Raw genomic sequence first — 47,320 nt, forward strand, 5'->3', positions numbered from 1 at the left:
GCCAAGGCCTCCGATCAAGCCACCCAGCGCACCGCCAATGGCCGCGCCGATAGGGCCGCCCATGAAAGCACCAGCGACGGCGCCGATGCCAGTACCGACATTCACCGTAGAGTTGCTGCCGTACTGGCCAGAGATCAGTTTCCCGCCCAGCACTCCAGCGGCAATGCCAGCGGCCGCGGCAACCAGCGGCGCAGCTGCTGCGCCAGCCGTCAATGCCGAGCCAGTGCCGGCCATTCCCGCCGAGCCGTATGCAGCTGCAGCAGTACTGGCCTGAGCTGCGGTCAGGCTCATGCCCGTACCAAACGCAGATACCGCCGAGGAGCCGAAAAGATTGCCCAGGGTAGCGATGCCGCCGCCGAGGCCTGCGGCGATTCCGGAGAAACCTTGCGTGGCGATGGTGTAGGCAGTTTTGGCGCTCTGCGCCAGGCTGGCAACACCACCCAGGCCGCCGCCCGAAGCGCCGCCAGTCAGGCCCAGGCCCTCGGCCGAAGCCAGGCCGGCTGCCCCGGCCCCGGACACTGATGCACCGATATTCAGGATCCACTTCTTGATCGTCATCTGGTAAAGCAGGTCGAGCAAACCATTTTTCAGCGTGTCGCGCAAGCGGTCGAAAGCAGACTTGCCCGAATCGAAGATCGACACGAACGTGTCGTGCGCCGTCGTATCGATCGATTCCCACATCTTGCGATTGGCCTCGATCTCTGGCTTGGCCAGCTGGTTGCTGTACCAGGTCGAGTATTGTTCCTGCAGGCGCTTCTGGGCCTCGGTACCATCACCGGCCAGGGCAATGCGCTCTTGCCACATGGCAGCGTCGATTTTTAGCAGTGCGGCAGCGCGCGCCTTTTCATCAAACAACGATTCGGCAGCAAAGCGGCGGTTCTCGTCGGCCAGCTGGGCGGCATAGCCCAGCGCCTTGGTCTGCGCCAGTGTGGCCTGCTCGACGCGCACGCGCGCGGCCGCCTCTTCCGTCAGGCGCTTGATCTGGTCCTCGGTGACCGCCTTGCCGGCCAGTTTCTCCTGAAGCAGGAATTTCTCCAGCGCCGTCTGCTCGCGCACCGCCACCATGGCCAATTCACGTGCGTCGCTGGACTTGCCCATCATTTGGTATTCCACCGCCAGCGCCGCCGCGGAGTCCTGGCGCGCCAGCGTGCTTTCCTGAATGCGCGCGGATACGTCCTTTTCCGTGGCACGGGCCTTGGCGATCTTTTCCTCAGCTGCCAGCTCGTCCAGCGCCGCGCGCGCCACCACCAGGTGCGCATCAGCCAGTTTCAGCTTGCCTGTCTTGATTTCCTCTTCCAGCTTGATGCGCAGCTTCTGGCTCTCGGTCGCATCGACGTCGGTGGCGTTCTCCAGGCGCCCCGCCTCGATCTTCTCGCGGATGCTGGCGATCAGGGTGGCATAGGCTTGCTCTTCTTTTTTCAGCCCGGCTGCCACACCCTTGTCGGCATACTTCAAGTTGATGCGCCCCAGGATGTCGGCGTACTGCTCCGCATTCAAATTGCGCGTTTTAAGGTCGGCGATCTCGGCGGCGCGCTGCTCTTCACGGGTGGCGTAGGTCTTTTTCCACTCGTTGTAGGCTTCAGCACCTGTGACTTTTGCAACATCGGCCGCGCCCTTGGTGGCTTTTGCTTGCTTTTCAATCAATTCGTTAACCTGTTTGTTCAACTCAATCCGCTTGAAAATCGCATCGTCGTTGCTGATTCCTGCAAAGTCACCGGTACGCGCATTAAGGTCGCCCATCCTTTTGGTTGCCGCCTCCAGTTGCTTGATGATGGGCAGTTCTTTTTCCGCCTGCTGATTGGTCAAGCCGAGATTTTTAAGCTGCAGCAGGTTTTTCTGCTTATCAATCTGGGTATCAAGGGCCTTGATAATGCGGGCGTGGGCCTCCTCAAAAGACTCGGCCGCTTGTTCGTTGGCTTCTTTGGCTGTGTTGCCAAAATGATGCCAGGCCAACGTCAGCGCCCCGATCAGCAGGATTGCCGCACCAAGTGGGCCACCAAGAAATGCTGTGGCCGCGCTGAGACCTCGCATGGCCCCCGCCAGTACACCGGTGGCCCCGGCGAGGCGCGCTTTTGCTGCCGCCTGCGTGGTATCCGCCACTGCAATCTGTTCGCTAATCCTTTTTTGTTGCACACCAAGAATGGCCAACTCTTTCAGCATGGCCGAACGGGCCGCTTCCGCTACAGCTAGTTCCGCCGTAGAAGTGCGCAGCACCATCAAAGCGTAGCTCTGTGCGCCAGCGGCTTCTGCTGCAACGATAGCGGCCTGGGCCGCACGAATATTTGCCTGAGCTTGGGACAGGCGCGCAATGGCTTCCGCGCGCGCTTCAACTATCGCCACCTGCGTGACGGCAAGTTGCGCCACTTTCGCGTCGGCTGCTACTACATCAGCCTGCATTTGCGCCACCGTTGCAGCACGCAGCGCAATGCTCGCCGAAACCTGCTGATACGTTTTAGTCACCCATGTTGTCAACCAGGTACCGATCTGGTACGCAGTCAAAGTCTTGAGGATAATGACCAAGCCGCCCAAATTCTCAGAAAGAAATCGAATGGCGCCAGTAATAAGCGCCACAGTACCGTTGGCCTGAGCCTGCATGCCGAAAAACTCCAGCATTTCGTTTTTGAGCACGGTAAAGGCGCCGGAAATCGTTTGAATATTCTTGCTTTCCTCGCGCAGCGACTCCAGCGCCTTCGGCAGCACCGTGGCCATGATGTTGGACGTGATCTGTCCCTCACCGGCCATTGCCTTGAGCGCGCCCACCGGCAGGCCCATGCCGTCAGCCAGCGCCTTCATCAGGCGCGGCGCCGCCTCGTTCACGGCGTTGAATTCCTCGCCGCGCAGCGTGCCCGATGCAAAAGCCTGCGACAGCTGCAGCTGGGCCGACGCCGACTCGGTCGCCGTGGCGCCGCTCACACGCAGCGCGAGGTTGACGGTCTCGGTGATGGCAGCCACTTGCTTTTGCGTCGTCCCGAGCTCGCGCGTGCCGTTGGCAATTCGGGCATACAGCACCCCCGTGCTGGCCAGATCCTGCTGCGATGTTTTCGCGATCCGCTTCACCGCCTCATAGGAAGCGGCATAATCGGCAACCGACGTCGACGCCAGGCGCAACTGCGCCGTGAATTTGGCGTATTCATCGGCCATCTTGATGATTTCGGCCAGTCCAGCGCCAATGCCGATACCCGCCAGCGCCGTCTTCATGGCGTTGGCGGCCGCGTTGATCCTGTCTTGGGTTTCCGTGACGACGCGACGCGCCTGCGTCATATCGGCTTGCAGCCGGGCAATATCTGCCCTCAGGCGAATTTCAAGATCACCGACGATCATCGCGTATCCAATAAAAAAACCGCCTCGCGGGCGGCTGTAACTTAATAAAAAAGCCAGCATTTATGCTGGCTCAATCTGTGAAATCGTCTCTACTTTGCAGTTCGCACCCATTTCGTGCGGTCACACTCGGGGAGTTCGGTCTTTTCTCCCGTCCGCTGAGCCCTACTCGTTGCCAGCGTACAGTCGAGTGCATTGCTGTAATAATCAGTATCGGAAATGGGCAACTTAGGCATTGCACATTTATTGGCAGCCATCAGCTGTAAATTACTTTGAATGACACTCGCAGATGCCAGCTTTCGCATAAGTCTATTCGACTCGCGCGGAGCGCTATCATCAAAAGCCCCCGACGCACTATAGAACGCTAACTCCTTCACGCCAGACTCTACAGCGGAGCCTAGCGTATCGCATGCATTTTTTTGCTGCGCCAGGACAGATCCCGACGCAAAAATCATACCGAGAACGAAAAGTCTAATCATCTGCTCACCTCATTGTTTTTAAGAAGGCAATATTACACCAATGAAAACGAGCGGTATTTTTCGCTTACTGCAGGAATAGCTTCAGCGTCAACGCGAGTCCAGCGCATGCCGAGCCAATAGCAATTCCGATTGCGGCAATCACTGCCGCTGCAGCAAGGCGCTTACCGACAATCCCGGCATCCTTTTGGTTCATCTTTCCCTCCACCTTCACTTTATTTTTCGGGGTATACTTCATGTATATTCACTTTCAAGTCGAGATTGAATGCTGAATAAAAAAAGCCCGATACGTTTGCCGCGTTCGGGCTTTTTGCTTTTCCCCTGCTATTCAAGGAACAACTCCAGGGCCCGTGCTGATGCACGGTCGGCGCTGACGCGAACGGCAACCGATCCACCCCACGGCGGTGGGCAATCCCTCTCGGTAGCGCGGTGCGATTCGGCCAGGTAGTCGACAGACAAGCGTCGCAGCAGGCGCGCCTCCCACGGTTCCAGTTCGAAGCCGCGCGCCGCCTGCCATGCGGCCATCTCGGCAAAGGTCACCGGCCCGGCCCCCATGCCAGCGGCAACGGTCGGCCCCAGCTCGTAGAGGTAGGCGATCAGGTATTCACCCTCGTCGAACGGTGGCATTTCAATTTCGCCACCGTCGCGCTCGATACGCTCGCGGCGTGACAGCTTGGCGGCATCGGCGCGCGCGCCCGGCGAAGCCTCGGGCACGGCGCCGAGCCAGGCGCTGTGCCGGACGAACAAACTTAGTTCGTCGCCGAGGGTTTCGTAAAATTTGCCCAGTCACTCAGATGGGCGTTGACTTGGGCAGGGATGAAGCCGATGGTCTCGTCCAGGTACACCGCCTTGTGCAGCGCGGCGCCGACGAGGTCGTCGTAGCTGATGTTCTCGAACGAATGCGTGAGCGAGGCCAGCTTTTCAGCACTTTCCTGCGCTTGGTCCTCCGCCGACTGATCTTCCTTGCCTTTTTTCTTCAGGCGGGTGAACAGCTTGTTGTTGCTGGCCGCCTGCACTTGGGCGTACTGCTTGGAACCTGGGCCGTACAGGTTGACGCGCATCGGTTTGCTCTTGTCCGGGTTGCCGTCGGCACCATCGGCGTACATCAGGTCGTCATTGGCGTCCTTCAGATGCAAGGTGCTGGTGGCGGCGACTGCGAATTTTTTGATATTGGACATGGTGAAGCCTTTCTTCGAGGGAAATAAAAATGCCCGTGCCAGGTCCGCCCGCCCCTCGAAGGGCGAAGCGGACCAAGTCGGTGCTGAGGTGGCCTGTGGCCGTGATGGTTGCCGCTTACGCGGTGAGGGTATCGGTCTGGCGCAGCAGGGTGAAGGCGCCCTTGACGGTGTCGTTACTGGTGCCCAAGTTTTCGATGAACTTGGAAACCTGCGCCGTGAAGTAGCGCACGCCGCCACCCTGTTTTTCCACCTTGAAGGCGGGGACGGTGTAGTTGTTGGCCGCCGCTTCGATGATGATCTGGCCGGCGTCGTCTTCGACCCAGGCACATTCCATTTCGGCGTTCGGCAGCTTGTAACTGCCTTTTTTCTCGCGGTCGTGCGCACTGCCCACCGTAGCCAGTGTGGAGGTGCTGTATTCGCGGCCTTTTACGCCGCCAACACTGGTGATGTCACCGACTTCGACCCAGGCGAGCGCCGCGAAGGCGGCCACCGTATTGTCTGCCGGCCGGGTCGCGCAGACAAACAGCTTGGTGCCGGCGACTGTCTCAAAATCATTGGGGAATGCCATTTTGATACCTTTCAATAAAAAAAGCCCGCACGCAGATTGCGATACGGGCGGGCTAGAAAACCTGTTGAAACTGCTAATTTGCTTCGACGAAAACCACTTTGAAGTCGCGCGACTGCTGATAAACGCCGGCCTCGTCGTCAGTCATGTCCGGGCCGACCACATCGCGCATCACGCTGCGCACGGCAACGCCGGCCACCGTTCCGGTATGCGCACCCGCGCCCAGCCTGGCCGCCTGCAGCACGGCCTTCTGGTCCGGATAGGTGCTGGCGTGCACGGTGACCTGGACGCGCGCGGTCACCTGGACGGTACGCTGGCCCCGCGACACGGTCGGCAGTTCAACCCGGCTGATCTCGGCCAGGCAGATGGCCGGCAGCGGCATGCCCTGCGGCACGGTACCGGCCACGATGCGCGCCGCCGGCACCAGGGCCAGCACCGGCGCATGCACGGCCAGTAGCGCGCGGATCACTTTGACGGCGCTCATTTCTTGGCGCGTGCCTTGCGGGCGGGCGCGGCCGGCGCCTGGTCGCTGGCGGTGGCGGCGTCGATGACTTCGGCGGCCTCGGCGCGGCGGATGTAGGCAGCAGCACGGCGCTGGCCGCGCGCGGCGTCGGTCATGGTGTATTCGGTACCGGCCTGCAGCTCGATCACGGTCACGCCGTCGATCGAGCCGGGAATGGTTTTCAGCATCTTGATTTTCATGGTGGTCCTAATCGGTTTCGGCCGCCGGCACATTGATGCCCTCGGCAGTCAGGCGCTTGCGGATCTGCGCGCCCACGGCGGCGATGGCGGCATCGGGCTTGGTGTCGAACGCCGGCCGCATGTATGGGTGCGGCTTGGCGCCAGGGTGGTCCACCACCATGGCGCGGGTCTGGCCGATGACCAGGGCGCCTTTTTTCTTCGGCACGATCTTGTGCGGCTTGGTGCCGAACTCGACCATGGGGCCGTACCAGGCGCGCTTGTTGCCGACGCGCACGGATGCCGTGACCCGGCCACCCTTTGCTTTCGTGACCACGCGCACGCTACGGCGCAGCTCGCCACTTTCAACGGGGATGTTCTCCTGCACCTCGGCCTTGAATACGTTGGCGCCCTGGCGCAACGCCGAACGCATGATGTTGCGCTCGATCTTGGCTGGTAAGGACTTGAGGAAATCGTCCAGCGCCTTGCCGCCGTTGATATTACGGTCATCTGCCATCATTGCCCCTGGGTTGAATACTGCTCGATCGTCATTTCCAGCCATTCCCGACGGCCAATCTCGGCCGGGCCGCCAACGATCTGGAAAACCACGTCGGTATCACCATGCAGCGTGATGCGCATGTCGGAGGTAATGCCGCGCAGGTAGCGCATGCGCAGGCGCGCCGGGCGCGTGGCCACGGCCAAGCCTTCTTGCACCGTTTCGGATTTGCTGGGCAAGGCTTCCTTCACCTGGGCCGGCACGCGCGTGGCGAACGGCGCCCAGCCGCCGGGCTGCGGCCCATACTCGCCCTCGACCATGCCCGGGCGCTCGATGGTGATGCGGCGGTCCAACTGGCCTGCGCGCATCAGACGCCATTCCCGATGCGGTGCGGGCGCAGCAGGTCTTTCGAGCTCAGCGGCAACCGCGCCACCGACACGGCCAGCACGCTGTCCTCGCGGTTCTCGTACATGTCGCCGAAGATCTTCAACATGCCGAGCTTGATATCGTCCTCGATTACCATCGGAAACTCGCCAGCGGTACCGGCCGCGATTGCCGCATCCATGGCGGCAATCTCGGCGAACACCTGGCGGTTCAGATAGACCAGCGCGGCGCGCTCAGCGGCCGACAGGATCAGGCCGATCACGGCGTCCTCATCGTTGCCGACGATGCGCTGGTAGCCCTTGGCCAGTTCAGGTGTCAGGAACATGGATTACTTATCCTTTTTCTTCGACTCGGGCACTTCGAGCACTTCCAGGCTCTGCGCCGCATCGATCAACTCGGACGGGCACTCGTCGCCCGGCTGGAACGTGGTCGGGTAGATTTCGCCGTCGCGCACGCCACGGAACTCTTTGCTGAAAATCATGGTAATTCCTTTCAAGGGATGCGCCGGACCAGGCCGGCCCGGCGCACGGGGTTTAGGCTGCGACCGTCAAGGCCTTGAGCACGTCGGGGTTCATCAGGCCACCGCCAACGCGCTTGGTGGTATAGAAGTGCACGTACGGCTTGTTGGTGAATGGATCGCGCAGCACGCGCACGCCGGTGCGGTCGACGATCATGTAGCCGCGCTTGAAGTCGCCAAACACGATCGGTTTGGAGTTGGCGGCGATGTCGGGCATGCCCGCCATCTCGGCGATCCCGTAGCCCAGCACGGTGGCCGGCGCGCCAGCTTCGAAGGACGGCTGCCACAGGTAGTTACCCTGGCCGTCCTTCAGTTTGCGGATGGCCGCCTGGGTATTGCGGTTCATCGCGGCGCGGGCATTGGCCGTGTATTCGCCCGGCAGGGCATACACCAGGTCGATCAGGCCGTCAGCAGTCAGCGTCGCCGCCGCGCCGCTCTTGACGGTCTTGATATCGCCCCAGGGATGGGCCGCCGCGTTGGCGCCGCCGGTGATGTAGGTCAGCAGGCCGTTCGGTTTGTTGACGCCATTGCCGGTCAGGAAGGCAACGCCTTCCTGAATCGAAAACTCGGTTTCGACTTCCGACGCCAGCCAGGCTTCCAGGTTCACCGCGGAGTCGTCCAGCATCTGCTGCGTGGCGGCCGGGTTTGCATACAGCTCGCCAGTGTTGTAGGCCAGGCTGCCCAGCGTCGGGCCATTGGTTTCGGGACGTGCCGCCGTTTCGCCGACCCAGCCGGAACTGGTGCCGCGATTGTTGAACAGCTTGCTGAAACCATTGGTGCTGATGGACTGGATGAAGCACAGGGCGCGCATCGGCGAGACCACCAGCAGGCGGTCGGTGATGGTACGGTCCCACTCTACAGGCGCCAGGAAGCCGCCTTCGCTGGCCGTGCCCTTGTTCAGCGACGCCTGCACTTCGCCTTTTTTAAAGTGCGCGCTGAAGGCTTCGGTATATTCCTTGTCCTTCAACTGGTTACCGCCGCCATTCATGGCGGCGGCAACCATGCGCTCGTTGGCCGCATCGACCGATGCCTGCAGCTTGGCAATTTCTGCGTTGATGTTTTCGACTTTCAGCGCCTGCAGGGCATCAGCGTTGCCCTTCTTGACGTCTTCCAGTTGCTTGGTGTGCTCTTCCTTGAACGCGTGAAATGCCTTGTTCAGATCGGTGATCAGGGCATTTACGTCACCGTCGGCGCGAACAGCCACAATGCCGCGTGGGATGGGTTGGCTGGCCTGGCCGGCGTGCGCCGCCAGGGCGCTGGCGATCATCGCCGTGGCGATGCTGGTCATCATTACTTTTCTCATTACGTGCCTTTCAGATTGTTGATCAGGGATTGCAGTGACGCTGCTACTTCTTTGGTGCCAGCGCTCGGCGTGGCGATTTTTCCAGCAGCGCCAGGCATGCCAGAAAACAGGGACTTGATGGCTTCGCGGCGCACGGAGCGGGAATGCCCCGCCCGGGCCATGGCCGCTTCCACCATCGCAAGATATTTCGTGTCGGCGCTGGCCTCGGGATCGTGACCCATCTGCTCGCGCGCCAGGATGCCGCTGGCGAATCCTTGCTCGACAGCCTGGGCTGCGCCCAGCCAGCTTTCCTTGTCCATCATGGCGGCCGCTTCCGCCGCGCTCAGCCCGGACCGGGCGGCGTAGACGGATGCCATGGCCGCATCGAAGGGCGCCAGCTGCTCGGATGCCTTGATCATGTCGTGGCGGTTGCCGATCGCCATGGCCCAGGCGTTGTGGATCATCAGGAAGGCGCCGTCACCCATCAGGATCTCGTCACCGGCCATGGCGATGACGGACGCGGCCGAGGCGGCGATGCCCATCACCTTGACGGTGACCTTGGCCTTGTGCTCGCGCAGCAGGTTGTAGATGGCCACGCCCTGGAAGAAGTCGCCGCCGGGCGAGTTGACGTTCACCGTCACGTCGCGCGCGCCGATGTTGCGCAGGGCTGCGGAAATGCGCTTGGTGGTCACCCCCTCGCCGTCGTACGACTCGCCGATGCGGTCGTAGATGGAAATGGTGGGGCCGTCGTCGTCGGCCGCCGCGCGGATGCCCGGCTCCCAGCGCTCGAGCGCGTCAGGGCGCATGTCGAACTGGATGTTGCCCAGGCCCTGGGCGGCGTTGATTTCAGGCAGTTTTAACAGGGTCATTGAGTGTCTTCGCTTGGTTGGCGGGCGCGCGCAGCTCGTCTGCGCCCTTGTCATTGGAACGGGCCAGGTCTTGCAGCTCGCGCACTTCGTTTTGTGTCATCCACGGCGCGTGGCCGCCGCTGCCCAGCGCCTTGGTAAAGAATTCGGCCTGGTCCTTCAAGGTGCCGCGCAGCAGCGCGCGTTCGTTGAATTTGGCGCGCAGCTTCTTGCCGTCATCTTTCGACAGCAGGGTGCGCTCGATGCCCTGCTCCCAGATCGTGAACCAGTGTTGCAGCGAGAACTGGATGAAAAGGATGGCCAGCTGCTCGATGCCGCTGCCCCAAGACGTGTCGTCCATCATCAGCAGCGGGCGCGGCACGCCCATGGCGCGGGCGATTTCCTCGATCTGGTGGTTGCGGTTTTCAATGTGCTGAGCGTCGGCCGCAGTGGTTGCCCACTGCTCAGCCTTCAGGCCCTCTTCCAGGATCATCCATTTACCAGCGTTCTCGGCGCCGGTCTTGTCGTTGATCGAGTCTTGCAAGCGGCCAAAGGCCTTGTCGGTAAGTGCGCCAGCCGCCGATAGTGCGCCGCCGGCCATGACGCCGTTCTTGAACAGGCGCGCTGCAGCCTTCTCGGCCTGCTGCGCGATGCCGATGGCCTCATGCGCCAGGCGCACGCGCGACAGTCCCGTCACGCCGTCTTCCGACAGGTCACGCAGGTGGAATACCTCTTCCGCTGGCAGCGGGATCTGGCTGCCATCCTTGCGGGCGAACTTGTAGGTCATGTTCCAGCTGTCATCCAGTTCTGCCGTCACCCGCTTCGGACACATCGGGATCAGGCGCAGCACCTGGCCTCGCGACCAGATCACGCGCGCGTAGGCATTGCCGTGCATCATCACGCGCAGCTGCATCAGCGCCTTGAATTCGTAGGCTGTCTGCCAGCTGTTCGGCTTGGCTTTCAAAATGTCGTAAAGCGGGTGCTCGGTGGCATAGCGCTTTTCATCGCCGCGCTCGACCAGGTTGAGCGGCAGCATGCCGATCGATTCCGAGATCAGCGTTACGCAGCGCAGCAGGGCCATGTTCTGCAGCGCCTTCGACGCATTGACGTAGGCGCCCGACGCTGTGCCGCTACCGGTGCGCATGAAAACCAGCAGGTCGGGATCATCCAGGCCGGCAAACAGGTGTCCGGTCGACGCCTGGATACTCGACACCACCGGCGCTGCGGCGGCCGGCGCCGGGACTTCGTTCACATCGCTTGGGCGTGACTGTGCCTCCGGCGCTGCAGCTGTCCGGAAGAGATCTAAAAAGCTCATGGGTTATACAGTCCTTATACCGCGCGATTCGTACACCGAGCCACATTGCGCCGGCGGATTCAGTTCCATCAGGGAGACGGCGTCGAAGGTCGCCATCAGCGGGTCAATCTTGGCGGAGCCGCTCGCCTGCTTGGTAATCAAAATGGCGTTGCCTCGCGGCTCGACCTTGGCATTGCCCACGCACCAGGCCATCATCGGCTGGCCGCCGTGTTCGATCACGCCCTCGGCCAGCTTGCGCTCGGTGGTCTTGATCGCACCGCCGAGGCGCCAGCCTTGTGAGATGGCAACGATCTTTTCCTGCGGCACGCCGGCCTCTACCATCGCATCGAGAATGGCGCCGATGCCGGCCGAATCACAGCCGACCTTGTCGAGCAGTCCGGATTGCTCCACTTGCAGCACGGCGGCCGCCACCTGTTCCACGTCTTCGCCGATGCGCTTGACCAGCACCAGGTCGCCCTGCTTGGCGAAGTCTTCGAAGCGAGCGGCCTCGATTTTTCGCCGCTCCATCACCGAGGGGTGCGCCCATGCCCTGGTCCACAGCAGCCAGCGGCGCGTCTCGCGCTCGCGGCCGATCACCGCCAGGCCCAGCAAGTCGTCCAGGCCGCCGCCATCGATGCCGACGGTGACCACCTCGCTAAGCCCCAGCAAGTCTTCCAGTGTCAGCGCCGGGCGCAGGCCCTGCTGCTCCCAGAAATCGGCGCCCGGCCATCGGTTCGACATCAGCGCCAGGCCGATCTGCACATTCAAGTGCTTGGCCAGGAAGCCGCGGAACTCCACTTCGCCCTTTTCCTGCGCCTGGCGGAAGCCGCGCTCGATGAATTCCTCGTCAACCGATGTGCCCATGTTCGGGTTCGTTACATAGGCGTTGCGCACATCCCGGTGCGCCCCTGCCTTGATCATGTGCTCGGGGAACTCATACAAAATCGGGTAACACGCGGGATCATGGATTGTTCCGTCGCGCACGCCACGGGCATACAGCAGCCGCGACAGGAATGCACCGGCCGGCGGGTCGTCCGACTGTGTCGTCGCGAAAATTACAAAACCTTCGGGCCGCGAGGCCAGGCCACCCGTTGCCTCCAGCAGCATGGCGTCGGCGCGCGGGTTTTTGCCGAACAGCCACAGCTCGTCAATAAACACCCCGATGGCTTTCTTGCCCGACACCGTCTCGCCATCGGCTGCCACTACCTTGAGCGTGGCGTTGGTGGTCAGGTGGGTGATGGTGCGGATGTGATCCTGAACCTTCAGCATCACGGCCAGCTCATCGTCAGCCTTGATCATTGCCGCCATCGGCTTGTAACTATTGTCCGCAATCTCCTTCGTTGGCGCCAGGACGATGTATTCGCCCTCCAAGCGCCAGTTCATCAGCAAAGCCGTCAGCATGATCCCGGCTGCGATGGTCGACTTGCCGTTCTTTTTGCTGATCAGGAGCATGAACTCTTTGATCAGCCGACGCCCGGTCTCGGCGTTGTAGGCGCCGAAGATGGCCGCCACGAAATCGAGTACCCACTCGCGCACCACGTCGCCCATGCGCGGACTTCCCGGAGCGTCGACCATGCGCAGCTCTTTGAAAATCGCCAGCGCCGCCTCGGCCTGGTCGAGATAGAGCGGCGGGCATGGCGTCAGCGGCAGGCCTGCAACAATGCGCGCCTCCCAGTCGTGGCATGCGGTGGTCCACTCCGGATACGGCGTCATTTACCGCCACCAGACACCAGGCGGGGCGGCGGTGGCGGCGCGCCGAAGCGGCCACCGGCGGCCTTCTGCGCTGCATCCAGTTTTTCCTCTTTCTTGCCGATCTCGCCGGGCTTCTTGTGCACGAAGGGCATCAGCGCCTTGGCGGCATCAATGCGCAGTTTCTCGCCCAGCTCGATATCGTTCATCGCCGCCATCAAGAACGTTTTCGGGTCCGTATGCTGCAGCGCGCGGTTCAGATCGAACGTTGGGCGCGCCGGCGGAGCAGCTGGCGGCAGGGCCGCCGGCGCACCAGGGACAATGTTGGCGCGAGCCGCCTTCAGGTACTCGGCCACGGCCGGGTCTTTAACAAGACGCGAGCCGGCGGCCGATGCCGTCGCCGGACTATACCCGGCCACGATCGCCGCATCCTTATTGCTGCGGCCGGCCAAAACGGCATCGGCGAACGCACGCTTTTTGCCTGTTAAAGCCATTAACAAAATCCTCAGTGAGGGAAAAATTCTGCGCGTGGGAGAGGACGCGGTCTAGGTCGGCGAGGGGTGGGGAACTTTTCGCCCCCCTCCCCTAATGTTGCTTTTTTTGAAATGTTTCTTTTGATGTATGTTGTTATTTTGCAACATATGAAACATTTCCTTTTTGAAACATTTCTTGATGTTGCTTTGGTGCCATCTATTCGCCCCGACGATGGGCCGCCTCTTCGCGCTGCTTGTCCGCGCTGTGGTGCGTGCCGCACAGCGACTGCCAGTTGGTCTTGTTCCAGAACAGCACCCGGTCGCCACGATGCGGCTCGATGTGGTCGACCACGGAAGCCGCGGGAACAATCAGGCCCAACTCAGCGCAACGCAAAATGGCTGTGCTGGGCGCCATGTCGCGAATGGGAGCATAGGCAGGGTCACGCAGGCAGTACACACACAGCGGGTGGCTGCGCAAATAGCCGGCGCGGGCCTTCTGCCAGGCGTAGCCGTAGCCGCGCTTGGTGCTGCTCGCTTGATCGGTGCGCCATGAGCCTGGCTGCATCACTGGCGCACGGCTCATGGCCTGCTGCTGCAAGCGTGGCTTGAGTGCCTGCAGGCGTGACATCAAGGATTCTGCAGCAGGGAGAGTGGCACCGCATGGGCTGCACACAAAGCGTCCCACTCACGCACCGCCTGGACAAACGCGCCGTCGGGGGCGGAAACTTGGGGCATGCCTGCGGCATCAGCCGAGCAGCCAACGTGCTGGATCACCGTACGCGTCCGCGTCGATATTGTTGGCACCAAGGCGGCCGTCGCACTTGCCGACAACCCGGTCATGCCGTAGCCGTTGGCGCGCAGGATCTGCTTAGCACGCTCGGCATCGATGACGTGGCTGACGATCAGGTCGAGCGTCTGGCCGTCGGGCTCGCCCACTGCGCGGATGATCATGTCTCGATAGTGGCGCGGGTTCATCGAACACCTCAAATAAAAAGGCCGCTGAAGCAAGGTTGCGGTCAGCGGCTAAGCCCAGGGAAAGGCGGAGATCTGGAATGCAAAAAGCCCGCGTCGGTGAAGAGGCGGGCTTTTGTTTAGGCGTGCGAAAACCGCCTATGCACGAATCATATCAGAACAGAACAGCTGTGCACACATTATTTTTCAGGCGCCGGGTCAGCTCGGCGCGCGCCTCCATTGCAACGTCTGCAAATACTGCATTCGGGAACCGCCATGGCGTGGCCTGGCTGCACAGCTTGTAGATCGCCCATATGTGGATTCGCGCCATACTATCGATCATCGCGTCGGTGGCCTGGGCGATGCGCGTGTCGGTTGCCTGCTGCGCCTCGTGCATATCCACGCCGCGACCATCGCCTTCCCCACTCAGTCCTCGCATCGTTTTGACGCCCATGTCGCGGTCAGCATCGTGCGCCATCCAGGCGGCCCACAATTCAAGGCACAGGTCGAGTGGATCAGGATCGGCCCATGCGGTGACCGCCACTACGGCGCTCGCAGGCGCCGCTGGGGCAGCCTGCGCCACGGCCTCGACCTCGACGAAAGTGATATCGGCCACTGGTGCGCTCTTGCCGGCCCATCCCAGCGTAATTTTTTCTCGTTGCATTTCAATCCCTGTGCTGTGTTGCAAATTAATCCGACGAGCAGCTGCTGCCACCGTCTGACGGCCCGGAGGAGGAACCGCTGCTGGACGAACAGCTCGCGCCACCCCAATCGCCCGATGCGCCGCCCCCATCGAAAGTGCCGCCGCCGGCATCTGGATATGACGGCATACTGGCTGATCCGCTTCTAAAGTAGGTGCGTAAGTCTTCCGCCATCAAGACATCAATCACTGCGGCCGCGTTCGACGAGAGGTCAGGCTGCGCCACTGGCTGGCTAGCGCGGCCCAACAGAATCGCCTGGGTGTGCGCTCTCTCCGCCGCGAGCCAATCCGCGACTGCTCGCTTGGCAGCAGCCTCAAGTTTGGCGGCCTTGCGCGCTTCGCGGTGCTTGCTCCATGGGAATTTAAAGTGGAACATTTTTTTATCCTTTTTTCTTTAGGAAGAGGTTCAACCGATGATTCACAATAATCATGAACATGAGGAAATACGCGGCTTTGCGGGGTGGTCTTCGCCACTTTCCCGCCAACGCTTTCGCCATTTCCTATGCTGGGTGCAGCGTCACCGCTAGGCTCAACTGCGTGGCGATGTGATGCTCCAGCATCGCGCCGCGTGACACCTCCCAACCGGGCAGCAGGTGGATGCGGTCACAGGTCACCAGCTCGGCGATATCGCGGCGCATGCACGCCTCCCACGAAGTGGTCTGATCCGGGTTCACCTCGGCAGGATTGATCACGGTGTGGCCCTGGGCGCGCAGCTCAGCGGTGGCTGCGTGGAATGCGGGGAAGTTGAGGCCTGGCATGCCAGTCATGGGACCAGCGATGTAGATTTTCATGATTTCACCGCCTTTGCAGCAGCGCGGTCCAGGCGTTCAATTTCGGCCAGGATCAATGCGCCTGCTTTGACAAGATTGCTGCGCTCGTCGCTTGGCTTCCACCAGGCCAGGCTCCACGGCCATTCTGGCGGCGCTCCGAGATTGACATCACTTTGCATGGCGTAGCACGCTGCTGCTGCTGACAGTGACCCGGCGTCATATTTGTCGTCGTGCGCGGTCGTCCAGCCTTCGGATTCAACTTGGCGGCGGCGCTCTGCCAGCACATCCGTTGCGGCCTGCGTGGCGTTTCCCTGCGCTGTTGGAGCTGTCGGCGCTGCGGCGATCATGGCCCGGAACACTGCATTTCCAGTCCAGATTTTGTTAATGACGGTGGTGTCGATCCGTACCGCTTGCGCACCAGCAGCCTGCATTACGTCATTCGGCTCTGCCGGCACCAGCTTCCAGCCAACCGGCGCGGCCACGGGCTGTACCGGGGCGGCTGCGACAGCGAGGGCCGCGCGCGACTTGGAGACCCAGTCCGCATACAGCACGTCAAGGCTATCGCCCTGAGCAGTGCACCAGCTGGACATCGATTGCGGCGAGTTGGCGCAAGCCTTAATTGCCTTGTCATACGCAATCGCGGCGCGGGCCGCACCCTCCAGAAGCTGCACGCGCTGAGAAAACTGTAAACGATCGTTCATTATGCTTGCTCCAAAAAAGTAATTTCGCTCGGCTGGCGCGGTGTCGCGTCGCCCATCAGGTAAATAATTGTCGAGATACCGCCGCCCTGCACCTGGGGATACATGCTGTGCAGGTGGTGCTGCCGGCCAGCGAACAGCACGGGCTGGCAGGTGTAGAGAGCGCGCAGCAAGGCGCGGTCGCGCTTGTAGGCCGCTTCGGCCGGGGTTTCGGGCGCGACAACCGGTTGGCGTCCGCTCACGCTGATTCCTTGGTGGAGCTGGCGATCCGCTCTTTATCCGCAATGATGCGATTGCAGCGCGCCACGATGCGGCGAATGCTTGGAACGTTTGTGCCGCTCACCTGGGTTTCTGTAAAACCGTAGGCGCTCGGGAATGTATCAATGGCGAGTGAATGCAGGACGGTCACGATATCCTCGTCCGTCAAGGCAACCTCATAGCAGGCCGCATCTATAGCGTCCTGCGATGCTGACTTTTCGCCGCGCATGATGGCTGCAAACGCTTGTTTGATCTTCTCGAACGCTGGCGCATTTATTGATGAGCCATTGAACAGCGCGCCCAGTACGGCCGCCGCAAATGAGTAGTTCAATGTAACTGTCTGCCCTTCAGCAACTACAGACCACGGCGCCGTCACAGGCTGCACGCGCTCGTCCACTGATTCCGCCTGTGGCATGGCAAGGGCGCGTATGGCATCGCGGCACTTGTTGGCAGCTGCCTCCTGCTCGGTGTCGCCATCATTGGCGACCGCCCAAGCAATCTGGCGGCAAACCTGATCTGCATCGTATAGCGCCTGTTCGCGCTCGCCCGCCACCACGGGGCATGCTGCAAGTAACGGCGCCAGCGCGCCGCGCAGCCGTTCGCGCAGCTGATCGGCATCATGAAATTGAACAGCGATGTCGCGCAAGCTGTTGACGACTTCGCGCAGGACGTGATCTTTTGGCTTCAATTTATTCTCCTGGTGCTGGTTCATTTGAGCCCGAATCGAGGCCCGATTTGCCATCAACTGATGACTGATGATAATCATCAACGTTTGTATCCATGCGGGTTTGTGTGGTACTACTCGCCACTTTCTCGCCACGCCCGAAACCGATTTTCTCGGCGATATCGTTCTGCGCCTGCGCCGCCGTGTCCCGGTTTTTCTCCAGGTAGGCCATGGTGGTCATCGGCGACTTGTGGCGCATCACGGCCTGGATGGTCTGGATCGGCACGCCCTGCTCCGACAGCATGGTGGCGAACGTGCCGCGCAGCCTGTGCGGGGTGATCCCCTTGATCTTGCAGCTCAGGTTGGCGGACTTCATGGCCTTGCGCGCGAAGCCGGGCGGGTGCTGCTGGGCGCCGCCGCGCTTGCCAGCGATCAGGCCCTCCACCTGGCGGTGTGGCGCCAGCTGCTCGACCAGCCAGGCCGGAACAGGCACGGGCTCCGCCTCGCGGCCCTTGGTAATACCGGGCGTGTAGGTGGCGCGCTGCCAGTCCAGCCATTCCCAGCGCGCGCCGGCCGCCTCGGACTCGCGCAGGCCCAGGCCGAACATCAGGCGGATGGCCGTGGCCACCGATGGGTCTGCGCGCGTGACCTGGTCGACCGCGGCAAACCATTCGGCCACGGCGGCAATAGGCAGGATCGAGCGTGGTCGCTTCTGCACCTTCAGCATGCGCACCTGCCAGGGGATCGACCTGATCAACTCGCGCTTCACTGCCCAGTTGGCGATCAGCTTGAGCACGCGCAGCCAGTGGTTCGCGCTGGCCGGCTTGTGGTCGGCCAGGTGCAGGTTGCGCGCCAGCTCGACGTGGCTGGTGGTGATCTGGTTCAGCGGCAGATCGCCCAGGTCGTAGAAGTGCAGCCGGGCGGTAGTCTCGACGCTGCGCTGGTGCGCGGCGCTGCTGATCGGACCGTTCACCTCCAGCCATTCCTGCGCCATCGCCGCCAGCGTCGGCACCACCTTGCCGCCGTTGGTCAGGGTCAATGCCTCGTCGTACGCACGCTGCGCCACCACGTTGGCCTTCGCCTTGCTGCTCTCGCGGGTGCTGCGCTGCACGCGCGCGCCAGCGATCTGGAATCGGTAGTGGTAATTCTTGGCCTTGCCGGCGCGGAACAGGTGAAAAGTCATTAGTATCTTTCAAATAATGCCAAGGGCGGTCTTGGCGTTGGTTATCTGCATGGCCTGCAGCGACTTGTCGCCCTTGGCCAAGCGCGCCATGATTTTTCGCGCCCACGTCTTGTGGTCGAAGTGCGTTGCTCGTGGCGACTTGGTCACGCCGCTGGCCTCCAGTTCGGCAAGCATGCGGGCCGCATCCTCGCGGGAGAGGCTGCCCTTGCCCGGCGCCGGCAGCGCTGGCGCAGGCGCCGGAATCTCGGCCCATTCGCCGCGCGCCAGTTGCGCGCTCAGCGTGGCCGCCCAGCGATCCTTGACCTGGCCGTACGACTGCATCATCAGGTCGCGCGCCAGCAGCGTCGCCGACCAGTAGACCGCCGGATGCGACCAGACGCCCCACTCGCCTTTGCGGCGCGCCTCGATGCCGACGATGGCCTCGTGGTACGCCGGTACTGGGTCTGCGAACGGCTTGCACGCCTGGATGAACTCGGCGCAGCTCGGCGGCTTCTGGTAGCGCAGACGACAGGCCTTCAGGCCGACGGCGACGTCCTTGGGGCTGATCCCCTCTTCCTCGAAGGCCTCCACCCACGATTCGGCCCAGTTCCGCAGCGCTACCTCGCTGGCGAAATTGGACGACCACCAGTGCGGGTATGCGCCGTCCAGGCGGTTGTACAGATGCTCGATCATCGACACCTTGAGGGTCGGATGCACCTCGAACCAGCGCGAGTTTGGCGCCGTGCTGGACTGGCCCAGGAAGCAGCTTTGGCTGCCGGCAGTTGCAAGCGCGCTCATGTCGGGCTCCCAGGTTGCGGCCGGCCACGATTGACGAATGCGGTCGGGTCAAACTTCGCCGTGCGCCCGGCTGCTCCATGCGGCGCGCGCTCGTTGCGTACCCAGTTGCGCCAAGTGGCCGGCCAATCCGCCTTGCGGCCCTTGACGCCGGGCTGGGCGATCCAGTAGTCACGGAAGCGCTGCTCGGTCTGCGTCGGCACCAGGTCGGGACGCTCGGCTTTGCAAAATTCAATATCATCAGTTGATGCAGACCAGTCGGCAGGCAACCGCGACGCGGTGGCTTTGGCTTCTGCTTTTGACGTTGCCTTTGCTCTTCTCTTCTCTTCTGTATCTGTATCTGTATCTGTATCTGTATCTAGGGCGTTACTGTTCTGTTGCGGTAACGTTACACTGCCGTTACTAGCCGCTTCTTCGGCTGCTTTCTTGGCTGCCCGGTGCTTCGCCACCCTCTGTGCGCTGGTGTCCGAACTGAACTGGCGCTTTTCCCAATTCAGCAGTTCCCACGCCTCGTTGATAAAACCTTTCGCGAGGAAAAGCGCCTTTGTTTCTTCAAGTTGCGCGGCGTCGATACGCAGGTGAAACGCAATCTCATCAGCCTGTAACGTTACAAGCGCGTTACTGCAACGCATGCACATCAACATGACGTAACGACGCTGCATTACCTCGGGCAGCATCTGCACCTTTGGGTCGTGCGCGAACTCGGCATACATGCGGAACCAGGGGTTGGACATTATTCCCACCCACCCCGTCCGGCATCGACGGCGCGTATCGCATGCGCCTGGTCGTTGTTCAACATCATGTCCAGCCTTCCATCCAGCCGTGAATGGGGACGGGGCGTGACCGGCGGGCTGGATTCGCCAGGTCGCGGCTGCGCAGCCGCTGCCCCGTTTGAAACTTGTTCCGGCAAAGGCCGGGAATTAGGCGGGCAGCTCCGTCACGTGTTAAATTGCCAATTCCACTCAACAATTTACGAAAGGAACTGCCCATGGACTACTCAGAAATGCTATTCGCCTTTCATGTACGAGAACTGGCAGCACAGCGGCTCGTTATAGCCGCTAGAGAAGCCGGAATTGATCACAACGAATTCATAAAAAATCCGGGAATTGAGCAATACGTTCAAGGTGTAGTTAATGAACTCCGCGCTATTTCGGAAATGATCAGAGAGACGCAGTAACGAGCTGTTCTGTTTTTTTGGCTTTGGCAAACTGAGAGAGCATTTCATTTGTCCGTTTGCTCTCTTCCAGTATCAGTCCCAGCGTATAGATCAGCTGGGGCTGGCAATCCCGGTCAGCGCCTACGCAAATTTTCTCTTTCAGGTGCTCGACCTTGGCTACCGCTGCGTCGATCGATCTGGTATCGACCTCGATCGACAAGCTGGCGACCGTGGTCGATGCGGCGCTTGCTGGCGCCAACTCATCGCGCACGTCCGACGGATAGGGAAAACGCTTCAGCTTGCCCATAACCCGGTGACAAGCGTCTTTCACTTGCTCGTCGGTGTATGGTTCAAGCTGGTCGGCCCAGATATTCACCAGGGCCAGGTAATCTTCGCGGCCATCAATACGACCAGGCATCGGAAAGACCCTGGCGAAATGCTGCAAAATTTCATTCACCAACGGAGTAGTAATTCCCATGACACATCCCTTAAAAAACATTTCAATGGTTGAACTTCAAATTGCCCTCTCGGATACGCTGCAGAAACTGACCAACAGGGCATGTGTGGTGACCGTCAACGACATCGACTTCCAAGAATCTGACGACCTACCCGAGACAAAAAGCGCGCAGATTTCGCTGCACCTTAGGTTTCCACCTGATCTGCGGGACAGCGGTATCCCATTCTGACTAAACCTTATCCCGCGCCCCGCGCCCGGGATGCAGCACCCGCTGCAGAACGTCCTTGGTGCGCGACATGGCGCGGCGCGCGCCAGTGAGGATGCGCACGATGCGCGCCTTCTTCTCAGCTGCCCGTGCGGCCTTGCGCAGCGCAATCTCGTAATTGGCTTGGGTGGGCGCTGCCACGACGGCGGCCAGCGATGCCAGCGCGTCAGCGTCGGCGCTGGCCAGATCGCAGATATCGCCCAGGCCCAGGCCACCCTCGTCTTGCGTTTCGATGGCGCGGACGCACAGGCCGAAGCGACGCAGCATGTCGTTCAGGCAGTGCACGCGCGCGTCATCGGGCATGCCGGCAAGGATGGAGAAAACGAAGTTCGCCGGCAGGAAATTGCTGTCCTTGGTTTCGTCGTCGAGCCAGCGCATGACGCGGTCGGAATTGTTTTTCACTCGCTGGAACTCGTCCGTATGAGCATCGAAGCGGATGCCGGTCGCACCAGGGCCACCAGTCAGCTCGTGCGCCTTGACGACGACATCGACCGCGCTCGCAATCGACAGGCCTGCGGCCCGCCGCCATTCAGCAACGTGCGCACGCAAGATGCCGATCAAAGTTCTGTGCGACTCAATACGCATGATTTATTCCTCGGTGTGGGTTACTCTGGCTTCGGTTGAATGCTGGACACTTCGAGGGCCAATGCCCCCACCAGAAGCGGTGACGAGATCGGGCCAAATCAAGCTCCAATCGTTAGGTCGCAGCTCTTGCCTGGTTACCTGCTTGTTAGTCAAACCTTCGATTGCGGCGCAATATCGAATTGAAATAGGTCGAATCCCCTTCAGCCACTGGTGAAGCACTGCTGGGGAAATTTTGAGAAGCCGGGCGAAGTCAGCCTTTCGGATCTTCGAGTCTGCCAAGTAGGTTGAGAGGTTCATGCCACAATAATAGCATTGCTATTGCACAAGTCAATAGCAATGCTCGTTGCTCTATTAAATAGCATTGCTATACTTTGAACATGAAAAAAGAAACAAAGACACTTGAGCATTGGCAACTTGAAGACGCCGCGCGGCTGAAGGAGTTGTTCGCCACGCGTGAGCCGAAAGTGTCGCAAGCAGAATTTGGCGCCCAGCACGGACTTGGGTCTCAAAGCATGGTTTGGCAGTATCTGTCAGGCCACCGACCTTTAAACATAAAGGCGGCCACAGCCTTTGCGCGCGGGCTTGGTGTGCAAGTGCATGCATTCAGCCCTACTCTTGCTTCTCAGATTGACTATGTTTCGCAATCGGCAACATTAGCGCCTCAACTTGACGTGCGCGAATTAGCTGGCGAGTACCAAGACGTAATTTTGGCTGATCCGAATAATCCGGATTTTTACCAGATTCCGAAGGTCCAGCTGCGACTATCAGCAGGCGTAACTGGCTTTCAAACAGTTCCTGAGATCTACGACGGTAGCAAATTGAGCGTAAGTAAAAACTGGGTGGACAGGAACGGCTTCAACCCTGGCAAACTGATAGCAATGTCGGTAAAAGGTGAGAGTATGGAACCGAACCTGTATGCCGACGATCTGGTGATTGTCAATACGGCTGACACAAAGATCACTGATGGCAAGGTCTACGCAGTAAATTATGAAGGTGAGGCTGTGATTAAGCGCTTCATGCGTGAATCTGGCGAATGGTGGCTTACATCTGACAATCCAGACCAGCAAAAGTATCGACGGAAACGCTGCAGTAACAGTGATTGCCTGGTAGTCGGTAGGGTCGTCAAAAGGGAAACGGAGCGGATATGAAATTAGCAGGAATTTTGATACTTGTAGCAGGGCTAATTCTAGCAACTTTCAGTCTTTTTATGGACACGACTGTTGGTGTTTCCGCGAGGGATTACGGATATGGTGTAACCTCGCCTGACATGCGGGTTTCCAACATAGACCTGATCGCAAAACGCCAGAGCTTTCTCATTTTTTCCGGAATACTTTCAGTTGTCGGAGCAATTTTAGTGGGTTTTTCGTCGCTTTCGAAACCCCAAAATAATGAGGCACTCCCAGTCGAGCAAGAGCAATCCGAGACAGAGCCGGTTGATTCCGGCGCTACAAGCAAATCTGTGTCAATCTGCCGAAACTGTCACCACATGGGTGCGGGTGACGCGCATGAGTGTCGCCGTTGCGGCGAGCCATTCCCCACATAAGCCTAAAATCTGAACAAGCAAAAGCCCGCCATCGTGCGGGTTTTTTTATTCCTCATAAAAATATTTATTTTAAATAGCATTGCTATTGCATCGAATAAATAGCAGTGCTACTATTCATCCATCGACGCACCACCTCAACCGATGGAGAGAAAATGTCACACGCCGCCAGCAGCACACCAGCGCCCAGCGCCACCGTTAAAATCCCCTACCTCACCTGCGCTGAATGCAACGCACTCATCCACGCCAACGCCAATGATCGACCAGGCACCGCGCCAGCTTCGGCAATCGACCTGATCGCCGACAACCTGCTCGACGCCGAACTGTGGCCCGCGGACAGCGAGCTCGTCGCCGAGATCCGCGCCATGTTCATGCACAACTGGGGCATGGATCAGGCCCAGGCCGACGCACGCATGTCCCGCCTCAACTTCAAGGCCGCCCTCGCCGCTCTGGAAGGCGGTGCAGCATGAAATTCAAGTTCAACATCTACCTGATCATCGCCGTGGCCATCATCGGCGCCATCACCGGCAGTCTGGCCATGAGCCTGGGCGAAATCGAGCCAGCAGCCAGCGCCGCCATCATCCTAGTGTCCGTGTTGGTCCTGGGCTGGGGCGCCGGCAGCGTGTCGTCGCAGGCCGAGATCGACCGCCTCACCAGCATCGAGACGGCCCGCCGCATCCAGGCCAACTGCGCCATCATCACCCGCACTCACCTTGAGCGCGACCTCGAACAGCTGCTGGATGTGAAAGGCGGTGCACTGTGAGCGCCACCTCCCCCGAAGAGCAATTCCTGCGCGACGTCGCCGAGCATGCGATGACCGTGATCCGTGAAGACGGCGTGAGTCGACATATCCGGTTCGCCAAGCCGGGCACGAGCTGCATGCACTTCGACCTGATCACCTGGCCGGGCTACCTCTGCTACACCGGCGACATGGGCACCTACGTGTTTCAGCGACTGACCGACATGTTTGAGTTCTTCCGCACAGATAGGGAGTACAAAAAACGCAACGGCGCCAAGTTGGCGGTCAACCTCTCGTACTGGGGCGAAAAGCTTCAGGCGACAGATCGCGACGGCTACCGGAAATACTCGGCCGAGAAATTCAGGGCGAATGTCATGGACTGGATTGAGCAACGGGGGCTGACTGGAAAGCTTGGGCACGGCCTGCGCGATGAGCTCCAATCCGAAGTACTGGATCAAGCCGACGATGGCCCCGACGCGGCCTACCGCGCGGCGCGGGATTTTGTTTGGAACGGCAAGCAGGTGTTCCCCGATTTTTACGAGGTGGATAGCGAGGATTATTCGCACCGCTTCCTCTGGTGCTGCTACGCGCTGGCTTGGGGTATCGAGAAATACGACCAATCGAAGGTAGCGATAGCGCCTGAACGGGTAGCAGCATGAAGCGCGACTGGTTCACCTTATCGCTCGATCTAGGCGAAGAGTTGATTATCGACAACTTCGCCGGCGGCGGCGGGACCAGCACCGGCTTGGAGCAGGCATTCGGCCGCCCGGTCGATATCGCCATCAACCATGACCCCGAAGCGCTGGCCATGCACGCGGCGAACCACCCGCACACCACGCACCTGTGCGAGAGCGTATGGGACGTCGACCCGATCAAGGTCACGAACAATCGCCCCGTCGGCCTGGTCTGGCTGTCGCCGGACTGCAAGCATTTCAGCAAGGCCAAGGGCGGCAAGCCCGTCGAGAAACGCATCCGTGGCTTGGCCTGGGTGACGCTGCGCTGGGCGGCAAAGTGCAAGCCGCGCGTGATCATGCTGGAAAACGTCGAAGAATTCAAAACGTGGGGCCCGCTGCTGGTCGAGGCCGACGGCAGCGCTAAGCCGGACCCGGCGAAGAAGGGTAAGACGTTCGATTCGTTCATCCGCCAGCTGCGCGCGCACGGCTACACCGTCGACTACCGCGAAATGCGTGGATGCGACCACGACACGCCAACTATCCGCAAACGCTTCTTCCTGGTGGCGCGTCGCGACGGCATCGCCATCAAGTGGCCAGAGCCTACCCATGGCGCGCCGGACAGCATCGGCGTGCGTGCCGGCAAGCTGCTGCCGTACCGTACGGCGGCTGAGTGCATCGACTTCAGCCTGCCGTGCCCGTCAATCTTCGAGCGCGACCGGCCGCTGGCGCCGGCGACGCTGCGTCGCATCGCCAAGGGCATCATGCGCTACGTGGTCGACGCGGCCGATCCGTTCATCGTCGGTGCTGGCGGCCCAGCGCGCGCTGGCGAGCCGCGCCCGACGGCCCGGCCGTTCGGCACGCTGCTGGCGCGCAACGACAGCTATTTCTGCGCGCCGACCATCGTCCCGGTCACGCACCAGGGCGGCGACCGCACTGAATCCATCGTCGAGCCATTCCGCACCATCACCGGCGCACACCGCGGCGAGAAGGCGCTGGGCGTGGCCACGCTGGTTCAGGTGGGTTACGGGGAGCGCGAGGGCCAGGCTCCGCGCGCCCTGGACATCGAGAAGCCACTGGGCACGGTGGTGGGCGCGGCCGCGAAGCATGCGCTGGTCGAGGCTGAGCTTGCGCCATTCGTCATGACCAATACCACGGGCCACCCTGGCGCGCGCGTCGACATGCCGGTACCGACTATCACCGCCGCAGGCAATCAAGTGGTGGCCACGGCATTCCTGGCCAAGCATTACACAGGCGTCGTCGGCTCCGACTTGACCGATCCTATCGGCACAGTCACCGCATGCGACCACCACAGCCTGGTGACGGCCTTCTTGACCGAGCACGCCAACGCAAGCAATCAGCGCGTGATGCCGGCCGACGAACCGCTGCGCACGATCTGCGCCCAGGTCAAGGGCGGCCATTTCAGCATGGTGTCGGCGCACATCACGAAGTTTCGCACCGGCGCCACCGGCAGCCCCCTCGATGAACCCTTGCACACGGTCACTGCTGGTGGTCAGCAGGCCCGGCCCGGCACCGGAAACGCCATGGGCATCGTCACGGCACACATCCAGCGCGACATGGGCGCAAGCGTCGGCCACGCCGCCGATGCGCCGCTCGGCACGGTCACGGCCGGCGGTGGCGGCAAGTCGGCGCTGGTCACCAGCAACATGATCAAGCTGCGCGGCACCAGCACGGCGGCCGGTACCGACGAGCCACTGGGCACGGTCAGCGCCGGTGGCCAGCACCACGCCGAGGTGCGCTCGTTCCTGCTGGCCTATTACGGCACCGACCAGTCGCAAGGCTTGGCCGATCCGCTGGCCACGGTCACTAGCCGCGACCGCTTCGGCCTGGTAACGATCCATGGCCAGGACTATCAAATCGTGGATATCGGCTTGCGCATGCTGCAGCCGCGCGAACTGTTCCGAGCCCAAGGCTTCCCCGACGACTACATCATCGGTGACGACCCGGCGCAGGGCCTGAAACTGACGAAGAGCGCCCAGGTGCGCATGTGCGGCAATTCGGTGTGCCCGCCCATGGCCAAGGCACTAATCCTCGCCAACTTCGCGCATGAGCGCGAGATTGCGAGGGTCGCATGATGTACGACCTAGCCCGCCTCGAACGCCAGCACCAAGCAAACAACAAGGGGGCCGGTGTATTCGCTAATCCGCAAGCGCTGCGCCTGCGGCAAGGTCAGTACGGAGCGCCAACTGCGCCAGTACGGCCGCTGCATTGCGTGTGAGCGCAAATCTACAACCTCACCTGGGAGATAACATGGGAGCATTTTGTGTATTTGGTATCAGCCGCGGTGTCTGCAAAGCAGCGGCATCGAAAAAGCAGCCCTTCGGAGAAGGGGAAGGCGCGAACCGCCGCAATTACTCCCCCGCAGAATGGGGGGGCAAGCGCGACGCCCTGGCGGAAAAGATGTTTAAGGATGCTACGCGGCGCGTGAAAATAAGCCCTGAACTGGACACGCCACAGTTTTGCGCCGACTGGCTGGCGATCAGCCCCGGCGAAGTTCGAGAAGCCGTGATCATGGTGCGCGGCCCAAAGGTCGACAAAAACGGCAGTGTTGTGAAACGTGGCGGCGCGGTGGTAGAAACCTGGCTTGAATATGCTGCCGAATGTGCGCGGCGCAATATACAGGCGGCTATATGACGAAATGCATCACAAGCGATAAATGGCGCGGTGACCGTGGCGAACCGGTTAATCCATCGAGCGTGCGCTTCAAAGCGCAGGAAGCGCACGCGCCCAGCTGCGAAGGCTGCCTGTTCGAGCGCTCCGTGGGCGTGTGTTCGACGGCCGCCGCGCTGGCCGTGGCCAACGACAAGCCGGACTGCGACGACCTCTCGCCGGCCGGCATGACCTACATCTACGTGCTGGATAAAAGCGATCCGCGCCAGCTCGACCTGATCAAACCCCTGAAACAACTGGAAAGCACATCATGAGCACTATGACCGAAGTACGAAAATTCCTGCGCCTTCCCTCCGTAATCGAAATCGTCGGCATCCAGCGCACGGCCATCTACGACCGCATCAAGAAGGGCACCTTCCCTGCGCCGATCAGCCTGGGGCCGCGCGCGGTGGTGTGGGATTCGACAGCAATCGCAGCATGGCAAGAACAAATTATCGCGGATGCGCGTACGCCGTCGGCAAAAAACTAATGGGGGTAGAGATGTGGGTAGGGGAAAAAGAAAAAGCCCCTTCACAGGGGCTTTTTCAGAATACTGGCGGAGACGGTGGGATTCGAACCCACGATACAGGTATAAGCCGTATGCATCCTTAGCAGGGATGTGCCTTCGGCCACTCGGCCACGTCTCCTAGCTGATTACTCAACTATGTCTCTGTAGCTAACTGCGCTGCAGCGACGAACGTCATAATATCGATTGCCCCCCCTTTGGTCAAGGGCGTGGGGCAATATTTTTAGATATTTAAGCTTTTTCCAGCTCGAACGCTTTATGCAGCGCGCGAACGGCCAGTTCCATGTACTTTTCATCGATCAGCACGGAGATCTTGATTTCGGAAGTGGAGATCATCATGATGTTGATGCCCTCTTCCGACAGGGTACGGAACATTTGCGATGCCACGCCAACATGGCTGCGCATGCCCACGCCGACGACGGACAGTTTCGACACTTTCGCGTCGCCCGTGATGCTGGCCGCGCCCAGCGATTCGCGGTTCGCTTCCAGCACGGCCAGCGCGCGCGTGTATTCGCCGCGCGAAACGGTGAAGGTGAAGTCCGTTTTACCGTCGACCGACTGATTCTGTATGATCATGTCGACCTCGATGTTCGCATCCGCCACCGGTCCCAGGATGTGGTACGCCACGCCTGGGCGGTCGGGCACGCCGAGCACGGTGATTTTGGCTTCATCGCGGTTGAAGGCGATGCCGGAGATGACTGCTTGTTCCATGTTTGTATCTTCCTCAAACGAAATCAGGGTGCCTGAATTGGCTTCTATTTCCAGCGGCAACATCGGGTCGGTCAACGACGACAGCACGCGCGTGGGCACGCGGTAGTTGCCGGCAAATTCCACCGAACGCGTTTGCAGCACTTTGGAACCCAGCGACGCCAGTTCCAGCATTTCTTCAAAGGTGATGGTCTTCAGGCGGCGCGCCTCGGAGACCACGCGCGGGTCGGTCGTGTAGACGCCGTCGACGTCCGTGAAGATCAGGCACTCGGCCGCCTTCATGGCGGCGGCGATCGCCACGGCCGAGGTGTCGGAACCGCCGCGGCCCAGGGTCGCGATGTTGTCGTGTTCGTCGACGCCCTGGAAACCGGTAATGATGACAATCTTGCCCGCATCGAGGTCGCGTTTGACTTTTTCGTCATCGATCGACTGGATGCGTGCCTTGGTAAAGGCGGAATCGGTCTTGATCGCGACTTGCCAGCCAGCATAGGATACGGCTTGTTTGCCGATCGCCAGCAGTGCCATCGACAATAGGCCGACGGACACTTGTTCGCCTGTCGAGGCGATCATGTCAAGTTCACGGGGATCGGGTTGATCCATGATTTCCTTGGCCAGTCCAATCAGGCGGTTGGTTTCGCCCGACATGGCCGATGGCACCACCACGATTTGATGCCCAGCGTCGTGCCACTTGGCAACGCGCTTGGCGACATTCTTGATACGGTCAGTCGAGCCCATCGACGTACCGCCATATTTGTGGACGATTAAAGCCATAAGAGTGAAGTTTCCGCTCAAGAAGAATAAAAAAGGAGGGCTTTACTCTACATGCCGCAATGCAAAATAACAAGCTAAAAAGCGCATTAGCTCATACCGATTGCGCATATGGAAATAACCAATCCATGCAGTCGGGAGCGCATGGGCAGCCACTTGCCGGCCACCCCGAGAGTGGCCGTGGCGGCTGCCCTTACGCTCAGCAGGAGAGCCAGCGCAGGTTCACGCGAGGACGTTCCAGCAGGCTCAGGCAATGGCAATCGAGGCCAATACCCGCCGCATACAGCAATTGTTGCGCCGCACAGACAAGTGGCAGGCGTTCGCGCTCCCAGGCGGGCACGTCAAACGCCTGATAATGGTATTTCAAGCTCTTGGTGGGACGGTTCAGGGCCAGTTTCAGGCGTTCGCCGCCCTGGCGGAAGTCGATCGTCAAGGTTTGAGCTTGCAACCAGGCAATATCGATACCCTGGCCGCCCTCTTCCACCGCATCGAAATGCAGCACGCCGCCATACGCGGGAAAGGCCAGGCTCGCTTCGCCTTGCCACACAAATTGCTGGCCAGCCTTTTCCAGGCCCGGAATGCCCGCGTCGTCACGCTCGCGCATGCCCGCCAGGTCATTGAGCTTCGGCGTCAGATATAAACGGTCGCGGTGGCGCCGCACATGGCATTCGGGATGCGTGACCAGCAGTTGCGCATCGGGCCGCGCTTCGAGCAATTGCGCCAGCATTTCCACCAGCCACGCCGTCGATGGCATGCGCAAGCCGCGCGTGCCGAACCAGTGGCGCAGCAGGTTGTAGCAGCGGTCCGCGCTCAGTTCACGCAGCTTGCTCAATGCGATGCAGTCGCCTTCGAGGCAAGCAGCCAGATCCTGCGTCGCCAGTTCCGTCAGCAGGCGCTGCGCCGATTGCGCGTGCTGGGCGCTGCGGGCGAAGCGCTCCTGGAAGCCGGGAAACGCCTGCGCCAGCACGGGCATCACTTGGTGCCGCAGAGCATTGCGGGCAAAGCGGGGATCGTCGTTCGACTCGTCGTGGATGTGTGCGATCGCATGCTGCGCCACATATGCTTCGAGCTGTTTGCGCGACACCGACAGCAGCGGGCGCGCCATCACCAGCTCCGGGTTGCCCAGCAGCTCGGGCGCGCTGTTGGCGCCATCCATGCCGGACAGGCCCGCCGTGCCGGAGCCGCGCAGCAATTGCAGCAGCACCGTCTCGGCCTGGTCATCCTGGTGGTGGGCTGTGAGCAGCAGGCGCACGCCGTACGCCGCGCACAGCTCGCCCAGGGCCGCGTAGCGGCGCTTGCGGGCCGCTTCTTCCGTGCCCGTCTTCGCATTCTTTTCCAGGGTGACACGGCGCGCCTCGAAGGCGATGCCCAGGCCGGCGCACAATTGTTCGCAATGGGCCAGCCAGGCATCCGCATTCGGGCTCAGGCCGTGGTGTACGTGAAACGCGTGCAAGGCCATACCGTGCTCCTGCGCCCAGGCATGCGCCAGGTGCAGCAGGGCCGCGGAATCGAGGCCGCCGCTCAGGGCGATGCCGACGGGACTGCCGGCTGGCGGCACGCAGGCGTCCAGCGCGCGGGCGAAGATGTCGGCGACGGTGGCGGTTTGTTGCTTTTTCAATGTGGACTCCGGGAATGCAAAGAGGGACAGGCGGTAGCCGAATGTGTTCGGCTACCTGCCTGTCCCTGGTGTTTGATGCTTGCTTTAACCCAAGACCTTAACTGCCGGGGTCAGACCCTAAGGGTCTGACCCCAGACTCTGCCGTTGGGTTTAAATAAATTACTCGCTCGGCGTGGTTTCCTTGAACTTGCCGTAGCTCAGCAGTTTTTCATGGCGCGCGGCCAGCAGGTCCTTGGTTTTCATGCCGTGGAACTGGCGCAGGGTATCGGCCAGTGCGCGTTTCAGCAAGGTGGCCATCTGTTTCGGATCGCGGTGGGCGCCGCCCAGCGGTTCGTTGATGATCTTGTCGATCAGGCCCATGGCTTTCAGGCGGTGCGCCGTCAAGCCCAGCGCTTCGGCCGCGTCGGAAGCGCGCTCGGCGCTCTTCCACAGGATCGAGGCGCAGCCTTCCGGCGAGATCACGGCGTAGGTCGAGTATTGCAGCATCAGCACGGCATCGCCCACGGCAATCGCCAGCGCGCCGCCGGAACCGCCTTCACCGATGATGGTGGCGATCAGCGGCACCTTGAGTTCCGCCATCACGTACAGGTTGTGGCCGATCGCTTCCGACTGGCCGCGCTCTTCCGCGTCGATGCCGGGGAAGGCGCCTGGCGTGTCGACGAAGGTGAAGATGGGCAAGTTGAACTTTTCAGCCACTTTCATCAGGCGCATGGCCTTGCGGTAGCCTTCCGGCTTCGGCATGCCGAAATTGCGCAGGGCGCGCTCTTTCGTGTCGCGGCCCTTCTGGTGGCCGATGACCATGCACGGCTGGCCGTTGAAGCGGGCCAGGCCGCCGACGACGGACAGATCGTCCGCGTAGCTGCGGTCGCCATGCAATTCGTGGAAATCGGTAAAGATTTCATTCACGTAATCCATGGTGTAGGGGCGCTGCGGGTGGCGCGCGATCTGCGCCACTTGCCACGGCGTCAGCTTGGCGTAGATATCCTTGGTCAGCTGCTGGCTCTTCTTGGCCAGGCGGTCGATCTCTTCCGAGATGTCGACGGCCGAATCGTCTTGCACGAAGCGCAACTCTTCGATCTTGGAATCGAGTTCCGCGATCGGCTGTTCAAAATTGAGGAAAGTCGTTTTAGTCATTGTACCTCCAGGTTTTACCGGCCACGGCGCCAGGGCGCGCGGCGTCATCTATGTTTATTTTACCGTACCGGCTGCTGCGCCGGGGGCTGCATCGGGTGCGGCAGGGGCGGCTGCAGGGTCGAGACTGCGCCACAAATACCACGTCGCCACGGTGCGCCACGGTTCCCAATTGGCGGAAACTTCGCGCGCATCGCTGCGGGAAACTGGTTCGCCGGAGAAATAATTGACGCTGATGCCCTGGATTAAACCGGGGTCGTCGAGCGGCAAGACATTCGGCCGTAACAGATTAAATATCAAAAACATCTCGGCTGTCCAGCGGCCGATGCCGCGGATCTGCACCAGTTCGGCGATGACGGCTTCGTCATCCATCTGGTCCCACTGGCTGGCGTGCACGCGCTTGGCCTTGAAATGGTCGGCCAGGTCGAGGATGTATTCGGTCTTGCGTTTGGACAAGCCGCAGGCGGACAGTTGCTCGGCGCCCGCCTTCAGCACTTGCGAGGGCGTGCATTTCGGGCAAGCGGCCAGCAGCTTTTTCCAGGCGGCATCCGCCGCCTTGGGCGTGATCTGCTGCCCCACCAGCGAACGGGCCAGGGTGGTAAACGGGTCGCTATGGCCGACCAGGTGCAGGTCGCCAAATTGCGGGATGAGCTTTTTCATGATGCGGTCGCGCTTCATCAGCTCGATCTTCGCCTCTTCCCAGTAGTGCGGCACCTGGATCACTTGCGCCAAGTCCGTCACCTTGGGGGCTTCCCCGTTTTCCCTGGACGTTGGCATCATGCGCGGCGCCAGTTGGTCGAGCCGTCAGGCTTGTCTTCAAGAATGATGCCCGCCGCCAACAGTTCGGCGCGGATCTTGTCGGACTGCGCAAAGTCGCGCGCTTTTTTCGCCGCGCTGCGCGCCGCGATGGCCGCTTCGATGCCAGCGGCTTCATCGACGCCACCGGCGGCGGCGCCGACGGTCGCCTGCAGGAATTGCTGCGGCGTGCGTTCCAGCAAGCCGAATACGCCCGCCAGGCCCTTCAATTGACGCGCCAGGGCCGGCGATTTGCTCTTGTTGACTTCCGTCGCCAGGTCGAACAGGGCGGCCACGGCCAGCGGCGTGTTGAAATCGTCATCCATGGCGTCGCGCACGCGCACGGCATGCGCCTCGCTCCAGTCGATGGCACCCTCTTCCACCACCACGTCGGCCAGCGCCGTGTACAGGCGCGTCAGGGACAGGCGCGCATCATCGAGGTGCACGTCCGAGTAATTCAACGGGCTGCGGTAGTGCGCGCGCAGGATGAAGAAGCGGATCACTTCGGCATCGAACTTTTGCAGCACTTCACGGATCGTGAAGAAATTCCCGAGCGACTTGGACATTTTTTCATTGTCCAGGCGTACGAAACCGTTATGTATCCAGTAATTCACGCTGGTATGGCCGAACGCGCCTTCGGATTGGGCGATCTCGTTTTCGTGGTGCGGGAATTGCAAGTCCGCGCCGCCGCCATGGATGTCGAACTGTTCACCGAGCAAGGCGCAGGACATGGCCGAGCACTCGATATGCCAGCCCGGGCGACCCTTGCCCCACTTCGAATCCCATTTGACTTCTTCCGGCTCGGACTCTTTCGACGACTTCCACAGCACGAAGTCGAGCGGATCGCGCTTGCCCGTATTCACGTCGACTCTTTCGCCCGCGCGCAGGTCGTCGAGCGACTTGCCCGACAGCTTGCCGTAGTGGGGGAAGTTGCGCACAGCGTAATTGACATCGCCGTCAAGACCCTGGTAAGCCAGGTCCTTCGCTTCCAGCTGTTCGATCAGGCGCAGCATCTGCGGCACGTACTCGGTGGCGCGCGGCGTGTGGTCGGGCGTCAAAATGCCCAGCGCGGCCGTGTCTTCATCCATGTAGCGGGTGAAACGCGTCGTCAGCTGGGAAATCGTCTCGCCGTTTTCCACGGCGCGGCGGATGATCTTGTCGTCGATGTCCGTAATGTTGCGCACGTAGGTGACGTCGAAACCGGAGGCTTTCAGCCAGCGGTAGATGACGTCGAACGCCATCATCATGCGCGCATGGCCGATATGGCAATAATCGTAGATGGTCATGCCGCAGACGTACATGCGTACCTTGCCAGCTTCCATCGGGACGAATACCTGCTTCTCGCGAGCCAGGGTGTTGTAAATCTTTAGATTGCTCATCGTACTTTGCAAGTGGAGCGGCCACCAGCCTGGCAAAACGACAGACAGGCGCGGACACCGGGGGTGCCGCGCCACTGAACTGCCGTGTGCGCCAAGACTGGTCGAGCCGCTATAGTGTTGTTCTTGTTTGTTAGAATTAGGGCGTTAGCGGTCAAGTATAACATTGATAAAAACCATACTGGCCCGATATGGATCAGGTTTTTACGCTGCTCAAGCAAATTTTCATTTCTTTACAATTAAAGCAAGTTTAGAGAAAAACAACGATCAAGGACACCTTCATGCAAGAAATTAAATCGAAACGCCTGTCTTTCCTGGCGCGCTTTTGCACCCTGTTTGCCAGCCTCACCCTGGGCAGCGCCGTCGTGGCAGCCGCCCCCGCAACCCCTTCGGCCACCCTAGACCCCACGCCGCACGTGGCCCTGAAAACCAGCATGGGCGAGATCGTGCTGGAACTGGACCAGGAAAAAGCGCCGCAAAGCGTGGCCAATTTCTTGCAATATGTCAAAAGCGGTTACTACAAAGGCACCGTATTTCACCGCGTCATCGACGGCTTCATGATACAGGGCGGCGGCTTCGACAAGAACATGAAGCAGAAAGCCACCAAGGCGCCGATCAAGAATGAAGCGCAAAACGGCTTGCAGAACGTCACCTACAGCATCGCCATGGCGCGCACGGGCGACCCGCATTCGGCCACCTCGCAGTTCTTCATCAATGTGAACAATAACGGCGCGCTCGACTACCCTGGCCGCGACGGCTTCGGCTACACGGTGTTCGGCAAAGTCGTCAGCGGCATGGACGTGGTCGACAAGATCAAGGCCGTGCCCGTGGCCGACAAGGGACCGCACCAGAACGTGCCCGTCACCCCCGTGGTGATCGAATCGGTGACTTTACTCAAATCGGCGCCCGCAAAACTGTAAAATAGCGTTTTTGCGGCCCTGAACCACGGGGGCCGTCGAATCATTCTTCATCTAATTTATTAAGGATCATCATGACCTCCGTCATCATCACCACCAATCTGGGCAAGATCACCGCTGAACTGGACGCCGAAAAAGCACCGAAAACGGTTGCCAACTTCCTGGCCTACATGCAGGCCGGTCACTATGACAACACGATTTTCCACCGCGTCATCGACGGCTTCATGATCCAGGGCGGCGGTTTCGAGCCAGGCATGAAACAGAAGCCTGCCGACACCACCGTGGAAAACGAAGCCAAGAACGGCTTGAAAAACGATACCTACACCCTGGCCATGGCCCGCACGTCGGACCCGCACTCGGCATCGGCCCAGTTCTTCATCAACATCAAGAACAACAGCTTCCTCGACTACCCAGGCCAGGACGGCTGGGGCTACGCCGTGTTCGGTAAAGTCACCGAAGGCAAGGAAGTCGTCGACGCCATCCGCGCCGTGAAAACCTCGCGCACCGGTATGTTCGCCGATGTGCCAGTGACGGACGTCATCATCGAGAAGGTAGAAGCCGCGTAATCAGGCTTCAGCATCATGAATAACAGGCATTGCAGCGTTTTCGCCTCTCCATGCACATCACTTTTTGGGAGCGTTGAACGATGACAATGCCTGCCGCACTCTTTATTTCCGACCTGCATCTGCAGAGCTCGCACCCGCGCACCAGCGCGGCGTTTCTTTCTTTCCTGGAACATCATGCGCAGTACGCGCAAGCGCTGTATCTATTAGGCGACCTGTTCGAATACTGGGCCGGCGACGATGACCTGGAAGACCCGTTCAATGCGCGCATGACGGCTGCCATCCGCGCCGTCAGCGATGCTGGCGTGCACGTCTACTGGATCGCCGGCAACCGCGACTTTCTTGTTGGCTCCGGCTTTGCCGCCGCTGCCGGCGCTACCCTGCTCAGCGAACCGCATGTGGCCACCATTGCCGGCCGGCGCATCGTCTTGCTGCATGGCGACGCCGAATGCACGAAAGACGTGCAATACATGGAATTCCGCGCCATGGTGCGCCAACCCGCGTGGCAAAAACAGTTCCTCTCCATGCCGCTGGCGCAGCGCAAGGCCATCATCGATGGTTTGCGCCAAAGCAGCCGCGCGCACAATGGCGAAAAATCCATGGACATCATGGATGTCACCCCCGATGCGGTGGCGCAAGTGTTTGCCGAACATGCGAGTACCATCATGATCCACGGCCATACGCACCGCCCTGCCGTGCATAAAGTTGACGAAACCTTGCGCTATGTCCTGCCCGACTGGGAATGCGACGTAACGGCGCCTGAACAAGCACGCGGCGGCTGGATCGCCATCGATGCGCGCGGCAACATCACGCGCCACGACCTGAGCGGCGACGTCATCGACTAGGCTTGCGCCGACCGCCGCACGGGCGTTTGTCCGATAGCCGCGCCCGCCTGGCCTTGCTGTAATGGCGCCATGCACACTGTTTACATCGGCACGGCCGGCTGGAGCCTTTCCAGCGCCGCCGCCAGCCACTTCCCCCTCGATGGCAGCCATCTGCAGCGCTATGCCCGCGTCTTGCCCTGCGTGGAAATCAACAGCTCCTTCTACCGCCCACACCAACCCGCCACGTATGCGCGCTGGGCCGCCAGCGTACCCGAGCACTTCCGCTTCAGCGTGAAAATGCCACGCAGCATCACGCACGAACGGCGCTTGCGCGACTGTGCGGCCGAACTGGAGCGCTTTGCGGGAGAAGTCATGCAAGTGGGGAATAAACTGGGCTGCGTGCTGGTGCAGTTGCCGCCCAGCCTGCATTTCGAGGCGGACGTGGCCGGCGCATTTTTCCATGCGCTGCGCCAGCGCTTCGACGGCATGCTCGCTTGCGAAGCGCGCCACGCCAGCTGGTTCGAGGCGGACGCGACCGAGCTGTTAACGATGCAAGGCATCACGCGCGTGCGGGCCGATCCGCCCGCCGGTCAGCCGGGGCCGCATGTGCTGACCACGGATATCGCCTACCTCCGCCTGCACGGCAGCCCGACCATCTATTACTCGGACTACCCGCCCGACTATCTGGCAAGCCTGGCCACCGCCCTGCGCGCACAGGTGCAGGCCGGCAGCTGGTGCATCTTCGACAATACGGCGGCCGGCGCCGCCCTGTTCAATGCGCTGGACCTGCAGGCGCGGCTGGCCTGAAAATAGGCGTTGCATCTTTGAGTCTTAGTGTTATAGTTAACCACAACACCATTTAACTATATCAGGGAGCCCCGATGCCTACCGCATTTTTCACGCGCCGCCCCGCCCCGCCCTTGTCGGAGCGCATTCCATGAGCGCGGCATGGAACGACAATAGCCCCATCTACCGCCAGCTCAAGGCACGGGTGGTGGGCATGATGCTCGATGGCGTGCTGCAGTCCGGCGACGCCCTGCCGTCGGTGCGCCAGGTGGCGGCCGATTATCAATTGAACCCCATCACGGTGTCGCGCGCCTATCAGGAACTGGTCGACGATGCCCTGGTGGAAAAACGCAGAGGACTCGGTATGTATGTTCTGGAAGGCGCCCGCGATAAATTGCTGGCCAGCGAACGCGAGCGCTTCATGCGCGAAGAGTGGCCGGCAATGCTGGAACGCATCACGCAACTGGGCCTGGACCTCGATCAACTACTGCAAGCGAGCCGCGACAGCGGCGCACCGGGAGAGAGCGCATGAATGCATTGAACAACGATAGCGTCATCAGCGCACGCGGCTTGCGCAAGCAATATGGCAAGCAGGTGGCCATCGATGGCATCAGCTTTGATATCGCGCCAGGGCGCATCGTCGGCTTGATCGGGCCTAACGGCTCCGGCAAGACCACCACCCTGAAAGCCATACTGGGCCTGACGGGCTTCGAGGGCGAGCTGTCCGTGCTGGGGCGCGATCCGCGCCTGCAGCGCGACGCGCTGATGGAGGACGTGTGTTTCATCGCCGATGTGGCCATCCTGCCCGGCTGGCTGCGCGTGCGCGACGCGATCGACTTTGTCGCCGGCGTGCATCCGCGCTTCGACCGCAGCAAGGCCGAGCGCTACCTGGCCCACACCAGGCTGGCGCCGAAGATGCGGGTCAAGGCCATGTCGAAAGGCATGATCGTGCAATTGCACCTGGCGCTGGTGATGGCCATCGACGCCAGGCTGCTGGTCCTGGATGAACCCACCCTGGGCCTGGACATCCTGTACCGCAAACAGTTTTACCAGAACCTGCTGGAAGACTATTTCGATGAAAACAAGACCATCATCATCACCACGCACCAGATCGAAGAAGTCGAGCACATCCTCAGCGACCTGATGTTCATTCGCGACGGCAAGATCGTGCTGGCCTCGTCGATGGAAGAAGTGGGCGAGCGCTACATTGAAGTGATGGTGGGACCGCAGCACGTGAATCCGGCGCGCGCGCTGCAGCCGATCAGCGAACGCAGCGTATTTGGCAAGTCCGTGATGCTGTTCGATGGCGTCGCCCGCAGCCAGCTGGCCACCCTGGGAGAATTGCACACGCCGAGCCTGGCTGACCTGTTTGTCGCGACCATGAAAGGATCGTACCCATGAGCATCACCCCTGTGAACAAAATGAAATGGCTGATCCGGCGCGAATTGTGGGAGCACAAGGGCATGCTGCTGTGGACGCCCGCCATCATCGGCATCGTCATGACGGCGCTGGCCGCTTTGATGACGGCAGGCGCCGTCGCCAAGCTCAAGATGCGCACGGCGCTGATCATCAACGGCGAAGAGATGTCCTGGAGCGCCGTCTTCAACACCCGGACCTTGAGCCCGCGCCGGACGGAAATCATCGACACCATCGCCAACAACTATACCTACGTGGCCGCGCCGCTGTTCCTGGCCCTGGGCTTTCTGGTATTTTTCTATTGCCTGAGCGCCCTGTATGACGACCGCCGCGACCGCAGCCTGCTGTTCTGGAAGTCGCTGCCCGTCTCCGACGCCCAAACGGTGCTGTCGAAGCTGGCCATCGCCATCATCGTCACGCCGCTGATCGTGGTCGCCGCGGCCTGCCTTACCTCGCTGGCGCTGATCCTGATACTGAGCGGCGTGCTGGCGCTCAACGGCATCTACGTCTTGACGGAACTGCTGGCCGCGCCGGGCTTGTATCTCGGCCCGCTGCGCCTGTTCGGCCTGATTCCCGTGTATGCCCTGTGGGCCTTGCCCACCGTGGGCTGGTTGCTGATGGTATCGAGCTGGGCACGCTCGAAGGTCTTGTTCTGGGCCCTCGGCATGCCACTGCTGCTGCTGGTCCTGGCCGTCTGGGTCGGCAAGCTGAGCATGACGGAAGCCGATATCGGCTGGATACAAATGAACGTGATCGCGCGCGCCCTGCTGGGCACCATTCCAGGCAGCTGGTACCTCTTCGAGCCGGGACTGCTGCCGCACATCAACACCATGGCAGCAGGCTCGCCGATGACGCGCATCGATATCTTCGCCAACTCCTGGTCCAGCCTGGCCATGCCAGCCGCCTGGCTGGGAGCGGCGGCCGGCGCCGCCATGATCTACGCCGCCGTCCGCCTGCGCGGCTGGCGCGAAGAAGGCTGAGCTGGGTGGCGCCCTGCGCGTATGCCAGCCCGGCATACGCGCAGCTGGCCGGCTGGAATCAGGCCCGCGTCAACTGGCCGATCACGCTGGCCACCTTGGCGGTGATCATGTCGACGGCCGGGCCATTCGCGCCATGCGGCAAAATGACATCGGCATTGCGCTTGGTCGGTTCGATGAATTGCTTGTGCATGGGGCGCACGGTTTCCAGATACTGCTCGATGACGCTTTCCACCGAGCGGCCGCGTTCCGTGATATCGCGTTGCATGCGGCGGATGAAGCGCACGTCGGAGGCCGTGTCGACAAAGATCTTCAGCGACATCATGTCGCGCAAGTCCTCGTCATACAAGGCAAACAGTCCTTCGATGACGATCACCGGCGCCGGCTTGACGGAAATGGTCCGGCTGGAGCGATTGTGCAGCGTGAAGTCGTACTCGGGCATCTCGATCGCTTCGCCATTGCGCAAGGCCTGGATGTGCTGCACCAGCAATGGCCACTCGAACGCCTGCGGATGGTCGTAATTCTGCTGGCGCCGGACTTCAGGGGAGAGGTGCGTCTGGTCGCAGTAGTAGTCGTCCTGCATCACGACCGACACCATGTCGGCGCCGAATGACGCCAGCACCTGCTGTGATACGGTGGACTTGCCACTGCCGCTGCCGCCAGCGACACCAATAACAAACGGTTGGAAGGAAATATTTTTCATGCCGAATGATACCGGAAACATGAGCGGACCGACAGGGAGCGGCTGCAAAGCCGGGCCTGTCACGCGCCATGCACCAGCCGCGCATACAGCTCGGCCACCCGCTCTGCCGTGATGCCGTCGCGCTGTTCGATGGCCAGCGGATGCTCCGTCGGCTCCAGCTCGATAGATGGGCGCACGCCATCGTCGCGCAGGTGGACGCGGGTTTTCAGGTTCAGGGTACTCGGGTACACGGGCAGCTGCGTGCTCAGCCAGCCGAAGAAGGGGCCGATGTGCGCCCGCTGCGCGTCATTGAAGCAGGCATCCCAAGAGTCGAAGCTCTCGCCGCTCAGTGACACCCACACGCCCCAGCTGAACGGCTCATCCGAGCCATGCACGGGGATGTCGATGGTGGCGCGCACGAAACAGTGCGCTTCATCGACGATGCAGGCGTCGCTGTCGAGCTGGCAGCGCGCTTCGCGCTCTGCGGGCGCCATCTGCTCATACAGCCACGGCGCATCGGCGCCGAAGCTGGGCATGCCCGTGTGGGTTTCGCCGCAGGAGCGGCACAGGAAGGAAAACGTCACGCCCTGATGCCGCTTTACTCGAACTGCTTGCGGAACGCTTCGAACTGCGCCGCCAGGCCATCGAAGTCGCTGCGCAATTGCAGCACTTCCTGTTCCAGCTGGGCCACGCGGCTGCCCTGCTGCGGCGCGCTGACGGCGCCGGCAAAACCGGCCGCCGTCTCGCTCTGCGCCAGCGCCTCTTCACCGCCCAGCAAGTGGCCGTAGCGCGGCTCCTTGGCGCCCGGCGCGACCGCCAGCTTGGCCACCAGCGGCGGGTATTTGTCGATCAGGAACTGCAAGCCGGATTCCACTTCCGCCACGGACTTGAATTCATGCACCCTGCCGCTGCGGCTGCGGATCTCGCCCGCCGTCTGCAAGCCGCGCAGCATCAAGATCGTCAGGATGGCCAGTTTATCCTGTTCCAGCGACCACTTGATGCGCATGCGGTGTTCATACTTGGCGACGCGCGCGCCCGCCTGCGTGATGCCGTTGACGAATTTGCGCTGCATCAAGCGCTGCAGCACGTCGTACACGGTTTCTTCGGACAGGGCCATGACGGGGTCGCGGCTCGATAGCTGGTTGCAGCCGTTCGTCAGCGCGTTGAGCGAGAGCGGATAGCTGTCCGGCGTCAGCGCTTCCTTTTCGGCCAGCACGGCCAGCACGCGGATCTCGAAGGGGTCGAGCAGATTTGGATTGTCGCTACTCTTTTCTGCTGCGTTTTCAGCTATGTTTACGTCTGTAGTCATGCCTGTATCCTTAATCAACCAGCTTGTTCATTTGCTCAGAATCAAATTTATCACACTCAGGCACAGCCTGGCAGCAGATGCCCGCCGCCTTCAGGGTGGCGAGGATGGTTTCGATGCGCTGCTCCTGCGCCACGGCATGCGTGATCAGGCCCTGCAGGGCTTTCGACAGCGGATCGTCGCCGTTCGGCGTGACGCCATACGCTGCAAACAGATGCGCCGTGCTGCCCTCGCGCAGGGCGCTGACATCCTTCTGCACGATGTGCGCGGGGTTGCCCACGGCCGTGGCGCCGGACGGCACGGGTTTCAACAGCACGGCGTTCGAGCCCACCTTGGCGTACTCGCCCACGGTGAAACTGCCCAGCACCTGGGCGCCGGCGCCGACGATGACGCCGCGCTCCAGCGTCGGATGGCGTTTACTTCCGCTGTGCAGCGAGGTGCCGCCCAAAGTGACGCCCTGGTAGATGGTGCAGTCGTCGCCGACGACGGCCGTCTCGCCGATCACCACGCCGAAGCCATGGTCGATGAAGACGCGCCGGCCGATGACGGCGCCCGGATGGATCTCGATGCCCGTGATGATGCGGGCGATATAGGAAATGAAGCGCCCCACCCACTTCATGTGGCGCGTCCAGCACCAGTGCGCCCAGCCATGCATGACGATGGCGTGCAAGCCCGGATAACAGGTCAGCACCTCCCAGCCATTGCGGGCGGCGGGGTCACGTTCAATGATGCTGTTGATATCTTCGCGCAGGTGGTGGAACATAATGACAATGAATAAGGTGGAACGCAAATGGTAGCGTATTCGGCGGCGTGCTGCCGGAGAGGCAGATAAACAACCGCCGCCTCAAGGGCGGCGGCTGATCAAGTACGCTCAACCCAAAGGCGAAAGTGCCGGGGTCGTACCCTGAGGGTACGCCCCCAGGATTTGCTTTTGGGGTAAAAATAGATCAAGCAAACGGCACGCCGAGGACTTGTCCGCTTATTTCGGCTCCAGCGCGATGCGCTGGCGGCGTGCTTCGTAGAGACACACGCCCGATGCCACGGACACGTTCAGACTCTCGACGGAGCCGAACATCGGGATGCTGACGAGGATATCGCAGGTGTCGCGCGTCAAACGGCGCATGCCTTCGCCTTCGGAACCCATGACGAGGGCCGTCGGGCCCGTGAAATCGGCTTCGTACAAGCCTTTTTCGCCATCGTCGGTGGTGCCGATCAGCCAGATGCCGCGGTCCTTGAGTTCACGCATGGTGCGCGCCAGATTCGTCACGGTGATGTACGGGACGGTTTCGGCGGCGCCGCTGGCGACCTTGGCGGCCGTGGTATTCAAACCCACGGCGCGGTCTTTCGGCACGATGACGGCATGTGCGCCGACGCCGTCGGCCACGCGCAGGCAGGCGCCCAGGTTGTGCGGATCGGTGATGCCGTCGAGAATCAACAGCAGCGGCGGGCCATCGATGGCGTCCAGCAGCTCATCGAGATTGCGCGCCAGCGACAGCTGCGACGCAAAGGCGATCACGCCCTGGTGGCGGCGCGTGCCGACGATTTTATCGAGACGCGACGAATCGACGGGCATGACGCGCACGTTGGCCGCCTTGGCGGCGGCGATCATGTCTTTCATGCGGCCGTCGACGCGGCTGGCATCGACGAAAATTTCTTCCACGGACGACGCTTCATGACGCAGGCGCGAGGTGACGGCGTGGAAGCCGAAAATCATTTTATTCTTCATGTGTTATCGCTTCTTTTAACGCTTGCTTTTGCTTGTTTTTGATACAGTTTTTGCTGCACGTGGTGCCACTGCGGCAGGTGCCGCAGCAGGTTTTTTGCTGCGCTTGGTCGCGGCGGCCTTGGGGGCTGCCGCCTTCGGGGCTTCCTTCGGGGCTGCCTTGGCTTGCGCCTTGGCGCCATTGGAGCGGCCGCCGGAACCATTGCCCGGTTTGCCACCGTTGTTGACGCTGGCTTTGATTTCATGGCGCTGCTCGGTCGCTGGACCGGGCTTGACCATGGATTTCTTTTCGCCCTTGCGCTTGCCGCCGCCGTTCGGCTTGGCCGGCGCTTCTTCGCCCGCCAGTTCCGCATCGGTGACCAGACGCAGGTCGATCTTGCGCGTTTCCAGGTCAACACGCGCCACTTGCACCGTCAGGCGGTCCGTCAATTGATAACGTTTACCCGTGCGTTCGCCGCGCAATTCATGGCGCGCATCGTCGTACTGGAAGTAGTCGGTGCCCAGCTCGGTGACGTGCACCAGGCCTTCGACAAACAAAGTGTCGAGTTGCACGAAGACGCCAAACGTCGTCACGCCGGTGATGGTGCCGGTGAACTCTTCGCCCAATTTATCTTGCATGAAGTAGCACTTGAGCCACGCTTCCACGTCGCGCGACGCTTCGTCGGCGCGGCGCTCGTTGGCCGAGCAATGCACGCCCAGCGCGTCCCAGATGGTCAGGTCCGTCTTTTTCGGCTTGCCGTCGGCCTTGTCCTTGGCTTGCTGCTTGCGCGTGGCGTTCGACACGTTGGTGTTCAACACGACTTTATCGGACAGCTTCGGCTCGTATTTCTTGCCTTGCAAAATAGCCTTGATGGCGCGGTGCGTCAGCAAGTCGGGATAGCGGCGGATCGGGCTGGTGAAGTGGGCATACGCCTCGTACGCCAGGCCGAAGTGGCCGATATTGTCCGGGCTGTAGACGGCTTGCTGCATCGAGCGCAGCAACATCGTTTGCAGCAGGGCCGCGTCGGGACGCAGCTTGATCTGCTGCATCAGGGTCTGGTAATCCGATGCCGATGGCGTGTCGCCGCCCGTCAGGTTCAGGCCGACCTGCTTGAGGAAGGTGCGCACTTGCGTGAGCTTTTCCTTGGTCGGGCTGGCGTGGATGCGGTAGGTGCCCGGATGCTTGTTACGCAGCAACAAATCGGCTGCGCAGACGTTGGCCGCCAGCATGCATTCTTCGATGATCTTGTGCGCTTCGTTGCGCGTGCGGGGGATGATCTTTTCGATCTTGCCGGCGCTATTGCAAACGATATACGTTTCCGTCGTCTCGAAATCGATGGCGCCCCGCTCCGTGCGGGCTTTCAGCAAGGCGCGGTAGACGGCTTCCAGGTTTTGCAGGTGTGGCAGGATGTCCGCGCGGCGTGCCGCTTCGGGTCCCTTGGTGTTGCCCAGCACGGCGGCGACTTCGTCATACGTGAGGCGCGCGGCAGAGTGAATCACGGCCGGGTAGAACTGGTACGCCTTCAGTTCGCCCTTGTCGCTGACGACGGCGTCGCAGACGAGGGTCAGACGGTCGACGGCCGGGTTCAGCGAGCACAGGCCATTCGACAGCTTTTCCGGCAACATCGGGATCACGCGGCGCGGGAAATACACGGACGTGCTGCGTTCGAGTGCATCGATATCGAGCGCGTCGTTCGGCTTCACGTAATGGCTGACGTCGGCAATCGCCACGATCAGTCGGAAGCAGTTGGCGCGGCCGATCTTGACGGGTTCGCAATACACGGCATCGTCGAAATCGCGCGCGTCTTCGCCGTCGATGGTGACGAGCGGCACGTCGCGCAGGTCGACACGCTCTTTCAGGTCGGCGTCGCGCACTTCGAACGGCAGTTTTTCAGCTTGCTTGAGGGCGGCGGCGGAGAAAATGTGCGGCACGTTGAATTTACGCACAGCAATTTCAATTTCCATGCCGGGGTCATCCAGGGCGCCCAGCACTTCGACGATCTTGCCGACCGGCTGTTTGAAGCGCATCGGTTGCTCGGTCAGCTCGACGCTGACGATCTGGCCGGCCTTCGCCTTGCCCACCGAACCGGTGACTAAAATGTCCTGGCCGATGCGCTGGTCTTCCGGGGCCACGACCCAGGTGCCGTTTTCCTGGATCAAACGGCCGATGACGTGGCTATTGGCGCGATAGGTGACTTCGACGATCGTGCCTTCCGGGCGGCCGCGGCGGTCCGTGCCGACGATGCGGGCCATGACCTTGTCGCCATGCAGTACTTTCTGCATTTCTTTCTCAGGCAGGAACAGGTCGGCACTGGCGTCGTCGGGAATGACAAAGCCGAAGCCATCGCGGTGGCTGGTGACGCGACCGGCGACGAGCGCGCTCTGGTCGGCCAGGCTGAAAACACCGCTGGCATCAGACTTGAGCTGGCCGTCGCGCTCCATCGCCTTCAGGCGACGAACCAGGACATCCATGGAATCGGCATGCACTTGCAGCGTTTTCCCCAGAGACTGCGGGTCGAGAGGCGCGTTGACACTGCGGAATATGCCGAGAATGTCCTCCCGGCTGGGGATGGTGTGGGTATTTTGGCTCAAAAGTATTTCTATAGTTGTTATTGACAGTGATCAAACGGAAGACAAAGACCGATGACATCACCGTCAATATTGACACGGTGATGTTCGATAGTGTACCGGAGGACGCCTTGGTTTGCCTAACGACAGCGTAGCGGAAACCGAACAAGTGCCCCGCCGATGAAAAAAAGGAGAAAAGCTGCGCAATGCATTTGACTTCGGCAAATATTGCTCTATAATCTTGGTCTCTTGCAGCGACAAACCCTCACGGGAATGCAGTTGCAGGAAAGCGGTACAGGGTTGATGTGCAGTATGGAGCGAAAGCTCATCTGGCGCAAAACTCTTCAAGCCGCTATAATAGCAGAATTGTTGCCAAGTTATTTCGCAACAAGTAATACAGCAGTATCAGTGCCCACGTGGCGGAATTGGTAGACGCGCATGGTTCAGGTCCATGTGCCTTCGGGTGTAGGGGTTCGAGTCCCTTCGTGGGCACCATTACCTAATTCGCAAAAAGGCCGCAAACTTTCACGAGTTTGCGGCTTTTTTCATTTCCGCTGCGAAAAGCCCTCCCTCCTCGGCAGCCGAACCACCGGACAGGCCCACAGACAGAAATCCACAAGAAAACGCTGAAAAAAGAGGCAGATCCAGCCTTTTTTCATAGGGAGCAGCCCTTTTCAGGCGAAAAAACATGTTTCTTGAAGAAAAGTGCAAAATGTTGATTGACCGAATGCGCGCCAGCCCTTATGATTTTGTCCTCGCTGCAGAACACGCAGCGACAAGCAGCAAGCAGTAACAATGCCCACGTGGCGGAATTGGTAGACGCGCATGGTTCAGGTCCATGTGCCTTCGGGTGTAGGGGTTCGAGTCCCTTCGTGGGCACCACCAGCAACAAGTTGTTGATTGTTGTGATCCGCAGTAAAGTAGCAAGGCAGTATCGCAGTTAGCAGCACAATGCCCACGTGGCGGAATTGGTAGACGCGCATGGTTCAGGTCCATGTGCCTTCGGGTGTAGGGGTTCGAGTCCCTTCGTGGGCACCACCAGCAACGAGTTGTTTTCGTTGTAGTCCGCAGTAAAGTAGTGAGACAGCAGTAATACGCAGCAAGCAGCATCAGTGCCCACGTGGCGGAATTGGTAGACGCGCATGGTTCAGGTCCATGTGCCTTCGGGTGTAGGGGTTCGAGTCCCTTCGTGGGCACCATTACCTAATTCGCAAAAAAGCCGCAAACTTTCACGAGTTTGCGGCTTTTTTCATTTCCGTGACCCGTCCTGGAATAAGTTGACACTTTTTCGTTACAGAGAAGGAGTGTCCGATGGAACAAGGGTTTCGACGCAGTCAGCGAGATTACAGCCTGGCTTTTAAATTGAGCGTTGTCGAGCAGG

At 60.9% G+C, this 47,320-nt stretch carries 60 protein-coding genes and 5 tRNA genes; 22 read left to right on the forward strand and 43 right to left on the reverse strand.

The features are described from left to right. The 27 genes from O0882_RS27930 to O0882_RS28060 form a co-directional block, all read right to left on the reverse strand. A partial coding sequence (locus O0882_RS27930; RefSeq protein ID WP_289953304.1) for a tape measure protein occupies positions 1-3,321 on the reverse strand: 3,321 nt, incomplete at its 3' end. Positions 3,322-3,861: 540 nt separating this feature from the next. Further along, the gene (locus tag O0882_RS27935; RefSeq protein ID WP_175444741.1) at positions 3,862-4,032 is read right to left on the reverse strand and encodes a hypothetical protein; all 171 of its coding nucleotides are present in this window, start codon (positions 4,030-4,032) and stop codon (positions 3,862-3,864) included. An 86-nt stretch (positions 4,033-4,118) separates the two neighbouring features. Beyond that, on the reverse strand, positions 4,119-4,541 hold the full coding sequence (locus tag O0882_RS27940; RefSeq protein WP_289953305.1) for a hypothetical protein: 423 nt from the start codon (positions 4,539-4,541) through the stop codon (positions 4,119-4,121). A gap of 2 nt (positions 4,542-4,543) precedes the next feature. Beyond that, positions 4,544-4,972 carry a hypothetical protein gene (locus O0882_RS27945; protein WP_289953306.1) on the reverse strand — a complete coding sequence of 143 codons (429 nt, stop codon included), beginning with the start codon at positions 4,970-4,972 and terminating at the stop codon, positions 4,544-4,546. 115 nt (positions 4,973-5,087) lie between these two features. Continuing rightward, positions 5,088-5,540 carry a hypothetical protein gene (locus O0882_RS27950; protein WP_289953307.1) on the reverse strand — a complete coding sequence of 151 codons (453 nt, stop codon included), beginning with the start codon at positions 5,538-5,540 and terminating at the stop codon, positions 5,088-5,090. 73 nt (positions 5,541-5,613) lie between these two features. Continuing rightward, positions 5,614-6,021, reverse strand: coding sequence for a hypothetical protein (locus O0882_RS27955; protein WP_289953308.1), 408 nt, complete (start codon positions 6,019-6,021; stop codon positions 5,614-5,616). Then, positions 6,018-6,239, reverse strand: coding sequence for a hypothetical protein (locus O0882_RS27960; protein WP_289953309.1), 222 nt, complete (start codon positions 6,237-6,239; stop codon positions 6,018-6,020). The genes O0882_RS27955 and O0882_RS27960 overlap by 4 nt, the downstream gene beginning before the upstream one ends. A 7-nt stretch (positions 6,240-6,246) precedes the next feature. Then, positions 6,247-6,732, reverse strand: a complete 486-nt coding sequence (locus O0882_RS27965; protein WP_289953310.1) for an HK97-gp10 family putative phage morphogenesis protein — start codon at positions 6,730-6,732, stop codon at positions 6,247-6,249. Next, positions 6,732-7,079 (reverse strand): head-tail adaptor protein, encoded by a 348-nt coding sequence (locus O0882_RS27970; protein ID WP_289953311.1) that lies wholly within the window; start codon positions 7,077-7,079, stop codon positions 6,732-6,734. Before O0882_RS27970 ends, O0882_RS27965 begins: the two co-directional genes overlap by 1 nt. Continuing rightward, positions 7,079-7,420 (reverse strand): head-tail connector protein, encoded by a 342-nt coding sequence (locus O0882_RS27975; protein WP_289953312.1) that lies wholly within the window; start codon positions 7,418-7,420, stop codon positions 7,079-7,081. Before O0882_RS27975 ends, O0882_RS27970 begins: the two co-directional genes overlap by 1 nt. 3 nt (positions 7,421-7,423) lie before the next feature. Beyond that, a complete protein-coding gene (locus tag O0882_RS27980) occupies positions 7,424-7,576 on the reverse strand; it encodes a hypothetical protein (RefSeq protein ID WP_289953313.1) in 153 nt (50 codons plus the stop codon). 52 nt (positions 7,577-7,628) lie between these two features. Beyond that, positions 7,629-8,879 carry a phage major capsid protein gene (locus O0882_RS27985; RefSeq protein WP_289953353.1) on the reverse strand — a complete coding sequence of 417 codons (1,251 nt, stop codon included), beginning with the start codon at positions 8,877-8,879 and terminating at the stop codon, positions 7,629-7,631. A 35-nt stretch (positions 8,880-8,914) separates the two neighbouring features. After that, the gene (locus tag O0882_RS27990; protein ID WP_289953314.1) at positions 8,915-9,763 is read right to left on the reverse strand and encodes a head maturation protease, ClpP-related; all 849 of its coding nucleotides are present in this window, start codon (positions 9,761-9,763) and stop codon (positions 8,915-8,917) included. Then, the gene (locus tag O0882_RS27995; RefSeq protein WP_289953315.1) at positions 9,741-10,991 is read right to left on the reverse strand and encodes a phage portal protein; all 1,251 of its coding nucleotides are present in this window, start codon (positions 10,989-10,991) and stop codon (positions 9,741-9,743) included. Before O0882_RS27995 ends, O0882_RS27990 begins: the two co-directional genes overlap by 23 nt. Positions 10,992-11,057: 66 nt before the next feature. Further along, the gene (locus tag O0882_RS28000) at positions 11,058-12,746 is read right to left on the reverse strand and encodes a terminase large subunit (RefSeq protein WP_289953316.1); all 1,689 of its coding nucleotides are present in this window, start codon (positions 12,744-12,746) and stop codon (positions 11,058-11,060) included. Beyond that, positions 12,743-13,216 (reverse strand): terminase small subunit, encoded by a 474-nt coding sequence (locus O0882_RS28005; RefSeq protein ID WP_101484400.1) that lies wholly within the window; start codon positions 13,214-13,216, stop codon positions 12,743-12,745. The genes O0882_RS28000 and O0882_RS28005 overlap by 4 nt, the downstream gene beginning before the upstream one ends. A 196-nt stretch (positions 13,217-13,412) precedes the next feature. After that, entirely contained in the window at positions 13,413-13,826 is a 414-nt protein-coding gene (locus O0882_RS28010; protein ID WP_289953317.1) for an HNH endonuclease, read from the reverse strand. Then, complete coding sequence (locus O0882_RS28015; RefSeq protein ID WP_289953318.1) at positions 13,823-14,170, reverse strand: hypothetical protein; 348 nt, start codon at positions 14,168-14,170, stop codon at positions 13,823-13,825. The genes O0882_RS28010 and O0882_RS28015 overlap by 4 nt, the downstream gene beginning before the upstream one ends. A 151-nt stretch (positions 14,171-14,321) precedes the next feature. Then, the gene (locus tag O0882_RS28020) at positions 14,322-14,810 is read right to left on the reverse strand and encodes a hypothetical protein (RefSeq protein ID WP_289953319.1); all 489 of its coding nucleotides are present in this window, start codon (positions 14,808-14,810) and stop codon (positions 14,322-14,324) included. Positions 14,811-14,835: 25 nt separating this feature from the next. Next, positions 14,836-15,222 carry a hypothetical protein gene (locus O0882_RS28025; RefSeq protein ID WP_289953320.1) on the reverse strand — a complete coding sequence of 129 codons (387 nt, stop codon included), beginning with the start codon at positions 15,220-15,222 and terminating at the stop codon, positions 14,836-14,838. Between the two features lie 124 nt (positions 15,223-15,346). Continuing rightward, positions 15,347-15,637, reverse strand: a complete 291-nt coding sequence (locus tag O0882_RS28030) for a DUF4406 domain-containing protein (RefSeq protein WP_289953321.1) — start codon at positions 15,635-15,637, stop codon at positions 15,347-15,349. Next, positions 15,634-16,317 (reverse strand): hypothetical protein, encoded by a 684-nt coding sequence (locus O0882_RS28035; protein ID WP_289953322.1) that lies wholly within the window; start codon positions 16,315-16,317, stop codon positions 15,634-15,636. The genes O0882_RS28030 and O0882_RS28035 overlap by 4 nt, the downstream gene beginning before the upstream one ends. Next, complete coding sequence (locus O0882_RS28040) at positions 16,317-16,556, reverse strand: hypothetical protein (protein WP_289953323.1); 240 nt, start codon at positions 16,554-16,556, stop codon at positions 16,317-16,319. The genes O0882_RS28035 and O0882_RS28040 overlap by 1 nt, the downstream gene beginning before the upstream one ends. Further along, positions 16,553-17,341 (reverse strand): hypothetical protein, encoded by a 789-nt coding sequence (locus O0882_RS28045; RefSeq protein WP_289953355.1) that lies wholly within the window; start codon positions 17,339-17,341, stop codon positions 16,553-16,555. Before O0882_RS28045 ends, O0882_RS28040 begins: the two co-directional genes overlap by 4 nt. Further along, positions 17,262-18,419, reverse strand: coding sequence for a site-specific integrase (locus O0882_RS28050; RefSeq protein ID WP_289953324.1), 1,158 nt, complete (start codon positions 18,417-18,419; stop codon positions 17,262-17,264). The genes O0882_RS28045 and O0882_RS28050 overlap by 80 nt, the downstream gene beginning before the upstream one ends. Before the next feature lie 9 nt (positions 18,420-18,428). Further along, positions 18,429-19,196 carry a replication protein P gene (locus O0882_RS28055; protein ID WP_219328192.1) on the reverse strand — a complete coding sequence of 256 codons (768 nt, stop codon included), beginning with the start codon at positions 19,194-19,196 and terminating at the stop codon, positions 18,429-18,431. Then, entirely contained in the window at positions 19,193-19,927 is a 735-nt protein-coding gene (locus tag O0882_RS28060) for a hypothetical protein (protein WP_289953325.1), read from the reverse strand. The genes O0882_RS28055 and O0882_RS28060 overlap by 4 nt, the downstream gene beginning before the upstream one ends. Before the next feature lie 254 nt (positions 19,928-20,181). Here O0882_RS28060 and O0882_RS28065 point away from each other — a divergent pair, with 254 nt between their 5' ends. Beyond that, positions 20,182-20,370: a hypothetical protein gene (locus tag O0882_RS28065; protein ID WP_289953326.1), complete on the forward strand. Its 189-nt coding sequence runs from the start codon at positions 20,182-20,184 to the stop codon at positions 20,368-20,370. Here the strand turns inward: O0882_RS28065 and O0882_RS28070 are convergent. Next, positions 20,354-20,827: a hypothetical protein gene (locus tag O0882_RS28070; RefSeq protein WP_289953327.1), complete on the reverse strand. Its 474-nt coding sequence runs from the start codon at positions 20,825-20,827 to the stop codon at positions 20,354-20,356. The two genes, O0882_RS28065 and O0882_RS28070, sit on opposite strands and share 17 nt — an antisense overlap. On the opposite strand from O0882_RS28070, the gene O0882_RS28075 reads away from it, so the two are divergent. Next, positions 20,826-21,035: a hypothetical protein gene (locus O0882_RS28075; RefSeq protein ID WP_289953328.1), complete on the forward strand. Its 210-nt coding sequence runs from the start codon at positions 20,826-20,828 to the stop codon at positions 21,033-21,035. The genes O0882_RS28070 and O0882_RS28075 overlap by 2 nt on opposite strands. Here the strand turns inward: O0882_RS28075 and O0882_RS28080 are convergent, their stop codons facing one another. Both O0882_RS28080 and O0882_RS29145 read right to left on the reverse strand, forming a co-directional pair. Next, entirely contained in the window at positions 21,036-21,656 is a 621-nt protein-coding gene (locus O0882_RS28080) for a hypothetical protein (RefSeq protein WP_289953329.1), read from the reverse strand. 3 nt (positions 21,657-21,659) lie between these two features. Next, positions 21,660-21,953, reverse strand: a complete 294-nt coding sequence (locus tag O0882_RS29145; protein WP_354670297.1) for a YdaS family helix-turn-helix protein — start codon at positions 21,951-21,953, stop codon at positions 21,660-21,662. Positions 21,954-22,033: 80 nt separating this feature from the next. On the opposite strand from O0882_RS29145, the gene O0882_RS28085 reads away from it, so the two are divergent. From O0882_RS28085 to O0882_RS28125, 9 genes are all read left to right on the forward strand, one after another. Continuing rightward, positions 22,034-22,804, forward strand: coding sequence for a LexA family transcriptional regulator (locus tag O0882_RS28085; protein ID WP_289953330.1), 771 nt, complete (start codon positions 22,034-22,036; stop codon positions 22,802-22,804). Then, positions 22,801-23,199 (forward strand): hypothetical protein, encoded by a 399-nt coding sequence (locus O0882_RS28090; RefSeq protein ID WP_289953331.1) that lies wholly within the window; start codon positions 22,801-22,803, stop codon positions 23,197-23,199. Before O0882_RS28085 ends, O0882_RS28090 begins: the two co-directional genes overlap by 4 nt. Positions 23,200-23,351: 152 nt before the next feature. Further along, the gene (locus O0882_RS28095; RefSeq protein ID WP_289953332.1) at positions 23,352-23,666 is read left to right on the forward strand and encodes a hypothetical protein; all 315 of its coding nucleotides are present in this window, start codon (positions 23,352-23,354) and stop codon (positions 23,664-23,666) included. Continuing rightward, a complete protein-coding gene (locus O0882_RS28100; RefSeq protein ID WP_289953333.1) occupies positions 23,663-23,959 on the forward strand; it encodes a hypothetical protein in 297 nt (98 codons plus the stop codon). Before O0882_RS28095 ends, O0882_RS28100 begins: the two co-directional genes overlap by 4 nt. Beyond that, on the forward strand, positions 23,956-24,594 hold the full coding sequence (locus O0882_RS28105) for a hypothetical protein (RefSeq protein ID WP_289953334.1): 639 nt from the start codon (positions 23,956-23,958) through the stop codon (positions 24,592-24,594). The genes O0882_RS28100 and O0882_RS28105 overlap by 4 nt, the downstream gene beginning before the upstream one ends. Next, positions 24,591-26,702, forward strand: a complete 2,112-nt coding sequence (locus O0882_RS28110; protein WP_289953335.1) for a DNA cytosine methyltransferase — start codon at positions 24,591-24,593, stop codon at positions 26,700-26,702. Before O0882_RS28105 ends, O0882_RS28110 begins: the two co-directional genes overlap by 4 nt. Before the next feature lie 175 nt (positions 26,703-26,877). Next, positions 26,878-27,261, forward strand: coding sequence for a hypothetical protein (locus tag O0882_RS28115; RefSeq protein WP_289953336.1), 384 nt, complete (start codon positions 26,878-26,880; stop codon positions 27,259-27,261). Continuing rightward, positions 27,258-27,551: a hypothetical protein gene (locus tag O0882_RS28120; protein ID WP_289953337.1), complete on the forward strand. Its 294-nt coding sequence runs from the start codon at positions 27,258-27,260 to the stop codon at positions 27,549-27,551. The genes O0882_RS28115 and O0882_RS28120 overlap by 4 nt, the downstream gene beginning before the upstream one ends. Further along, the gene (locus O0882_RS28125) at positions 27,548-27,766 is read left to right on the forward strand and encodes an AlpA family phage regulatory protein (RefSeq protein WP_289953338.1); all 219 of its coding nucleotides are present in this window, start codon (positions 27,548-27,550) and stop codon (positions 27,764-27,766) included. Before O0882_RS28120 ends, O0882_RS28125 begins: the two co-directional genes overlap by 4 nt. Before the next feature lie 64 nt (positions 27,767-27,830). Here the strand turns inward: O0882_RS28125 and O0882_RS28130 are convergent. The 6 genes from O0882_RS28130 to cysS form a co-directional block, all read right to left on the reverse strand. Then, positions 27,831-27,923, reverse strand: a tRNA-Ser gene (locus O0882_RS28130). Between the two features lie 110 nt (positions 27,924-28,033). Further along, entirely contained in the window at positions 28,034-29,281 is a 1,248-nt protein-coding gene (locus O0882_RS28135; protein ID WP_035817435.1) for an aspartate kinase, read from the reverse strand. A gap of 196 nt (positions 29,282-29,477) precedes the next feature. After that, positions 29,478-30,896: a tRNA lysidine(34) synthetase TilS gene (gene tilS / locus O0882_RS28140; RefSeq protein WP_289953339.1), complete on the reverse strand. Its 1,419-nt coding sequence runs from the start codon at positions 30,894-30,896 to the stop codon at positions 29,478-29,480. Positions 30,897-31,055: 159 nt separating this feature from the next. Further along, a complete protein-coding gene (locus O0882_RS28145) occupies positions 31,056-32,030 on the reverse strand; it encodes an acetyl-CoA carboxylase carboxyltransferase subunit alpha (RefSeq protein ID WP_010396889.1) in 975 nt (324 codons plus the stop codon). A gap of 54 nt (positions 32,031-32,084) precedes the next feature. Beyond that, positions 32,085-32,804 (reverse strand): DNA-3-methyladenine glycosylase 2 family protein, encoded by a 720-nt coding sequence (locus O0882_RS28150; RefSeq protein WP_289953354.1) that lies wholly within the window; start codon positions 32,802-32,804, stop codon positions 32,085-32,087. Then, entirely contained in the window at positions 32,804-34,201 is a 1,398-nt protein-coding gene (cysS, locus tag O0882_RS28155) for a cysteine--tRNA ligase (protein WP_289953340.1), read from the reverse strand. Before cysS ends, O0882_RS28150 begins: the two co-directional genes overlap by 1 nt. Positions 34,202-34,479: 278 nt before the next feature. On the opposite strand from cysS, the gene O0882_RS28160 reads away from it, so the two are divergent. The 7 genes from O0882_RS28160 to O0882_RS28190 all read left to right on the forward strand — a co-directional run bounded on the left by O0882_RS28160 (position 34,480) and on the right by O0882_RS28190 (position 39,684). Continuing rightward, positions 34,480-35,118 (forward strand): peptidylprolyl isomerase, encoded by a 639-nt coding sequence (locus O0882_RS28160; protein ID WP_289953341.1) that lies wholly within the window; start codon positions 34,480-34,482, stop codon positions 35,116-35,118. Between the two features lie 71 nt (positions 35,119-35,189). Next, positions 35,190-35,681, forward strand: coding sequence for a peptidylprolyl isomerase (locus O0882_RS28165; RefSeq protein WP_099759823.1), 492 nt, complete (start codon positions 35,190-35,192; stop codon positions 35,679-35,681). An 86-nt stretch (positions 35,682-35,767) separates the two neighbouring features. Further along, on the forward strand, positions 35,768-36,523 hold the full coding sequence (locus O0882_RS28170) for a UDP-2,3-diacylglucosamine diphosphatase (RefSeq protein ID WP_289953342.1): 756 nt from the start codon (positions 35,768-35,770) through the stop codon (positions 36,521-36,523). 69 nt (positions 36,524-36,592) lie between these two features. Further along, positions 36,593-37,309 (forward strand): DUF72 domain-containing protein, encoded by a 717-nt coding sequence (locus O0882_RS28175; protein WP_289953343.1) that lies wholly within the window; start codon positions 36,593-36,595, stop codon positions 37,307-37,309. Positions 37,310-37,439: 130 nt separating this feature from the next. Further along, the gene (locus O0882_RS28180; protein WP_289953344.1) at positions 37,440-37,820 is read left to right on the forward strand and encodes a GntR family transcriptional regulator; all 381 of its coding nucleotides are present in this window, start codon (positions 37,440-37,442) and stop codon (positions 37,818-37,820) included. After that, entirely contained in the window at positions 37,817-38,689 is an 873-nt protein-coding gene (locus O0882_RS28185; RefSeq protein ID WP_289953345.1) for an ABC transporter ATP-binding protein, read from the forward strand. The genes O0882_RS28180 and O0882_RS28185 overlap by 4 nt, the downstream gene beginning before the upstream one ends. Next, a complete protein-coding gene (locus O0882_RS28190; RefSeq protein WP_289953346.1) occupies positions 38,686-39,684 on the forward strand; it encodes a hypothetical protein in 999 nt (332 codons plus the stop codon). The genes O0882_RS28185 and O0882_RS28190 overlap by 4 nt, the downstream gene beginning before the upstream one ends. A gap of 58 nt (positions 39,685-39,742) precedes the next feature. On the opposite strand, the gene udk is transcribed toward O0882_RS28190, so the two are convergent. From udk to rnr, 6 genes are all read right to left on the reverse strand, one after another. Beyond that, positions 39,743-40,384 carry a uridine kinase gene (gene udk, locus O0882_RS28195; protein ID WP_289953347.1) on the reverse strand — a complete coding sequence of 214 codons (642 nt, stop codon included), beginning with the start codon at positions 40,382-40,384 and terminating at the stop codon, positions 39,743-39,745. Between the two features lie 59 nt (positions 40,385-40,443). Next, complete coding sequence (locus O0882_RS28200; protein WP_289953348.1) at positions 40,444-40,947, reverse strand: DUF2199 domain-containing protein; 504 nt, start codon at positions 40,945-40,947, stop codon at positions 40,444-40,446. A 14-nt stretch (positions 40,948-40,961) separates the two neighbouring features. After that, positions 40,962-41,672, reverse strand: coding sequence for a DUF480 domain-containing protein (locus O0882_RS28205; protein ID WP_289953349.1), 711 nt, complete (start codon positions 41,670-41,672; stop codon positions 40,962-40,964). 10 nt (positions 41,673-41,682) lie between these two features. Then, the gene (cysE, locus tag O0882_RS28210; protein WP_289953350.1) at positions 41,683-42,432 is read right to left on the reverse strand and encodes a serine O-acetyltransferase; all 750 of its coding nucleotides are present in this window, start codon (positions 42,430-42,432) and stop codon (positions 41,683-41,685) included. A gap of 216 nt (positions 42,433-42,648) precedes the next feature. Beyond that, on the reverse strand, positions 42,649-43,395 hold the full coding sequence (gene rlmB, locus O0882_RS28215; protein ID WP_219134833.1) for a 23S rRNA (guanosine(2251)-2'-O)-methyltransferase RlmB: 747 nt from the start codon (positions 43,393-43,395) through the stop codon (positions 42,649-42,651). A 15-nt stretch (positions 43,396-43,410) separates the two neighbouring features. Further along, positions 43,411-45,963: a ribonuclease R gene (rnr, locus tag O0882_RS28220; RefSeq protein ID WP_289953351.1), complete on the reverse strand. Its 2,553-nt coding sequence runs from the start codon at positions 45,961-45,963 to the stop codon at positions 43,411-43,413. Between the two features lie 386 nt (positions 45,964-46,349). Here rnr and O0882_RS28225 point away from each other — a divergent pair. Continuing rightward, a tRNA-Leu gene (locus tag O0882_RS28225) sits at positions 46,350-46,434 on the forward strand. Positions 46,435-46,464: 30 nt separating this feature from the next. Here O0882_RS28225 and O0882_RS28230 read toward each other — a convergent pair. Then, complete coding sequence (locus tag O0882_RS28230) at positions 46,465-46,629, reverse strand: hypothetical protein (RefSeq protein WP_289953352.1); 165 nt, start codon at positions 46,627-46,629, stop codon at positions 46,465-46,467. A 107-nt stretch (positions 46,630-46,736) separates the two neighbouring features. Between O0882_RS28230 and O0882_RS28235 the strand changes: the two genes are divergently transcribed. The 3 genes from O0882_RS28235 to O0882_RS28245 all read left to right on the forward strand — a co-directional run bounded on the left by O0882_RS28235 (position 46,737) and on the right by O0882_RS28245 (position 47,138). Further along, a tRNA-Leu gene (locus O0882_RS28235) sits at positions 46,737-46,821 on the forward strand. 71 nt (positions 46,822-46,892) lie between these two features. After that, positions 46,893-46,977: transfer RNA gene (locus tag O0882_RS28240), tRNA-Leu, on the forward strand. 76 nt (positions 46,978-47,053) lie between these two features. After that, positions 47,054-47,138: transfer RNA gene (locus tag O0882_RS28245), tRNA-Leu, on the forward strand. Positions 47,139-47,320: the final 182 nt, after the last annotated feature.

It is taken from the genome of Janthinobacterium sp. SUN073 (assembly GCF_030397665.1).
Classification (GTDB): Bacteria; Pseudomonadota; Gammaproteobacteria; order Burkholderiales; family Burkholderiaceae_D; genus Janthinobacterium.

Excerpts from the sequence above, each read along its gene's own strand:
- O0882_RS27990 (WP_289953314.1), bottom strand. The coding sequence starts at position 9,763 with ATGACCCTGTTAAAACTGCCTGAAATCAACGCCGCCCAGGGCCTGGGC.
- O0882_RS28075 (WP_289953328.1), top strand. The coding sequence starts at position 20,826 with ATGACACATCCCTTAAAAAACATTTCAATGGTTGAACTTCAAATTGCC.
- O0882_RS27965 (WP_289953310.1), bottom strand. The coding sequence starts at position 6,732 with ATGGCAGATGACCGTAATATCAACGGCGGCAAGGCGCTGGACGATTTC.
- cysE (WP_289953350.1), bottom strand. The coding sequence starts at position 42,432 with ATGTTCCACCACCTGCGCGAAGATATCAACAGCATCATTGAACGTGAC.
- O0882_RS28110 (WP_289953335.1), top strand. The coding sequence starts at position 24,591 with ATGAAGCGCGACTGGTTCACCTTATCGCTCGATCTAGGCGAAGAGTTG.
- O0882_RS28030 (WP_289953321.1), bottom strand. The coding sequence starts at position 15,637 with ATGAAAATCTACATCGCTGGTCCCATGACTGGCATGCCAGGCCTCAAC.
- O0882_RS27980 (WP_289953313.1), bottom strand. The coding sequence starts at position 7,576 with ATGATTTTCAGCAAAGAGTTCCGTGGCGTGCGCGACGGCGAAATCTAC.
- O0882_RS27935 (WP_175444741.1), bottom strand. The coding sequence starts at position 4,032 with ATGAAGTATACCCCGAAAAATAAAGTGAAGGTGGAGGGAAAGATGAAC.
- O0882_RS28100 (WP_289953333.1), top strand. The coding sequence starts at position 23,663 with ATGAAATTCAAGTTCAACATCTACCTGATCATCGCCGTGGCCATCATC.
- O0882_RS28165 (WP_099759823.1), top strand. The coding sequence starts at position 35,190 with ATGACCTCCGTCATCATCACCACCAATCTGGGCAAGATCACCGCTGAA.
- O0882_RS28230 (WP_289953352.1), bottom strand. The coding sequence starts at position 46,629 with ATGTTTTTTCGCCTGAAAAGGGCTGCTCCCTATGAAAAAAGGCTGGAT.
- O0882_RS28000 (WP_289953316.1), bottom strand. The coding sequence starts at position 12,746 with ATGACGCCGTATCCGGAGTGGACCACCGCATGCCACGACTGGGAGGCG.
- O0882_RS28125 (WP_289953338.1), top strand. The coding sequence starts at position 27,548 with ATGAGCACTATGACCGAAGTACGAAAATTCCTGCGCCTTCCCTCCGTA.
- O0882_RS28160 (WP_289953341.1), top strand. The coding sequence starts at position 34,480 with ATGCAAGAAATTAAATCGAAACGCCTGTCTTTCCTGGCGCGCTTTTGC.
- O0882_RS27960 (WP_289953309.1), bottom strand. The coding sequence starts at position 6,239 with ATGAAAATCAAGATGCTGAAAACCATTCCCGGCTCGATCGACGGCGTG.
- O0882_RS28035 (WP_289953322.1), bottom strand. The coding sequence starts at position 16,317 with ATGAACGATCGTTTACAGTTTTCTCAGCGCGTGCAGCTTCTGGAGGGT.
- O0882_RS28175 (WP_289953343.1), top strand. The coding sequence starts at position 36,593 with ATGCACACTGTTTACATCGGCACGGCCGGCTGGAGCCTTTCCAGCGCC.
- O0882_RS28015 (WP_289953318.1), bottom strand. The coding sequence starts at position 14,170 with ATGAACCCGCGCCACTATCGAGACATGATCATCCGCGCAGTGGGCGAG.
- O0882_RS27970 (WP_289953311.1), bottom strand. The coding sequence starts at position 7,079 with ATGCGCGCAGGCCAGTTGGACCGCCGCATCACCATCGAGCGCCCGGGC.
- O0882_RS28070 (WP_289953327.1), bottom strand. The coding sequence starts at position 20,827 with ATGGGAATTACTACTCCGTTGGTGAATGAAATTTTGCAGCATTTCGCC.
- O0882_RS28170 (WP_289953342.1), top strand. The coding sequence starts at position 35,768 with ATGCCTGCCGCACTCTTTATTTCCGACCTGCATCTGCAGAGCTCGCAC.
- O0882_RS28080 (WP_289953329.1), bottom strand. The coding sequence starts at position 21,656 with ATGCGTATTGAGTCGCACAGAACTTTGATCGGCATCTTGCGTGCGCAC.
- O0882_RS28145 (WP_010396889.1), bottom strand. The coding sequence starts at position 32,030 with ATGACTAAAACGACTTTCCTCAATTTTGAACAGCCGATCGCGGAACTC.
- O0882_RS28090 (WP_289953331.1), top strand. The coding sequence starts at position 22,801 with ATGAAATTAGCAGGAATTTTGATACTTGTAGCAGGGCTAATTCTAGCA.
- O0882_RS28050 (WP_289953324.1), bottom strand. The coding sequence starts at position 18,419 with ATGACTTTTCACCTGTTCCGCGCCGGCAAGGCCAAGAATTACCACTAC.
- O0882_RS28120 (WP_289953337.1), top strand. The coding sequence starts at position 27,258 with ATGACGAAATGCATCACAAGCGATAAATGGCGCGGTGACCGTGGCGAA.
- O0882_RS28020 (WP_289953319.1), bottom strand. The coding sequence starts at position 14,810 with ATGCAACGAGAAAAAATTACGCTGGGATGGGCCGGCAAGAGCGCACCA.
- O0882_RS28060 (WP_289953325.1), bottom strand. The coding sequence starts at position 19,927 with ATGTCCAACCCCTGGTTCCGCATGTATGCCGAGTTCGCGCACGACCCA.
- O0882_RS28025 (WP_289953320.1), bottom strand. The coding sequence starts at position 15,222 with ATGTTCCACTTTAAATTCCCATGGAGCAAGCACCGCGAAGCGCGCAAG.
- O0882_RS28150 (WP_289953354.1), bottom strand. The coding sequence starts at position 32,804 with ATGCCAACGTCCAGGGAAAACGGGGAAGCCCCCAAGGTGACGGACTTG.
- O0882_RS28115 (WP_289953336.1), top strand. The coding sequence starts at position 26,878 with ATGGGAGCATTTTGTGTATTTGGTATCAGCCGCGGTGTCTGCAAAGCA.
- O0882_RS28185 (WP_289953345.1), top strand. The coding sequence starts at position 37,817 with ATGAATGCATTGAACAACGATAGCGTCATCAGCGCACGCGGCTTGCGC.
- O0882_RS28180 (WP_289953344.1), top strand. The coding sequence starts at position 37,440 with ATGAGCGCGGCATGGAACGACAATAGCCCCATCTACCGCCAGCTCAAG.
- O0882_RS28095 (WP_289953332.1), top strand. The coding sequence starts at position 23,352 with ATGTCACACGCCGCCAGCAGCACACCAGCGCCCAGCGCCACCGTTAAA.
- O0882_RS27955 (WP_289953308.1), bottom strand. The coding sequence starts at position 6,021 with ATGAGCGCCGTCAAAGTGATCCGCGCGCTACTGGCCGTGCATGCGCCG.
- rlmB (WP_219134833.1), bottom strand. The coding sequence starts at position 43,395 with ATGAAGAATAAAATGATTTTCGGCTTCCACGCCGTCACCTCGCGCCTG.
- O0882_RS28190 (WP_289953346.1), top strand. The coding sequence starts at position 38,686 with ATGAGCATCACCCCTGTGAACAAAATGAAATGGCTGATCCGGCGCGAA.
- O0882_RS28205 (WP_289953349.1), bottom strand. The coding sequence starts at position 41,672 with ATGACTACAGACGTAAACATAGCTGAAAACGCAGCAGAAAAGAGTAGC.
- O0882_RS27950 (WP_289953307.1), bottom strand. The coding sequence starts at position 5,540 with ATGGCATTCCCCAATGATTTTGAGACAGTCGCCGGCACCAAGCTGTTT.
- O0882_RS27985 (WP_289953353.1), bottom strand. The coding sequence starts at position 8,879 with ATGATCGCCAGCGCCCTGGCGGCGCACGCCGGCCAGGCCAGCCAACCC.
- O0882_RS29145 (WP_354670297.1), bottom strand. The coding sequence starts at position 21,953 with ATGAACCTCTCAACCTACTTGGCAGACTCGAAGATCCGAAAGGCTGAC.
- O0882_RS28135 (WP_035817435.1), bottom strand. The coding sequence starts at position 29,281 with ATGGCTTTAATCGTCCACAAATATGGCGGTACGTCGATGGGCTCGACT.
- cysS (WP_289953340.1), bottom strand. The coding sequence starts at position 34,201 with ATGAGCAATCTAAAGATTTACAACACCCTGGCTCGCGAGAAGCAGGTA.
- O0882_RS28055 (WP_219328192.1), bottom strand. The coding sequence starts at position 19,196 with ATGAGCGCGCTTGCAACTGCCGGCAGCCAAAGCTGCTTCCTGGGCCAG.
- O0882_RS27945 (WP_289953306.1), bottom strand. The coding sequence starts at position 4,972 with ATGTCCAATATCAAAAAATTCGCAGTCGCCGCCACCAGCACCTTGCAT.
- O0882_RS28005 (WP_101484400.1), bottom strand. The coding sequence starts at position 13,216 with ATGGCTTTAACAGGCAAAAAGCGTGCGTTCGCCGATGCCGTTTTGGCC.
- O0882_RS27975 (WP_289953312.1), bottom strand. The coding sequence starts at position 7,420 with ATGTTCCTGACACCTGAACTGGCCAAGGGCTACCAGCGCATCGTCGGC.
- udk (WP_289953347.1), bottom strand. The coding sequence starts at position 40,384 with ATGAAAAATATTTCCTTCCAACCGTTTGTTATTGGTGTCGCTGGCGGC.
- O0882_RS28065 (WP_289953326.1), top strand. The coding sequence starts at position 20,182 with ATGGACTACTCAGAAATGCTATTCGCCTTTCATGTACGAGAACTGGCA.
- O0882_RS28085 (WP_289953330.1), top strand. The coding sequence starts at position 22,034 with ATGAAAAAAGAAACAAAGACACTTGAGCATTGGCAACTTGAAGACGCC.